Source organism: Dyadobacter sp. CY351 (genome assembly GCF_021502625.1).
GTDB classification, from domain to species: domain Bacteria; phylum Bacteroidota; class Bacteroidia; order Cytophagales; family Spirosomataceae; genus Dyadobacter; species Dyadobacter chenhuakuii.
Window position 1 is genome coordinate 57,672 of record NZ_JAKFFU010000007.1, and the last position, 57,671, is coordinate 115,342.

53 protein-coding genes (2 of these 53 cut by a window edge) are annotated in these 57,671 nt (G+C 45.9%); 25 read left to right on the forward strand and 28 right to left on the reverse strand.

What is annotated here, in order from left to right; all coding sequences use genetic code 11:
• From L0660_RS14525 to L0660_RS14555, 7 genes are all read left to right on the forward strand, one after another.
• Positions 1-905: the 3' portion of a TldD/PmbA family protein gene (locus L0660_RS14525; RefSeq protein ID WP_235160118.1), read on the forward strand. The gene continues 433 nt to the left of window position 1, outside the view; only the last 905 of its 1,338 coding nucleotides appear in the window; the start codon falls outside the window, past its left edge; the stop codon is at positions 903-905.
• Complete coding sequence (locus tag L0660_RS14530; protein ID WP_233797653.1) at positions 902-1,519, forward strand: DUF4159 domain-containing protein; 618 nt, start codon at positions 902-904, stop codon at positions 1,517-1,519. Before L0660_RS14525 ends, L0660_RS14530 begins: the two co-directional genes overlap by 4 nt.
• Positions 1,520-1,596: 77 nt before the next feature.
• Positions 1,597-2,583, forward strand: a complete 987-nt coding sequence (locus tag L0660_RS14535; RefSeq protein WP_233797654.1) for a MoxR family ATPase — start codon at positions 1,597-1,599, stop codon at positions 2,581-2,583.
• Positions 2,584-2,647: 64 nt separating this feature from the next.
• On the forward strand, positions 2,648-3,556 hold the full coding sequence (locus L0660_RS14540) for a DUF58 domain-containing protein (RefSeq protein ID WP_235160119.1): 909 nt from the start codon (positions 2,648-2,650) through the stop codon (positions 3,554-3,556).
• On the forward strand, positions 3,557-4,681 hold the full coding sequence (locus L0660_RS14545) for a BatA domain-containing protein (protein WP_235160120.1): 1,125 nt from the start codon (positions 3,557-3,559) through the stop codon (positions 4,679-4,681). It begins immediately after the preceding gene.
• Positions 4,674-6,905, forward strand: coding sequence for a DUF4175 family protein (locus L0660_RS14550; RefSeq protein WP_235160121.1), 2,232 nt, complete (start codon positions 4,674-4,676; stop codon positions 6,903-6,905). Before L0660_RS14545 ends, L0660_RS14550 begins: the two co-directional genes overlap by 8 nt.
• Positions 6,906-6,938: 33 nt before the next feature.
• Positions 6,939-8,606 (forward strand): hypothetical protein, encoded by a 1,668-nt coding sequence (locus L0660_RS14555; RefSeq protein WP_235160122.1) that lies wholly within the window; start codon positions 6,939-6,941, stop codon positions 8,604-8,606.
• A 25-nt stretch (positions 8,607-8,631) separates the two neighbouring features.
• Here L0660_RS14555 and L0660_RS14560 read toward each other — a convergent pair whose 3' ends face one another.
• The 9 genes from L0660_RS14560 to L0660_RS14600 form a co-directional block, all read right to left on the reverse strand.
• On the reverse strand, positions 8,632-9,981 hold the full coding sequence (locus tag L0660_RS14560; RefSeq protein WP_235160123.1) for a MutS-related protein: 1,350 nt from the start codon (positions 9,979-9,981) through the stop codon (positions 8,632-8,634).
• A 52-nt stretch (positions 9,982-10,033) separates the two neighbouring features.
• Positions 10,034-11,323 (reverse strand): ATP-binding protein, encoded by a 1,290-nt coding sequence (locus L0660_RS14565; RefSeq protein ID WP_235160124.1) that lies wholly within the window; start codon positions 11,321-11,323, stop codon positions 10,034-10,036.
• On the reverse strand, positions 11,320-11,643 hold the full coding sequence (locus L0660_RS14570) for a circadian clock KaiB family protein (RefSeq protein ID WP_235160125.1): 324 nt from the start codon (positions 11,641-11,643) through the stop codon (positions 11,320-11,322). The genes L0660_RS14565 and L0660_RS14570 overlap by 4 nt, the downstream gene beginning before the upstream one ends.
• A complete protein-coding gene (locus L0660_RS14575; RefSeq protein WP_235160126.1) occupies positions 11,640-11,939 on the reverse strand; it encodes a circadian clock KaiB family protein in 300 nt (99 codons plus the stop codon). Before L0660_RS14575 ends, L0660_RS14570 begins: the two co-directional genes overlap by 4 nt.
• A 22-nt stretch (positions 11,940-11,961) precedes the next feature.
• On the reverse strand, positions 11,962-13,677 hold the full coding sequence (gene kaiC / locus L0660_RS14580; protein ID WP_235160127.1) for a circadian clock protein KaiC: 1,716 nt from the start codon (positions 13,675-13,677) through the stop codon (positions 11,962-11,964).
• A gap of 138 nt (positions 13,678-13,815) precedes the next feature.
• Complete coding sequence (locus L0660_RS14585) at positions 13,816-14,214, reverse strand: response regulator (RefSeq protein ID WP_235160128.1); 399 nt, start codon at positions 14,212-14,214, stop codon at positions 13,816-13,818.
• A gap of 96 nt (positions 14,215-14,310) precedes the next feature.
• A complete protein-coding gene (locus tag L0660_RS14590) occupies positions 14,311-14,958 on the reverse strand; it encodes a response regulator transcription factor (protein ID WP_235160129.1) in 648 nt (215 codons plus the stop codon).
• A 271-nt stretch (positions 14,959-15,229) separates the two neighbouring features.
• Complete coding sequence (locus L0660_RS14595) at positions 15,230-15,991, reverse strand: DeoR/GlpR family DNA-binding transcription regulator (RefSeq protein ID WP_235160130.1); 762 nt, start codon at positions 15,989-15,991, stop codon at positions 15,230-15,232.
• A gap of 24 nt (positions 15,992-16,015) precedes the next feature.
• Positions 16,016-17,371 carry a sensor histidine kinase KdpD gene (locus L0660_RS14600; RefSeq protein WP_235160131.1) on the reverse strand — a complete coding sequence of 452 codons (1,356 nt, stop codon included), beginning with the start codon at positions 17,369-17,371 and terminating at the stop codon, positions 16,016-16,018.
• Between the two features lie 338 nt (positions 17,372-17,709).
• On the opposite strand from L0660_RS14600, the gene L0660_RS14605 reads away from it, so the two are divergent.
• Positions 17,710-19,320: an aminotransferase class V-fold PLP-dependent enzyme gene (locus L0660_RS14605; RefSeq protein ID WP_235160132.1), complete on the forward strand. Its 1,611-nt coding sequence runs from the start codon at positions 17,710-17,712 to the stop codon at positions 19,318-19,320.
• Positions 19,321-19,464: 144 nt separating this feature from the next.
• Here the strand turns inward: L0660_RS14605 and ytxJ are convergent, their stop codons facing one another.
• The gene (ytxJ, locus tag L0660_RS14610) at positions 19,465-19,797 is read right to left on the reverse strand and encodes a bacillithiol system redox-active protein YtxJ (RefSeq protein WP_026629896.1); all 333 of its coding nucleotides are present in this window, start codon (positions 19,795-19,797) and stop codon (positions 19,465-19,467) included.
• Positions 19,798-20,078: 281 nt separating this feature from the next.
• Between ytxJ and L0660_RS14615 the strand changes: the two genes are divergently transcribed.
• Together L0660_RS14615 and L0660_RS14620 are read left to right on the forward strand one after the other, a co-directional pair.
• On the forward strand, positions 20,079-20,630 hold the full coding sequence (locus tag L0660_RS14615; protein ID WP_235160133.1) for a hypothetical protein: 552 nt from the start codon (positions 20,079-20,081) through the stop codon (positions 20,628-20,630).
• 10 nt (positions 20,631-20,640) lie between these two features.
• The gene (locus tag L0660_RS14620; RefSeq protein ID WP_235160134.1) at positions 20,641-20,949 is read left to right on the forward strand and encodes a helix-turn-helix transcriptional regulator; all 309 of its coding nucleotides are present in this window, start codon (positions 20,641-20,643) and stop codon (positions 20,947-20,949) included.
• Positions 20,950-21,042: 93 nt separating this feature from the next.
• Here the strand turns inward: L0660_RS14620 and L0660_RS14625 are convergent, their stop codons facing one another.
• Complete coding sequence (locus L0660_RS14625; RefSeq protein ID WP_235160135.1) at positions 21,043-23,040, reverse strand: T9SS type A sorting domain-containing protein; 1,998 nt, start codon at positions 23,038-23,040, stop codon at positions 21,043-21,045.
• Positions 23,041-23,305: 265 nt separating this feature from the next.
• Here L0660_RS14625 and L0660_RS14630 point away from each other — a divergent pair, with 265 nt between their 5' ends.
• The 7 genes from L0660_RS14630 (at position 23,306) to L0660_RS14660 (ending at position 27,802) form a co-directional block, all read left to right on the forward strand.
• Positions 23,306-23,695, forward strand: coding sequence for a DUF2958 domain-containing protein (locus tag L0660_RS14630; protein ID WP_235160136.1), 390 nt, complete (start codon positions 23,306-23,308; stop codon positions 23,693-23,695).
• A gap of 107 nt (positions 23,696-23,802) precedes the next feature.
• Positions 23,803-24,741: a ring-cleaving dioxygenase gene (locus L0660_RS14635; protein ID WP_235160137.1), complete on the forward strand. Its 939-nt coding sequence runs from the start codon at positions 23,803-23,805 to the stop codon at positions 24,739-24,741.
• Between the two features lie 77 nt (positions 24,742-24,818).
• On the forward strand, positions 24,819-25,451 hold the full coding sequence (locus tag L0660_RS14640) for an alpha/beta hydrolase (protein WP_235160138.1): 633 nt from the start codon (positions 24,819-24,821) through the stop codon (positions 25,449-25,451).
• 22 nt (positions 25,452-25,473) lie between these two features.
• Positions 25,474-26,190, forward strand: a complete 717-nt coding sequence (locus tag L0660_RS14645) for a pirin family protein (protein ID WP_235160139.1) — start codon at positions 25,474-25,476, stop codon at positions 26,188-26,190.
• An 81-nt stretch (positions 26,191-26,271) separates the two neighbouring features.
• Complete coding sequence (locus L0660_RS14650; RefSeq protein ID WP_235160140.1) at positions 26,272-26,577, forward strand: response regulator receiver protein; 306 nt, start codon at positions 26,272-26,274, stop codon at positions 26,575-26,577.
• Between the two features lie 16 nt (positions 26,578-26,593).
• Positions 26,594-27,172, forward strand: coding sequence for a Crp/Fnr family transcriptional regulator (locus L0660_RS14655; protein ID WP_235160141.1), 579 nt, complete (start codon positions 26,594-26,596; stop codon positions 27,170-27,172).
• 165 nt (positions 27,173-27,337) lie between these two features.
• A complete protein-coding gene (locus L0660_RS14660; RefSeq protein WP_235160142.1) occupies positions 27,338-27,802 on the forward strand; it encodes a PA2169 family four-helix-bundle protein in 465 nt (154 codons plus the stop codon).
• A gap of 73 nt (positions 27,803-27,875) precedes the next feature.
• Here L0660_RS14660 and L0660_RS14665 read toward each other — a convergent pair whose 3' ends face one another.
• On the reverse strand, positions 27,876-28,157 hold the full coding sequence (locus tag L0660_RS14665) for a hypothetical protein (RefSeq protein ID WP_235160143.1): 282 nt from the start codon (positions 28,155-28,157) through the stop codon (positions 27,876-27,878).
• A 97-nt stretch (positions 28,158-28,254) separates the two neighbouring features.
• Positions 28,255-29,883, reverse strand: a complete 1,629-nt coding sequence (locus L0660_RS14670) for an alpha-amylase family glycosyl hydrolase (RefSeq protein WP_235160144.1) — start codon at positions 29,881-29,883, stop codon at positions 28,255-28,257.
• Positions 29,884-30,072: 189 nt separating this feature from the next.
• On the opposite strand from L0660_RS14670, the gene L0660_RS14675 reads away from it, so the two are divergent.
• The 3 genes from L0660_RS14675 to L0660_RS14685 all read left to right on the forward strand — a co-directional run bounded on the left by L0660_RS14675 (position 30,073) and on the right by L0660_RS14685 (position 32,314).
• Entirely contained in the window at positions 30,073-31,035 is a 963-nt protein-coding gene (locus L0660_RS14675) for an MBL fold metallo-hydrolase (protein ID WP_235160145.1), read from the forward strand.
• 297 nt (positions 31,036-31,332) lie between these two features.
• Positions 31,333-31,827, forward strand: a complete 495-nt coding sequence (locus L0660_RS14680) for a response regulator (RefSeq protein WP_235160146.1) — start codon at positions 31,333-31,335, stop codon at positions 31,825-31,827.
• 130 nt (positions 31,828-31,957) lie between these two features.
• Positions 31,958-32,314 carry a hypothetical protein gene (locus L0660_RS14685; RefSeq protein WP_235160147.1) on the forward strand — a complete coding sequence of 119 codons (357 nt, stop codon included), beginning with the start codon at positions 31,958-31,960 and terminating at the stop codon, positions 32,312-32,314.
• Positions 32,315-32,400: 86 nt separating this feature from the next.
• Here the strand turns inward: L0660_RS14685 and L0660_RS14690 are convergent, their stop codons facing one another.
• The 3 genes from L0660_RS14690 to L0660_RS14700 all read right to left on the reverse strand — a co-directional run bounded on the left by L0660_RS14690 (position 32,401) and on the right by L0660_RS14700 (position 38,019).
• Positions 32,401-34,698, reverse strand: a complete 2,298-nt coding sequence (locus L0660_RS14690; RefSeq protein ID WP_235160148.1) for a PAS domain-containing hybrid sensor histidine kinase/response regulator — start codon at positions 34,696-34,698, stop codon at positions 32,401-32,403.
• A gap of 218 nt (positions 34,699-34,916) precedes the next feature.
• On the reverse strand, positions 34,917-36,542 hold the full coding sequence (locus tag L0660_RS14695) for an NADP-dependent glyceraldehyde-3-phosphate dehydrogenase (protein ID WP_233797684.1): 1,626 nt from the start codon (positions 36,540-36,542) through the stop codon (positions 34,917-34,919).
• A 148-nt stretch (positions 36,543-36,690) separates the two neighbouring features.
• Complete coding sequence (locus L0660_RS14700; RefSeq protein ID WP_233797685.1) at positions 36,691-38,019, reverse strand: MATE family efflux transporter; 1,329 nt, start codon at positions 38,017-38,019, stop codon at positions 36,691-36,693.
• A gap of 224 nt (positions 38,020-38,243) precedes the next feature.
• On the opposite strand from L0660_RS14700, the gene L0660_RS14705 reads away from it, so the two are divergent.
• The 3 genes from L0660_RS14705 to L0660_RS14715 all read left to right on the forward strand — a co-directional run bounded on the left by L0660_RS14705 (position 38,244) and on the right by L0660_RS14715 (position 43,405).
• Positions 38,244-40,715: a TonB-dependent receptor domain-containing protein gene (locus L0660_RS14705; RefSeq protein WP_409013406.1), complete on the forward strand. Its 2,472-nt coding sequence runs from the start codon at positions 38,244-38,246 to the stop codon at positions 40,713-40,715.
• Between the two features lie 131 nt (positions 40,716-40,846).
• On the forward strand, positions 40,847-41,296 hold the full coding sequence (locus L0660_RS14710) for a response regulator (protein ID WP_026629914.1): 450 nt from the start codon (positions 40,847-40,849) through the stop codon (positions 41,294-41,296).
• A 51-nt stretch (positions 41,297-41,347) separates the two neighbouring features.
• Positions 41,348-43,405: a PAS domain-containing protein gene (locus L0660_RS14715; protein ID WP_235160149.1), complete on the forward strand. Its 2,058-nt coding sequence runs from the start codon at positions 41,348-41,350 to the stop codon at positions 43,403-43,405.
• Here the strand turns inward: L0660_RS14715 and L0660_RS14720 are convergent, their stop codons facing one another.
• From L0660_RS14720 to L0660_RS14730, 3 genes are all read right to left on the reverse strand, one after another.
• Entirely contained in the window at positions 43,406-44,281 is an 876-nt protein-coding gene (locus tag L0660_RS14720) for a DMT family transporter (protein WP_235160150.1), read from the reverse strand.
• 80 nt (positions 44,282-44,361) lie between these two features.
• Positions 44,362-45,435, reverse strand: coding sequence for an NADH:flavin oxidoreductase/NADH oxidase (locus L0660_RS14725; protein ID WP_235160151.1), 1,074 nt, complete (start codon positions 45,433-45,435; stop codon positions 44,362-44,364).
• A 10-nt stretch (positions 45,436-45,445) separates the two neighbouring features.
• The gene (locus L0660_RS14730; protein WP_233797689.1) at positions 45,446-47,683 is read right to left on the reverse strand and encodes an FUSC family membrane protein; all 2,238 of its coding nucleotides are present in this window, start codon (positions 47,681-47,683) and stop codon (positions 45,446-45,448) included.
• A gap of 184 nt (positions 47,684-47,867) precedes the next feature.
• On the opposite strand from L0660_RS14730, the gene L0660_RS14735 reads away from it, so the two are divergent.
• Entirely contained in the window at positions 47,868-48,440 is a 573-nt protein-coding gene (locus L0660_RS14735; RefSeq protein WP_235160152.1) for a GNAT family N-acetyltransferase, read from the forward strand.
• A gap of 60 nt (positions 48,441-48,500) precedes the next feature.
• Here L0660_RS14735 and L0660_RS14740 read toward each other — a convergent pair whose 3' ends face one another.
• From L0660_RS14740 to L0660_RS14760, 5 genes are all read right to left on the reverse strand, one after another.
• Positions 48,501-49,025, reverse strand: coding sequence for a ferritin (locus tag L0660_RS14740; RefSeq protein ID WP_233797736.1), 525 nt, complete (start codon positions 49,023-49,025; stop codon positions 48,501-48,503).
• Between the two features lie 109 nt (positions 49,026-49,134).
• Positions 49,135-49,392: a hypothetical protein gene (locus L0660_RS14745; protein WP_235160153.1), complete on the reverse strand. Its 258-nt coding sequence runs from the start codon at positions 49,390-49,392 to the stop codon at positions 49,135-49,137.
• 192 nt (positions 49,393-49,584) lie between these two features.
• Positions 49,585-49,899 carry a HigA family addiction module antitoxin gene (locus L0660_RS14750; protein WP_233797738.1) on the reverse strand — a complete coding sequence of 105 codons (315 nt, stop codon included), beginning with the start codon at positions 49,897-49,899 and terminating at the stop codon, positions 49,585-49,587.
• A gap of 6 nt (positions 49,900-49,905) precedes the next feature.
• A complete protein-coding gene (locus L0660_RS14755) occupies positions 49,906-50,184 on the reverse strand; it encodes a type II toxin-antitoxin system RelE/ParE family toxin (RefSeq protein WP_235160154.1) in 279 nt (92 codons plus the stop codon).
• 36 nt (positions 50,185-50,220) lie between these two features.
• A complete protein-coding gene (locus L0660_RS14760) occupies positions 50,221-51,891 on the reverse strand; it encodes a glutamine--tRNA ligase/YqeY domain fusion protein (protein WP_235160155.1) in 1,671 nt (556 codons plus the stop codon).
• Between the two features lie 108 nt (positions 51,892-51,999).
• Here L0660_RS14760 and truA point away from each other — a divergent pair, with 108 nt between their 5' ends.
• Complete coding sequence (truA, locus tag L0660_RS14765) at positions 52,000-52,737, forward strand: tRNA pseudouridine(38-40) synthase TruA (RefSeq protein ID WP_235160156.1); 738 nt, start codon at positions 52,000-52,002, stop codon at positions 52,735-52,737.
• On the opposite strand, the gene L0660_RS14770 is transcribed toward truA, so the two are convergent.
• The 4 genes from L0660_RS14770 to L0660_RS14785 all read right to left on the reverse strand — a co-directional run.
• On the reverse strand, positions 52,730-54,322 hold the full coding sequence (locus L0660_RS14770; RefSeq protein ID WP_235160157.1) for an aldehyde dehydrogenase (NADP(+)): 1,593 nt from the start codon (positions 54,320-54,322) through the stop codon (positions 52,730-52,732). The genes truA and L0660_RS14770 overlap by 8 nt on opposite strands.
• A gap of 14 nt (positions 54,323-54,336) precedes the next feature.
• The gene (locus L0660_RS14775) at positions 54,337-55,299 is read right to left on the reverse strand and encodes a MoxR family ATPase (RefSeq protein WP_026629924.1); all 963 of its coding nucleotides are present in this window, start codon (positions 55,297-55,299) and stop codon (positions 54,337-54,339) included.
• 51 nt (positions 55,300-55,350) lie between these two features.
• Positions 55,351-56,724 carry a peptidylprolyl isomerase gene (locus L0660_RS14780; protein ID WP_233797743.1) on the reverse strand — a complete coding sequence of 458 codons (1,374 nt, stop codon included), beginning with the start codon at positions 56,722-56,724 and terminating at the stop codon, positions 55,351-55,353.
• Positions 56,725-56,804: 80 nt separating this feature from the next.
• Positions 56,805-57,671, reverse strand: partial view of a peptidylprolyl isomerase gene (locus L0660_RS14785; RefSeq protein ID WP_235160158.1) — the 3' end only. The gene runs 1,431 nt beyond the window's last position; only the last 867 of its 2,298 coding nucleotides appear in the window; the start codon falls outside the window, past its right edge; its stop codon occupies positions 56,805-56,807.

Sequence of the window (57,671 nt, forward strand, 5' to 3'; positions counted from 1 at the left end):
CGGGCTTCCTGGACAACCAGAAAGGCTATTCCGCCATGATGAATTCCAAAGGGTTATTCGCTTATTACCCAAGCACAAGCGTCAACTTTTCCCTCACGGTTCGCACGCCGGATGGCACGGGCTCTGGCTACATTGCGCGGGGTTATAGTGATGTAAACAAGCTGGATACGGCTGCTGCAACGAGCATAGCGATCCAGAAAGCGATGGGTTCCATGAATGCGAAAGCATTGGAGCCGGGAAAATACACCGTCATTCTGGAACCAACGGCGGCGGCGGTTTTACTGGAAAATATATATTTCAATTTTGATGCAAGAAGCGCTGACGAAGGCCGCTCCTTTTTAAGCAAGCCAGGCGGGAAGACCAAGTTGGGCGAGAAAATCGTCGACGAGCGCGTGAACATTTACTCCGATCCCACGCATCCGGATCTGCCGGCATCGCCCTGGGCAGGAGATGGGCAGCCTTTGAACAAAATGGCGTGGATAGAAAAAGGGGTTGTCAAAAACATGGTCTACTCGCGCTATTGGGCTCAGAAAAACAACGTAAAGGCCGTTCCTTCTCCCAGCAATGTGATTATGGACGGAGGAACCGCCACCATGGAAGAGCTGATCAAATCCACCAAACAGGGGATTTTGGTTACCAAACTCTGGTATATCCGGGAAGTGGACCCGCAAACATTGTTACTGACCGGCCTTACGCGGGACGGCACATTTTACATTGAAAATGGCGTTATTAAGCATCCGGTCAAAAATTTCCGTTTTAACGAAAGTCCTGTCATTATGCTGAACAACCTCGAAACATTGGGTAGATCAGAAAGGGTTGTGAGTACGGAATCGGATAGGAATTATATGGTTCCGCCAATGAAAATCAGGGAGTTTACTTTTTCTTCACTTTCCGACGCGGTTTGAAGCCTTTTTTCTTTACTCGAATTCAATACACGTCCGGAAACTGGGACACCGACCAGCGAATGCCGTCCAATCTGCTGCATTCGCTGGTTGAATACACCACAATTCCGATTGATGAGAAGGAAAAAGTTGTACAATTGAACAGCAATGAAATTTTCAAAAGTCCTTTTTGCTACCTGAGCGGGCACAAGCTGGTTGAGTTTTCCACGCAGGAAAGGGACCATTTTCGTCGATATGTGCAAAATGGCGGCTTCGTTTTTGTGGACGATTGCAATCATGATATCGATGGACTTTTCGCCAAATCGTTTGAGCAGGAAATGGAACGGACGTTTGGTCCCAAAGCCTTGCAAAAGATCCCCAATAACCACCCTATTTATTCCAGTTTTTTCAAATTTGAGGAAGGGCCGCCAACGACTTCATTCGAGTTGAATGGCTGGGGCGATGATCTTGTGCATGATTATCTCAAAGCGATTACGATCAATGGACGGATCGGTGTGTTATATAGCAATAAAGATTACGGCTGCGAATGGGATTATGATTTTCGTAACAAGCGTTTTCTGGCAGTTGACAATACACGTTTTGGTGTGAATATTGTAGTCTATGCGCTAAATGCATAGCCAGTTTAGCATGATTAACACGATCATTACACTTGTCGACTTTTAACTTTTTAACAAATAAAACTGCATTCTGAGGTTTGGAAAAATTGGAGTTGAGCCATTACAAAGAGCTGGTTGCAAGGCTGCCGCTTCTGAAAAAGGAAATTGCCAAAGTGATTGTTGGTCAGCAGGAAGCGATTGATGAAATATTGATTTCCCTGCTTGCGGGAGGACATTGCCTGTTGGAAGGCGTTCCGGGTTTGGCAAAGACATTAATGGTAAAAACCATGTCCGAAGCGCTGCATATGAGCTTCAAAAGGATCCAGTTTACGCCCGATCTGATGCCCGGAGACATTGTAGGGACCGAAATTCTGGAAGAAGATCATGAAACCGGCAAGAAATTCTTCAAATTCAACCGCGGCCCTGTGTTTGCGAATGTAGTGCTGGCCGATGAAATTAACCGGACGCCACCTAAAACGCAGGCCGCATTGCTCGAAGCCATGCAGGAAAAAACTGTAACATACGGCGGAACCAACTACGAGCTTCCGAACCCATTCCTGATCATTGCAACGCAAAACCCGATCGAGCAAGCAGGCACCTATCCATTGCCTGAGGCGCAGCTCGATCGGTTTTTGTTGTATATCAAATTAAATTATCCCAATGAGCAGGAAGAGCTTGATGTGCTGAAAGGCACAACCGGATCGCTGAGGCCTGGCATTAACCGTGTCCTGGCCGACACGGAAATCGTTGCCTTACAACAGCTGACCCGGCAAGTTCACATTAGCGACGAGCTGATTACGCGGATCAATAAGCTTGTTAGGGCAACAAGGCCCGAGGGAAGCCCATCGGATTTTGTAAGGGAATGGTGCGATTGGGGAGCGGGGCCCAGGGCAGGGCAGGCGCTCGTACTCTGCGCAAAAGCCCGCGCGGTCCTGCACGAACGTTTCGCGGTGATTCCGGAAGATATTCAGACATTGGCTTACCCTGTATTACGGCACCGGATCGCCATGAATTTTCGTGCGGAGGCAGAAGGCATAACCACCGATCAGGTGATCGATCAATTGCTGCCTGCTGTGAAGAACTGATGTTGGTCGGGTGACACAACTCAGTTCCGTTTTTCTAATTCCAGAGACATTTAACATTAATCATATGACAGCGACCACCGGCCTGCTTGCTTCGCAGCTCATCAAGCTGAAAAATCTGCAACTGACCGGCAAGCTGGTGAGCGAGGAGCTGATGTTGGGAATCCATGCCAGCAAGCGGTCGGGGATAGGAGTGGAGTTTGAGCAATATCGGCATTATGAGCCCGGGGATGATCCCAAACGGATTGATTGGAAGCTGTTTGCGCGCACGGATAAGCATTTGATCCGCGAATCCTCAACGGAGAGCGATAAGCAGGTGCGGTTTGTGCTGGACCTTTCCGGTTCCATGAATTATGTTGAAAATGGTGTGAGCCGGTTGCAGTATGGGCAGATTTTATTGGCCTCACTGGCTTATCTCTGCTACATTCAGAATGATCAAATGTCGCTTTATACATTGAAAGACAGCTCGATCCACACCATTTCCGCGACTGGCGCATCGTCTTCCGGTAAGCTGGCTTTCCAGAAGATTTTGGTTGGTTTAGAGAAAACTATTGCGAGTGGAATGTGGGATAGGGAATCCAAAACCGGTCAGAAAATCAAGTTCCCTGAGTTTCAATCGAAGAAAAAGGAGCAGCTGATTTTTGTAAGTGATTTTTTGCAAACACACGACGAATGGCTGGATATGATCCGTTCCCTTGCGGGGCCTTATCGTGAAATCGTTGTATTTCAAATCCTTGGTGATCAGGAAATGGATTTTAACCTCGAAGGTTTCTATCGTTTTAAGGATTTGGAAACAGGTAAGGAGATAGAACTGGACGCAGGATCTGTTCGGGAGAAATTCCGTGAATCGGCTGAGCGGTATTTACTTCAATTGAAGGAGGCCTTGCAGATCCCGCATGTGACCCTGGTGCGTGTGCGCATGAGCGACCCCATAGGAATGGTTTTGAAGGCATATTTAACCAAACGGAAAGGATAAATGGGATTTCTGAATCCATATATGCTTTGGGGAATGCTTGCGGTTGCTTTACCGGTAATTATCCATTTCTGGTATCAAAAAAAAGGCAAACAGATTGCCTGGGCGGCTTCACAATGGCTTGTGGATAAGACTTCGTTAAAGCACCGAGGCATTAGAATAGACGAAATTCCCCTGCTTCTGATCCGCTGTTTACTAGTGATTTTACTTTCAATGCTGCTGAGTGGGCCTATCTTAAACCAGTTCGGCAGGGATCAGGAAAAAGAGCAAGTGCATCTGGTCCAGGCTGACCCAAAGGTGACCAGTAACTTTCGTTTCGAGCTTGAAAATGCATTGCAACGGAAAGAAAGGGTCGTCTTCATTAGCGATGATTTGAAGCCTCTGGCAGACCTAACGAACATTCCTGAGACAAAGGGCAGCTTATTCTTTTTACAGCAGAACATTAATAGCATTGTTGGGGATAACACGCATTTGAATTTATATCTGCTTAATAATCAGGATATAAGCAGGTTGCCAAAAATTCTGATCCCTGGAACTTACAAATTATATGCAGTTAAGGATTCAGCGCAGCAGGCGGAGAACCCTTTGATCGGTTTCGCTCAGAAAACGGGTCGCGATAACATTAATGTTTTGATTGACTACGAAAATCAGGGCGAAGCGGAGACGGTTCAGGCTGGCTTGGAAGCATTGAAAGATGTTTTTGAAATTCCTGTCAGCATTGATATGGCAACCGGGTTAAAAAGCAAATACGATTGGATATTTACGGATAAGCCAATTACCCTGCGAAATGAGCAAACTTTGTATGTTATTCCCCGAAAAGGCATTGATAATCAGGTGTTTGATAATGTCATTTCAGTAAGTGATTCATTGCGGTTGGCGACATCCGCAATGGTGCAGAACGGACAGTTGCCCGAGTGGCTAGGTGAAATGTTGATCACGCATTATCAATTAGATAAAAATCTGAGGCCTTTAAGCCAAAGGCAGTTGGAATCAGCATTTGGCAGCGTGGAACCGCTGAAAGAGCAGCATTCGGATGGTTTGTATCAATGGTTATTGTTATTGTTTGTGCTGGTAGTCATGCTGGAACGTTGGATTTCACTCAATCACAAAACGGTGCACAATGCATGAGTTAAGGAAACTGATCGGTTTGGTGACGAGCCAGCTGTATGTGAGCGCGATTTTCCGTTGCTTGCTGCTGGCCGGTTCTGCCTACCTTTTCGTTTCGGTTTTTGCAGGTCCGTTGCATATGCTCAGCATATTTGCTGCGTTTGCGGCATTGGGAGCCGGGATTGTTTTCACAGGGATTTATAAAAACAACAGGGAAAAGGCTATCTCGCTGATTCACAACCATGTCGGTGAAACGGAATACAGCCTCCACCTCCTGGAAAAAACCGAATTGAATGTTGCAGAGCAATTGCAGTTAGAGCGCATCGCGAACCGCAATTTTGATTTTCCTATCAACAAACTTTATAACGGCCTCATCGCCTATTTGGCCCTGTTTCTGTCTGCGGTGGCATTTTATATCATTTATCCATCCATTTCATTTAATGAAAATAAAACAGGCGATGAGCACATAAGGAAACAAGAGCCACAAAAAGCGAATGTTACCCTCGCACCCAGATACGAATCTGCCACCATCAACATTGCGCCACCCGGCTATACAAAGTTGCCTAAGCAGCAGTTGAGTGACCTGAATGTGAGTGTTGTAACCGGCTCGGCGTTAACATGGAATGTGAAATTCACCCATTCAGAAAACCTGGTCCTTCGTCTCGCTAACAGCCAGGGTGAGGAGGTCTCGTTTCGAAGGCAGAATAGCCTTTTTACACATTCAGACAAGATTACAGGATCCGGGTTGTATTCCATTAAGGGTTATTGGAAAGATTCGCTTATATACCAATCTGATTTTTACCGGCTCGAAGCCTTGCCCGATCTTGCGCCAAAAATAGAGCCTGCATCAAAAGAATTGTATAAATATCATTTCCTGAAAGACACTAAGACGATCAAGGTTACGGCAAAAATTTCGGACGATTTCCGTGTTAGCCAGGCATTTATTGTAGCCACGCTCGCACGCGGCTCCGGGGAAAATGTGAAGTTCCGCGAGGTGAAATTCCCATTATCCCCGACAGATTTTAAAGACGCTGATTTACAAAAGGTGATCGACCTCAATGAGCTAAACTTTACTCCGGGCGACGAACTTTACTACTATTGGGCAGCAGTTGACAACAAGTCGCCTCAGCCAAATTTCAGTAAATCAGACACTTACTTCTTGGTTTACAAAGACACTTCCCAAGTCGAAGAAGCAGAACTGGCAACAATGGCCGTGAACATTATGCCTGAATATTTCAGAAGCCAGCGACAAATCATCATTGACACCGAAAAATTAATTGCCAAACGTAAAAAGATCCCTGCGAAGGAATTTGCTTCTGTTTCCAATGAGATTGGTTTTGATCAAAAGGTGCTGAGGCTGCGTTACGGGCAGTATTTGGGAGAGGAATTTGAAACGAGCATTGGCGGCGGCGGTGCACCGCCGGAAGCCGATGGCGGCAATATGCTGGATGCTTTTACGCACAAGTCGGATGGTGAGGGAGAAGCTTCGCACAGCCGCGCTGCGGACAGCCGCGCAGCAGAGCCGGAGCATCAGCACGACCATGACGGGCACGCGCATGAAAAAGCGCATGGGGATGCAGGAGAGAAGGATCCGCTGGCGGCATTGATGGAGCAATATGTTCATGCGCATGACGATGCGGAGACGAACACATTTTATGAACAATCGACGCGGAGTTTGCTGAAAATGGCCTTAGAACAAATGTGGCAATCGGAGTTGCATTTACGGTTGTATGAGCCGGAAAAAGCGCTCCCGTTTGAGCATAAGGCCCTTGAATTCTTAAAAACTGCTCAGCAAAAAGCCCGGACGTATGTCAAAAAAAGCGGTTATGATCCGCCGCCGATCAAGGAAAAAGAAAAGCGGTTGAGCGGTGAATTGAAGCAGATCAGCACAGATTTAAGCGTTGAAAAGTTCTATAAAAATAAAACGGTTGCTCAGCTGGCAGCAGAAGTTTCAGGATTTTTGGGCTACGAAAAGCTTGACAACGAACAACGGGCCAGATTGCGACTGGCTGGCACTGCATTCTCAGACCGGCTCATGAACAGCGGACCGTTCAATGGCGGGTTAGGGAATTGGGAAATGATTGGCACGCTTCAAAAACTTGTTAATGGGAGAAAGTTGTCGTCCAATGAAAAACAGCGCCTGAGAAACGGTTTATACAAATACACCAATCATTCTGAGCAAAGCCGAAGCCATTATTCCAGCGAGAAAAGGTTGGAAGAAGCATTTTGGAGAAAGCTGCATTAAATTAAAAACAGCTGGTTGGCTCAACAAATACGTATGATTCAATTCGATTTTAACTGGTCTGAGCCCATTAACCTCATTATTCTGGCACTTGCGCTGTTACTGTTGCCTTTGCAACTGTGGCTGATCTTGCGCGCGCAAAAGGATAATCAATTGACCCCGCGGCACTGGCTCAGACTGAGCCTGAACGTGTTGTTATGGTTGGCTGTTGTGGCTTTTATCATTCGGCCATATTTGCTCAAAAAGGCAGAAACGGTTACGGGTTTTATAGTTGGTGATGATATTCCGTCATCGTATGCTAATGCATTAACAGACAGCATTAACAGTCTTAAAAAAACGGTTTCCAGCGATATTAAAAGTGCAAGATTTGATACACTGATTCTGGCTGGCCAGGATTTTCAGCCCGAAATATTTAACACAATCCTGCAAGCCGCGCCGAAGCGAATTCAGTGGATTCCCTATTTGCCGGAAGACAAATGGCAGCAGTTACACTGGAAAGGCGTTGTTCGAAAAGGGGAGATGCAGGTTGTGCAGGGTAATGTGCTTTCATCCAAACCGCAGGTTTTGAAATTAAAATACGGTGCTAATGTGCTCGATAGCATTGCATTACAAAAAGGGTTTAATCAATTCCGCCTGCAATTTCCGGTGTTTACGGAAGAAAGGACGCTTATTGAGCTTGCTATGGGCAGCGAAATTCGAGATACAATCCGTTTCTATGCGCGGCCATCACAGAAACTCACATTTCAGTTTTTACTGGACAGCCCTGATTTTGAAAGCCGGGCGCTGGCAAACTGGCTCGGCAAAGCCGGGCACGCCGTGATCTATGCAGCAACATTGTCCAAAAACATCCGGAGTCAGGAGACAATTAATAGAGCGACGGATCCTGACGTTGTCGTAACTGACGCAGGAAATGTTAACAATAAATTGGTTAAGAAGGTCTTAGCAGCTGGTAAAAGTGTTTTGTTTATTAATGTTACCAAGCCAGATGATGAGATCAAGGCAATAAACGCTTCCTTGGGAACCCAGCTGAAGGTGAAGAGGATATCGGTGGAGGAATCCGTTTCGGTAAGTCCCGGGCTTACGGCGCTGCCCTTTCGTTTCGTGCCGGGCAATCGTTATTTTACCTCCGGGACACTGCCTATTGCATTTGAGAGGATTCGCGGAATGGTAGGCGTGAGCTTATTAAATGAAACTTTTCCACTGCAACTGGCAGGAGATAGTGCTGCTTATCAAAAGGTTTGGGATGCAATGCTGGCACCCGTTGTGCCCGCAACCACCAATAACATTCAAGTGCAGGCACCTTTGTTCGAGGGCGTTGATACCGAGGTGACATTGAATGGATTTTCTAATATATCAAATTTCATAAAGATCGGTTCCGACTCAGTCTTTTTAAGCACTTCACCTATAAATGAGGGATCAGCCAAGGCCTTTTTTAAGCCCACAGAAATTGGCTGGATAAGCTCGCGCGACTCTCTGAAAATGGAAATGTTTGTTGAAAATCAGGCTACTGCCGGAGATCTTTATAACACAGCCAGGCTAACGAACTTCATAAAAATCTACAACAGCCTGCAAAAAAAGTTGCGGAATGAAACCGGCATTTCATCGCAACATTCAAACGAAGTCAAGCAAAAACTTCCGGATTGGATGTGGTTTGCATTGATTATTGTTTGCTTTCTTGCCGTGTGGATTGAACGGAAATTATAGCCACTCTTCGAATTACCATGCATTTTCAACCATGTAAAAGCTCCTTGACGCCTGCTTTTCTTAAAATTACTTGTCCCAGCCGTTCCTTGGAAATGCCGTTTTCGATTTGGTAGGTGTTGACAAAGTCGTCGCCGGCAATATTGGTTCTGAAACATCTGAAGCACAGCTGCACATTGCTTTCATAATGTTTAAGCAGCGGTTCCAAATGCGTGGAAACGAGAAATAGTGACTGCTTTTTTCTTGCAAAACCATCGATTACCGTCATAGAACAATGTAGAGAGTCTTCCTGGTTGGTGCCGCGGAACAGCTCGTCAATAATAACGAAGCAGGATTCTTGTGCATGGAGGGCTTCCGCAATGACTTTGATACGCATAACCTCGCCGAAAAAGTGGCTGTAACCTAACGCAATGTTGTCGGAAAGGTGAATGGACGTGAATAATCTGTCTGCAAATGTTAGTTGAAGCATTGCTGCGGGAACGGGAAAGCCGGCATGCGCGAGATAGACGGCGATCCCGCACGTTTTTAGAAAAGTAGTTTTACCACTCGTATTGGCTCCCGTAAGCATGCAAACGGGGGTTTGGCTATGTAGGGCAAGACTGTTGGGAACCGCATTTTCGATCAAAGGATGCCATAGCTGTTCTGCCGTAAAATGGACTTGTTCGGCATTTGCTACAAAAATTGGAAATTGAAGATTATGAATAGTGGCTGTTAGGGCAATGCTCCGGAGCGCATCGAGCTTGTAGAAAATGTCCAGTATTCTCCGAAAGTCTTTCTTATTTGAGATGCGTAGAAAGTAATCCCAGAAGAAAATAGTCCGCCTGGTCAGCTTGCTATCCTGTATCTTCAGCAAACTATTCATGCCTTTTTTATTAAGAAGAGCTTTCACGAAAAGAATGTCATCAGCCAGAAGTTCAGGCAGTGCTTCGGGAAGTTCAGAGATCATTTCTTCAATGGCTTTTAAAAGTCTGAATGTTGCTGTAAAACCGCTTCGGACAATGTAAAACTCGGAAGGACTACGCCATGAGAAAATCCAGGTGTCGAACCAGTGCTGGAACACATCCTGCGACATGGAATAGGCAATGTTGGAAGCATAGTACGCCTCTGCTGCGGATACGTAAGTTCTGGGAATGTCTACTTTGAATGCATCCGGCATTTGAATAAATGCTTTCAGCAGTTCCTGAAATGAATGTATTTCATCCAGCGAGCGCTTTGGCTTTAACAGCATTTCCCGCAGGCAATCCCGACCGCCTTCGGTCGCAGTATAGTCAAAAAAATGAAGAATGCTGGGATCCCGCGAGCTTTTGGGAAGGATTTGTAATTCTTGGAGCGTTTGGGGATCGATGGGATGCATTTTGAAGATTTCGATGATCTTCAAAATTATACATTAACCGATAAGCGAAATCTTAAAAATAGTTAAATCCCACGCGTCAAATACGCTGATTTACAGGCAATGTCAGTTCAAAAATGGCGCCTTCGCCCTCTTTGCTGGACACAGCAATGCTTCCGTTGTGCTTGTCAATGATCTTTTTGGTAATGGCCAGACCAATCCCGGATCCTTCATACTTGTCTTTGGTATTTAACCGCTCAAACAGAGAGAAAATCTTCTCGTTATACAGCTCGTCAAAACCAATGCCGTTGTCAGAAACCGTAATGTAGCAGGTCGCTGCCGTTGAAGCGTCTTTCAATGCACCTTCCGCTTCCTCGTGGACGCCTCCCGAAATGCGTATTACCGGTGCAAGCCCGGGTTTGGAGAACTTGATAGAGTTGCTGATCAGGTTTTGGAAAACCTGTTTAATTTGCCCTCTGTTGACTTCTATATCAGGCAGTTGGTCAACTATAACCTCTGCGTTCCTTTCCAAAATGAGGATCTCATAATCTTCCAGCACCTCATTGACTACCTCATTTAAGCTGGTCAATGAATAGTTGTTAAGATTAGTTGAAAGCCTTGAATAACTTAGTATATCGGTGATCATGTTGCGCATTCTTTGAGAAGATGCGATGATTTTGTCCAGATATGTAATGTTCTCTTCCGTCAGCTCATTGACAAGCTTGTTCCTGAGCATCGTGGAGAAAATCAATATTTTGCGCAGCGGCTCCTGCAAGTCGTGGGAGGCTACGGATGCAAATTGTTGCAGGTCGTGGTTGCTGGTTTCCAGCTCGGTGTTAATTTCTGCGAGACGTAAGTTGTTCTGTTTCAGTAGTTGTTGGATTTCTTTCTGAAAAGACAAGTCTGTCAATATAATGCTGAGCGCCGGGCCTTCGTCCAATTGCAGCATGGTTACGGACAGCTGGCAGGGAACCTGCGCGCCGCCTCTGCTAATGCAAAGCTCTGTTTTGCTATCCTCGCTCCAACCGTTATCGAAAAGATCCAGGTATATTTCAAGAAATCCATCGGCAATGAAATCGGCAAAATGCAGCCCCACCACCTTCGAAAGCGGGAGATTGATCATAGAGGCAAACATAGAGTTGCAATACAATATCAGGCCCTCATGATTGAGCGTTACAGCGCCTTCATTCATTTTCTCAATGAATACGCGGTAGGTTTGATCAGCGGTTTTCAATGTATAAAGCTGATGCCCGCCATCGGGATTCTGAACAACCAATGCGTCCACTTGGCCTGAACGGATCGCATGGATGGTCTCCGTAGCTTCTTCAAGTTGCGCGTGCAGCTCTTCGTTCTCCCTTAACAGCTCTTCATATGTCTTATGCGTGTTCATGTTCCAATTGAAATTCCCAGACCTTTGAGTACTTTTTCTGTATCGGACATGTCTCCGATCAGTCTTCGTGCCGGTAGCGGCGCACTTTTAATGAGTAGAGGTAAGGCAATGATCTGTTCTTTTTCAGCTATGGTTTTTTGTTGGTAAACATCAATGATTTCCAGAGAGTATCTGCCTTTGAGGTATGTTTCACAGATTTCCTTCACATTAACTACCGCCCTTCTGGAATTGATGGACGCGCCTGTAATGAATAGCCTTAGCTCGTACTGAATCTCAGCTTCATCCCCATTTGACGGGCTAATGTCTGTGTTATCGCTCATTCTGTTCTCTTTGCAGGGCGTATATTTAGTCCAACCAATACTTTTTCCTCGTTCGAAAGGTCGCCGATAATCTTGCGGATTGGCTCAGGGACTTTTTTCACAAGCGTAGGAATTGCAAGTATCTGGTCGCCCTCCGCCAATTGCGGCTGTAACAGCAGATCAACTACTTCAATGACATATTTATCCTTTAAATATTCTTCACAATATTTTTTAAGATTAGCGAGCGCGGTGACCGATTTGGTGGTTTTGCCGGCTACATACAATCTTAGCTCCCATATTTCGTCTGATTCTTCCATTTATATCTGATTGGTGCGGTTATTACTCTTTTTTGTTGCCATCCCGAATCTGGGAAAGTTCCTGCCGATTCTTTTCGAAGACTTCTTTTTTGAGTTCCTCTTCAATAAAGGTTTTATTCAACTCCTCTTGCAAGGATGCGAATTCTTCTTTCAGGCTTTCAATTTTCGCTTCCAGCACCATTTTCTTCCGCTCAATCTCTCTATCCTTTCTTGTTACTGCATGGTCGCGCAAGACAACGCCCGTTCGTTCGAGCAGTTGTTGTGCCGCTCTCGCTGATCCGGTAAGTACGCCCTCTGGTCCAAGGAACACATCCACCAGATCCAATCCATTATCACTGATCACAAACTCCCGGACCTGATTGGAATGCTTCATTCCACGGGATTTCATCACATAAAGGCCCCTGTTGCGCTCTCCGTTCATCTCAATGTCGCGAACAAGCAGCCAGGCGTCTACCAGCGAAGAAACACTTTCGTCCGTCTGTTCGGAAATGCTGTCGTTTAACGAGAGCGCTGTAAACATGACGGTGGTTCCTTCTGCCTGAAGAAAATCGATCAGCCTAATGAGCACACTTTTTACTTCACTTACCGTCCCGACCGTGATTAGGTTCGTTATCGGATCTACGACAACTGTTTTTGGTTTAAATTGCGAGATCAGTTTGTTTATAGAAAGCAAATGCATTTCCAGCCCGTTCAATGTTGGGCGGGAAGCATGGAATTTCAACAGGCCATTATCTATATGACCTTGTAAATCGACGCCTATGGAGCGCATGTTGCGCACGATCTGTTTGGGCGATTCTTCAAATGCAAAATAAATGCAGCGATCGCCATTCAGGCAGGTTTCGTTAGCAAATGAGCCTGCAATGCTAGTTTTCCCAGTTCCGGCGGTTCCTGACACAAGAATGCTGCTTCCTTCAAAAAAACCTTCTCCGCCCAGCATTTTATTCAATGCCGGAATCCCGGATGAGATGCGTTTGCTGGAAGCATTGTGAGACAAGGTCAGGGAAGTGACGGGCAAAACTGAAATGCCGTCTTCATCAATCAGGAACGGATATTCGTTGGTGCCATGTACTGAGCCTCTGTATTTGACAATTCGGAGCAAACGTGTCGAGATCTTATTGGCAACACGGTGATCCAGCAAAATCACGCAATCGGACACATATTCTTCCAATCCCTGGCGTGTCAGAGAGCCTTCCCCGCGTTCGCCTGTTATGATGGTCGTTACCTTTTTCTCTTTGAGCCATTCAAATAATCTCCGCAGTTCGGCGCGTATGATAGCCTCATTGTTCAATCCTGAAAAAAGACTTTCAATGGTGTCTAAAACAACGCGTTTTGCACCAATGCTGTCGATGGCGTGGCCAAGTCTGATGAACAGCCCGTCGAGGTCATACTCGCCAGTCTCCTCAATTTCACTTCGTTCGATGTGAACATGGTCCAGCTTGATCAGCTTGTCTTTTTGCATCCGGTCGAGGTCGAAACCAAGGGAAGCGACATTGACGGTCAATTCTTCACTTTTTTCCTCGAATGCAACGAACACTCCCGGCTCTCCGAATTGAAGTGCGCCATGAACAAGAAATTCAATAGAAAAAAGTGTCTTGCCGCATCCGGCAGAGCCACAAATCAATGTGGGCCTGCCCTGAGGAAACCCGCCGAGGGTGATTTCATCGAGACCTTTGATGCCTGTTCGTGCCTTCTGCAATGCTGGAAGACCGGTTATTGAGTCAGAGGAGTTGGAGTTCATTTGATTAAGCTATTCTGATTTCACTTCGGTTAAATGTGTGTTGGAAGCTGTTTTACAAATACCGTACCAATTGTTTTTTTGGGTTATTGCACAAAAAACATCCGTAACAATTGGTTCGTCTTCACCCAAAGTGCGTAGCTAGGAGAGAAACTGCTCGGTCAATTGAATGCCAAGCTGGTTGAATTCTTCAAATGTGCTGGGCTTGGTAATGAAGCTATCGGCGCCCGCCTGGTAAGCTTTCTCAATTAACAATGTGTTGGAAGAGGTGGAAATCATCACTACCGGGACAGCAGACAGATCCGCATCTGCGCGGATTGCGGCAATGGTTTCGAGGCCATTCATTTTGGGCATATTCATGTCCATCAGAATAAGTGATGCTTGTTGGCCGGAAAGCTGTTTCATTGCTTTGATCAGTTCCAGGCCGTTTTCAACCTCTATTATTTCGGTGGAGGCGTTGGCTGCCTGGATGGCTTGCCGCAGGAAGAAACGGTCGTCCTGATCGTCATCGGCCAAATAAATCGTCTTTTGTTCCTTCATTTGAAGCTTGTGATTTACAAATATAATTTGAAATATCACATTGCGTAAATCTTCCGCAGCTAATTAAGCTAAAAAACAGAGAGAATTTGTAAGCCCTTATTTACCAGGGCTCCCGTTTTTGTAATGCTCTACCTTTACAAACATTTCGATGATCGTGGAAACTTCAAGTTTCTCAAAAATGCGAGATTTATACGTGCTGACGGAGCTTCCTGTAATGTTCAGCTGTGTTGCTATTTCCTTCGTCCACTTGCCGTTCAGCAGCAGATCCATCACTTCCAGCTCCCTTTGAGACAGGTTTTCCAGCGGATGTTCACTGTTTGTATTGGCTTCGAAAGTGTGCCGCATGAGTTGTTGCTGAACAACGTCGCTTACATATCTTCCTTTTTCCAGGACGGATAAAATCGCCGTTTTGATGGTTTGTTGCGGCGAGTTTTTCGCAAGAAATCCGTTGGCCCCTGCTTTCAGGTAATGCATGGCATAAAGTGCTTCGTCCATGCCTGAAAACACCAGGATGCAAACTTTCGGTTGTAATTTCCTGATCCTCGGGATCATGTTGAAACCTTCGCCACCAGGAATGTCAATGTCCAGGATGATGAGATCAACGTGTGTGGACGCGACTTGTGTGAGTGCTTCTTCAAAATTGGATGCTTCCAGAATATTGGCCGAGCCAATGAGGTCGTTGATTAAAAAGCGGGTCGCCAGTCTGACAACTGAGTGGTCTTCTACAAGTAGTATTTGTTTCATTCTTGCTGTCAGGTGTTTCAAAGTGAGTATGTGAGCTTGCCTTCCTTTAAAAATAGCAAATTTAACATACAACTTCTTATCAATAGCCAAACATTTGTAGAAATTATTCTAAAACGTGCCCATGGACTTTGAATAGCATTCTTGAATCATCATATCATGCCAGCCGACAGCAACCTCCACAATTGCGTTTTTGAAGCCCTGAAAAAAAACGTATTAAGTTGATAATGAGCATAACGGTGGGTGTCATACGCATTAAGAGATCACCAGTTTACTAATCGGCAACAACCACGTCCAACCCTGATTCCATTAACTCTTTTTTTCTTGGAGCATCCAGATCCGGATCCGTGAAGAGACTATTAATCTGGGAAAGGCTGGCAACTTTTATATGGCTGTCCTTGCCGATTTTGGAAGAATCACATAATACAAACACTTGCGAAGCATTTTTAATGAATGCAGATGTGATTGACGACTCATGCTCGCTGTGTGCGGTAAGGCCATTTTGCGCCGAAATTCCATCGATTCCAATGAAAGCTTTGTGCGCGTGGTAACTTTCGATATGCGCGATTGCCTTGTGACCATGAACAGCCTTGCGCGATTTATCAATTTCACCGCCGATCAGGTTCAGGCTGATCGAAGGCGTGTCGATCAGCTCGGCCATGATTGGCAGCGAATTGGTAATGACCTTAATTCCTTTTCTTTTTTTCAGATAGCGGCACATTTTGAAAACCGTGCTGCCGCAATCCATAAATATAATGTCGTTATCGGCCACATAACCAGCGGCGAGCTGAGCAATCTTGTCTTTTTGATCTTCGTTATGACCTGCTTTGGCGGCAAAACTGGTTAGTACTAACCCCTCAATTTTCATTGCGCCGCCGTGCGTGCGCATGAGCAAACCTTCTGCCGCAATGTCGTGCAGATCACGGCGGATAGTTGCAGGCGACATGCCCAGTTTTTCGGACAATTCAAATACGGATAAGCTGCCAAACTCATCAACCGCAGCCATGATCTTTTTCTTACGCTCCTGGAAATTCATCTCAAAAATATTCTTTGATCAAAACTAATCATTTTTGATCAAAGAATAGCCATGTCTGGGAACAGAAACAAAGAAGCTTGTGCCTTCCGAAGAGGTCGATTCAAACCAGATTTTCCCGTTTTGCGCAGCCAAAAATTCTTGCGTCAGCAGCAAACCCAAGCCGACACCTTTTTCGTTTTTTGTGCCGTAAGTCGATTGAACATTCAGGGAAAACAGCACGGCTTGCTTATCCGGCGAAATCCCGATTCCATTGTCGCGAACCGTTATAATACATTCATTGCCGGATATCTCTGATTCAATGCTTACCTGTCCGCCTTCGGGTGTAAATTTTATGGCATTGCCGATCAGGTTCCTGAATACAACCTGCATCATATCACGATCCGCGAAAATTTCGATCGACGGATCAATTGCGTAGTTCAGTTTTATATCCTTCCTGATGGCGCTGCTTTTTTCCAGGGATAATGTCGAATTCAGCAGCTCATCCAGGTTCAAGGCCTCATTTTGAGCGGAAACACCATTTAATTGCGATTTTGACCAATTCAATAACTTGGATAGTAAAGCCATCGTGTCGTTTGTGGCATTCAGCAGTTCCCGCTTGATACCTTGCCGTTCCGTCTCGTCCAGATCATACTCTGTAAGCAATTCGAGGAAGCTCTGAATGCTGGCCAATGGCCCCCGCACGTCGTGTGCGACGATCGACATCAGTTTGTTCTTTTCTGCATTGATGCGTTCCAGCTCTACATTCTGTTTAAGAATCTGTTGGTTTTTCTCTGCTATAAACAGCGATTTCTCCACCGCCGACCGCCTTTCATTTTCATAGCTCCGCCGGATATAATCTGTGCAGATATAAGCCAATATGGCCACCACCACATACGAAGACATTTGATCCACTAACATTGCAAACCTGTTTACATACGTATAGGGCACGGTTTCCGGATAGTAATATTCAAAGACATTCAGCGCCAACACCACCGATATGTTGACGGGGATCCATATTTTGTACTGCTTTGCCGGGCTTATCCCAATGCTCAGCAACAGAAGAAGCAGGAAATAAAGATCCGTCGGCCCGCGGAGGCCGGAGTTCAAAAAGTAGTTGACCGTAAACAGTAAAAGCCCGACAATGTCGGCGATCAGGATAGAGATGCCAAACCGATGACGGAAACGCGAATTATAATATAAAACGGCAACTGCAACCAGGACTAGAAAGCTGATGAATGCCACTTTGGGCAAGCCGATGATGTAATTAAAAGGAACATTGTAAATCAGCGCAGCTAGGGAGATCAGGCAAACGGAGTGAAAAATCCGGGCATTTAGAGGGAATTCGTCAGATGACCCAGACAGTTTGATCCAAAAATTGTAAAGCTTGGATTCGGAACGCAAAACAGTAGCTTTATTTAGGTATGATAGGAAGGTATTTATTAGTGTAAATATCACGAATTAATGCGACGTATGCGCAAAGCGCCAAAGAAAATTAATGTGTTAAGCGAATTCCCGGACGCTAATTTTCCATTAGTTACAAATTCCAAAAAACCGGTAACCTTCCCGAGTGTGTAAATTTTCGAATTTGGTTAAGTTTTGTTTTAGTGTTAAACTCGTCCAGATATTCAGCATTGTGCCATACAATGGTCGGTAGTCATGCTAATATGCAAAATTTTATACTTAAAGTCGCTTGTGAATTCCCAAACTTTTAATATTCCTTAACCTCTTTTGAAAAAGTAATGAAACGTAGAGATGCCATTAAAGATTTATCTATGCTTCCGCTTGCAGGGAGTATTATGCTTCCGCAGAAAAAATCAGCTGAAACGGTCTCCCGCAATGCGGATGTAGCTGCGGGCAAGGAGATTTACCAGGCTATTGGTGTGGAGCCGATTATCAACTGTCGCGGAACGTTCACCATCATTGGCGGATCCATTGAAAGGCCGGAAGTAAGGGCGGCAATGGATGCCGCAGCTCAGGTTTTTGTGCAGTATGACGAGCTGGCATTCGGTGCCGGAAAGCGACTTGCCGAGCTTACCGGTGCGGAGTGGGGCCTGGTTTCGGCCGGTTGTGCCGCAGGGATGAAGCATGTTACGGTTGCATGTGTAACGGGTGGAAATCCCGAAAAGCTCATCCGTGTTCCCAACCTGGCTGGCTTTGATAAAACAGAGGTGATTATCCCGAGATACTCCCGCAATGTTTACGATCATGCGCTGCGCAATGTGGGCGTAACCCTGATCACGGTTGACTCCATCGAAGAGTTGTCGAATGCGATCAGCTCGCGGACTGCGATGATATACCTGATGGCTGGCGACGAGTCCATGAGCGGGCCTATGTCGCTGGAAGCGATCTCCAAACTGGCCAAGCCGAAAAACATTCCGGTCATGGTGGACGCAGCCGCAGAAGACCTTACTATTCCGAACGTGCATTTGAAAATGGGCGCGGATGTGGTGATTTATAGCGGTGGAAAGGCCTTATGCGGCCCGCAATGCGCCGGTTTGGTGTTGGGCAGGAAAGATTTGCTCATGTCTGCCTGGCAGGCAAGTGCTCCCCATCACGGTCCTGGTCGCGATAATAAGGTAGGTAGGGAAGAGACGATGGGAATGGTTGCTGCTGTGGAGGCATGGATTAAAAGAGACCATGCAGGAGAATGGAAAAAATGGCTTTCCTGGCTCGACAACATTTCCAAAAAAGTATCGACCATTGATTCCGTTAAAACAACGGTTGTTGAGCCGAAACAGCTCTCGAACCGTACGCCCCAGCTGAGAATTTCGTGGGACCCCGCGAAACTGAACATTACAGGTGAGGAAATCGCTGAACTTTTCGGACGCACAAAACCACGGATCGCCTTAGGTGGAGGAACGCGCGACGGGGCCACATTTGTATCGATCACGACCGGGCAAATGCAGCCGGGTGACGATAAGGTCGTTTCAGATCGGCTGTTTGAGGTTTTATCTCAAAAAAGAACGCCGCAAAAAGCGGAGATGACTGCTCCTTCGGTTTCTTTGAAAGGGCATTGGGAGGCGGACGTCGAGTTTTTCTCTTCTAAAAGCAAGCAAACGCTCATCATCGAGCAGGATGGCAACTGGCTTGAAGGTTCTCACAAGGGCGAGTTCAGCGTCCGCGAAATGCAGGGAACAGTGGAAGGAAATGAGTTTAAAATGCGCAGTACAGACCGTCAGCCGGGTGATGCCATCACATTTATGTTTTCGGGAACTGTTAAAGACGATGTGATGACAGGCTCCATTTACATGGGCGAATACATGACTGCGAAGTTCACGGCCAAAAAGCAGAAATTCAAAATGAAGCGTGAGAAAATCATGATCCCATCGGGCCCGCCTTTGGCAACTTAGCACTCGGTTTGCTTTTAGTGTGCTTGAATTTTAAATATTAGTATTTCAAAACAAAAAGAGATCGTTCGGAAGGTTTATCCCTTTGAACGATCTCTTTTTTTATCAACATGTTTTACATTAACATGTTGCTTACTAAATATTTGCCTACTGAAAATAGCCCAGCGTATCGTGCAGTGAAATGTCCTCGTGCGAAGCGTCAAAAACACATTCCCCATTTTTTACAACCAGGAGTTGCGGAGATTCATGCTGTATTTTGAATGTGTTCGCTATGGACATGGATTCAGTGCGGTTATTGACCACATCCACAATGTAAAGAGGCACATCTACATCTGGAACCGAATTTACGTCCGATTTCAACTGGCGATAAGCCATCAGGCTCGTCATGCACCGTGGGCTATGTTTGTATATGATAGCATACTCAGATGACTTGTAAATTCTCTCGACCTCTTCCGTACTATTGATTGTAATCCAATTCATAATTTCAAGCGAAAAATTGACTTTAATTCCGGCAATGTCTCTACAACAACATTAACACCTTTTTTCATTCCCCATCCCGAAAAAAAGCGTTCCAGTTTGAAGGAGGTAGGTTAAATGTAAGTGTAAAGCTGGATGCGGCGGCGCGTGGGTGTAAACATGGTACGCTGTCTTTTTCATGAAAATAACTTTACAATACTTTATTGTAAAAAATTGTGACCAAAAAACCAATCAACGTCTAAAAGGAAAATGGATGAAAGAAATATAAACTTATAGGTTGATTTATGAAAATTAGTAATATCTTTGTGATTGTTCGGGACAGCCTCTTTGCGGCGAAATTCCAGAAAGAAGAATGCAATGCGTTCGCGCGAATGTTTGAGCTCTGGAATGATGCCGAATTTCTTGAAGCATTTTTTGAGGAACATAAGCAGGATTTGAACGCCTTCTGGCAGCATGTTACTGTTCAGGAAGCTGTTATTGCGACAATGAATGAAGCGATTTTGTTGGAGCGGAAGTTAGTGGCAGTAGCGCAAACCGGGCTGACAGACGAGAATGAGACGCTTTCCTGCTTGTTCAGGCCATTGCGAAATGGAACAACAAAACTGGAAGAACTGGAGAGAAGCAAGGTGAGAGGTTCGCGGAGGCATAGTTGGTTGCGAATCTATGCAATCAGGGTGGATGTTAATTTATTTGTGGTTTCTGGTGGTGCAATTAAGTTGACAAGGACTATGAACGAGCGAAGTCATCTCTTAACAGAATTAGAAAAACTGGAATTTTTGCGGGGTTACCTTGGGGATGCTGAAAATAATGAGTTGGAGATTTTTGAGATGTATTAACCGGAGAAAAATGGAAAAGATCAGAGAAAAACTAAAAAATGCCAAGCAGGACATTACTTGGCTGCCCGAGGCGAAGGCCAGGCAGGAGAATCATACGTGGCTGCGGATTTCATTTGCGATTGGCGTCAGCGTGCTGAGCGCCTTACGCGAGCGCAAAATGACGCAAAAAGATCTTGCAGAGAATTTGAAATGCTCTCCTCAATATGTCAACAAGATTGTGAAAGGGTCGGAGAATCTTACCTTGGAAACGATTTGCAAGTTAGAGAAAGCGTTATCGATCAAGCTGATCGAAACGCCTTCTCTTCCGCTGATGTCCTGATTTAGCAATACACCCTAAGCTTCCGTGCTAAGCCTGGCGTGATAAAAATAAAGAATGCTCAGATAGCCGACAGCTTCTTCGAGCGTTCAAACCTTATTTTTTTATCACCTTAGCGCTTTTGCCGTTCGTGGTGACAGTATACAAGCCGGTTGGGAATTTGCTCATATCCAGGGACATAGTATTTAAATTTTGCTTGGATGTATAAAGCTTTGTTCCTGCTACATTAAACACTTCCACAATTCCCAGCACTTTTTCCGACTCAATGTTCAGCAGATCGGTTACCGGATTAGGGTACGCTTTGATTATGCTGCTTTCTGCAATATTGGTGCTTACAACCCGGGTGAAATTAAACTTCCCATCCAGATCCACTTGTTTGATACGATAGTAATAAATGCCTGAGGGAAGAAATTCTTCCTGATATGCATAGGCGTTCGTTGCGTTCGAATGTCCGGCTGCTGCAACCGTGTTAATGCTTGTGAAAACAACTGCATTTTCACTGCGCTCCAACTCAAAATGGGATGCGTTCGTTTCCTCAGAAGTAGCCCACTGGATCAAAGGTCGGCTGTTTCCTGTGTTGCGGACATTAAAATATTTCCAGGTTACAGGGAGTGCCGTGCCGGAAACATAGAGGCGAGGGGAGAAGATGGTGTTTTTATTGGCGTCGATAATTTTTAATTTGTAAAACCCTGTTCCTGCCGTCCACTGCTGCGATGTGGCCTCTACCTGATTGCAATTATCTGCGCTCAGCCAATTGTATACCGAGCCGCTCGGAATGCCTGGCCCTGCGAATGTGAGATCCGTGGTTCCTGCCGCCTGAGTTGCTGTGACTTCCACGGGGGGCAATGCAGGATAGGGGGTGGACTGGCTGAGAAAATCACTGGTAATCCTGTCGTTCCAAAATCCCGCGAGAGAAATTAATCCTGAATACACATTCCCATCAGGAGATTGCGTGACACCATCACCTCGGAAATGGACTTCATCGGCGCGGTATTCAATGCTGTAGTACGGGTCCGTATCGGGGCCCTGGTATACGTGCGCATAGGTGGCATCATTGTCGATCAGCTCATTTTGTGCAGCGATCACGTTCGCAGAAACCCTTGTTGCACCATCAAAAGTGAAGCGCGAAGCCCGCGCTACAACCCATGCCAGGTTATTTTTGCCCGAAAGATTTCGGCTCGCATTGATCACCTCCCAAAGTTTATCTCGGTAACGGTCCTTGGCGCTGCCCACAATTGAGCTTTCGATAAAGTTATCGGTTTCTCCCTGGTGCCATAGGACGGCGCGGATGCCAAGCTGAGCAACGTAGTTATTTAATGCTAACCTGAGGTGACCGAACGGTAAGCCTCTTGGAAAAGTATAGCCAAATGGTCCTGTGGTAATGGCATCAGGATCAATCGTCTGCCGCCATTCTTCAATCCCTGTACTCGACCAGCCGGCATTGAAGATCATCACCGGGACGTGGTATTTTTCGTAAATTTTGTCACCAAATGATCCCCAGCACCAGGCATAATTGCCAAATGGCGAAGTCTTTGTGCCTGCATCCAAATGAACAAATTCCGGGCAGGGGAGCTGAACATTATTGTACTCCGTAACAGCCCCGTCGCTCACATTCTGGAAGTTCACGCTGTTTACCTGGTCATTGGAAGCGCCGGGGCCGTTAGGATTAGCATCGCCGCCTGTTGCGTTGGACTGACCTGCCACAACGAAAATTTCGCCGATGCCCACGCGCTCCACACTGGAAAGTTTTGGCTCGCTGCCAGCCTTTATTGCCCGGACTTCAAGCCTGTACCAGCCGCCCTTAACGGTCATCATCCCGTAAAAATGCCCGCTGGAAAAACTTGCGTCGATAATTGTCCAGCCACCTCCGGCAGGGGCTGCTTCGCCTTCGCCGGTAACGCGGGGCACGAAGCGCGCTTCGATATGCTCAAAAGGTTCAGTGATATACCCTCCGATGTATACGTTTGCTTCGTTGGCATTGTTTCTTTGAAATACCGCCCGTTCCGTAGGAAAAGTTACTGTGACCTGTGCGAAGACTGATTGGCTGAGGAGTAGAAGAAGTAATGAGAAGATTGTGAGTAGATTTTTCTTCATAGAGTAGAAGTTGGTTGTGATTATTGTTTAATTTATTTATAAGATTTTTCAGACAATCGGACATAAGTGTCCTGACTCGCCAGAGTTGATGTTTTGCCAGTCTATCAGGGCTTTGCCTTGGAGGAATGAGAAAATTACCAAGTGTAAAATAGAGGATGATTCGCAGTTTTTGCCAATCCCTCCGCATTATTTATTAACCGTATAGACAGCGCGTAGCTTTAATTCTACGCCCGGTTTTAAGCCGGAAATCAACTATTTTTGTGGAATGACAAAGATGATCCCACAGAATTTACGAGAAATAATGATCCATAATGCGCAGGAAGTTCAAAGCGACCTGGCCAAGGATCACCCGCCCGTGGTTAAGCTTCATTCTAAATATGGTAAGGCAATATGGCTATTGTCCGAGTTGGATGCGACTAACAACATTGCATTCGGTTTGTGCGATCTGGGCCAGGGAAAACCAGAATTGAGCTACGTTTCCATCACCGATCTGGAAAGCATCAAACACGCCAGGCTCAAAGTCCCCATGGTCGAAATCGACCCCACTTTCGACGGCAAGTTCCCCATGAGCGTCTACCTGGAAGCTGCAAAGCAAAATAAGCGGGTAACAGAAGATGTGGCCTTGCTCGAGGAAGCGGCGAAGCGCATTGCCTGAAACTTCCCATCATCCCGTTTTTCTTGTCCTAGTTCAATGTTTTGCCCTTTCGTAGGATGGTATCTTTGTGTCAGCAAAAACAAAGAGAACTAAACTTTTTAGAAAACATGGAACATACAATCAACGGGATCCACCACATTACAGCTATTGCTGGTGATGCTAAAAATAATTATGACTTCTATACCAGGGTTTTAGGTTTGAGGATGGTGAAAAAAACCGTCAACTTTGATGACCCTAATACATATCACTTTTATTACGGCGACAAGGAAGGAACGCCGGGTACTATCCTGACATTCTTCCCTTGGGGCAGCCAGATTCCTGCGGGTCGCCGGGGAACGCGGCAGGTTACTGAGATCGGTTACTCTGTGCCGGAAGGAAGTCTTGATTTCTGGTTGAAAAGACTAGATGCCAACCACGTTACTTACAACAAAGTAGCAGAGAAATTCGGCGAGCAATACCTGACATTTCTGGACCCGGATGGTTTGAAATTCGAGCTTACTGTGTCCAAAACGGCTGATAACAGAACGCCTTACGAAACCTCGGAAGTGACTGCGGAAAACGCCACACGCGGATTCCACAGCATCACGATCACCAGCAACAAAATCGAAGAAACGGCGAAGATCCTGACAGACATTTTTGGTTATAAACTGCTGGAACAACATGTGAACCGTTACCGTTTTGTGACGGATGCCGTTGAAAATGCTGCGATCGTTGACCTGGTTGAAGTGCCTGGCGAACGTGCCGGTCATGTAGCTGGCGGATCTGTTCACCACGTAGCTTTCCGCGTTGCTAATGATGATATTTTGATGGAATTCCGTAAAAAAGTGATTGAAGCGGGACATCAGATCACGGATAAAATTGACCGGAATTACTTCTATTCGCTGTATTTCCGCGAGCCAGGCGGTGTGTTGTTTGAAATCGCCAGTGATAATCCTGGGTTTGCAACGGATGAAACGGTTGAGGAATTGGGAACGAGTTTGCAGCTTCCCGCTCAATACGAACCCCGCAGGGCTCAGATTGAAAGTGTGCTTCCTAAGTTAGTTTAAGGGACACGTTTTAATTAGCCGGACGCATTGATATTCAATCTTGTCCGGCTGATTTTCATTCATTTAAATACAACAATATGTATACGCATAGCAAGCAAATAGTAAACGATGGCATGGGCATTGAGGAAGCAAAAAAAGCGATTGTCATGCTCCACGGCAGGGGTGGATCTGCGGAGGATATCATTTCCCTGAAACGCGTTTTGAATATGGGTGATATGGCCATTTATGCGCCAAGGGCATCCAATAACAGTTGGTATCCGTACAGTTTTCTGGCGCCGGAAACAGAAAATCAGCCTGCGTTGGATTCAGCGCTGAATATTGTTGATCAGGTTGTTACGGAGATTGAGGCGGCGGGAATTTTACCGGAGAACATATACTTTGCGGGTTTTTCGCAGGGTGCATGTCTCACATTGGAATATACGACCAGAAATGCAAAACGTTATGGTGGCATTATTGCCTTTACAGGTGGTTTGATCGGTGAACAAATCAATGAGGGGAATTATAATGGTGATTTTGCCGGGACTCCCGTTTTCATCGCAACCGGTGATCCGGATCCGCACGTGCCGGTTTCGAGAGTGAAAGAAAGTATTGCGATTTTGGAGCGGATGAATGCATTTGTGACGTTTGCCATTTATCCTGGCCGCCAGCACACGATTTCTTCACCAGAAATCCAGTTGGCTAATAAGCACGTTTTGAATGCATCAATTTGAGCATAAGCTAAATAAGAAAGTCATGAAAAACAGTATTTTGCATAAAGCCGATTCCCGTTTTGTCGCGGATCATGGCTGGCTTAAAAGTGCCCAGACATTCAGTTTTCACGATCATTATGATCCGCAGCGCATACAGTTCGGGGCTTTGCGCGTCCTTAATGATGACATTGTAAATGGCGGAAAAGGTTTTGGCAGGCATCCGCATGATAATATGGAGATCATTTCGATTCCGCTGGAAGGCACATTGGAGCATCAGGACAGCATGGGCAATGTGGCTGTGATCAATCCGGGTGAGATTCAGGCTATGAGCGCAGGGACGGGCATCTATCATACCGAATTCAACAAGCATCCCGACGAGCCTGTGACATTTTTGCAGATTTGGCTTTACCCCGATCAATTGAATGTTGCCCCGCGTTACGATCAGCTGGACTATAGCAAAGGCGATAAGCACAACAAGTTTTTGCAGATCCTTTCACCTGATCCGGACGATGCAGGCGTATGGATCCAGCAGCAGTCGTGGTTCCACATTGGTGAACTGGACGCAGGTTTTGGAACCAAATATTCGTTGAAAAAAGCGGGAAACGGACTCTATGTATTTGTGATCAAAGGCAATGTTCATGTCAACGGCGAGGCGTTGGAGCGGCGGGATGGATATGGCTTGTGGCCGGAAGCAGATGTGAACATTACAGCAACAAGCGACGCAGAGGTGCTTTTAATGGAAATTCCTGAAAAATGGTGAAATGAAGTCTGGCGCAATGCAGCCTGATTAAACCAATTGCCTGATTAACAATGATCCAACGGGACTAAACCCCAAAATAAAATGGCAAATATAAATATTCTCGTTCTGGCTGATCATGCGGAGATCCTGGAAACCATGATCCGCCTGATCAACAAAAACGATCAGTGGAATGGAACGGGCGTGAGCAGTTTGGATGAAGCCAGGATGGCTTTTGAGATAAATAAATTTGATTTAGTACTTTTAGGCGTCGGCGTGGATGAGGAAGCAGAATCGCAGATTTTGCGCTTATGCAAAACGGTTGCGCCTCAAACAGTATGTATGCGGCATTATGGAGGTGGAAGCGGCTTGCTTTACTCCGAAATCAAGCACGCGCTGACACAGCGTTAAATCGAAAAATTGAAGCATGTTTGAAAAAATAAATGACTATGCGTTGCGGTGCATGACGTTCGCACCTGAGGATCTCGAATATTTTGATTCTTTGCTTCAATTTAAAAAATACCCTAAAAAAAGCTTTCTGTTACAGGAAGGGGAAATATGCCAATTCGAAGCCTACATTCTGAAAGGGTGCATACGGACCTATCACATAGACAATTCGGGTACAGAAGTAACATTGCAGTTTGCGGTGGAAGATTGGTGGGTGAGTGACATTACCAGCTTCCAGAACCAGACGCCCGGACTGGTTTACATTGAAACGCTCGAAGATTGCGAATTGCTTATACTCACGCCGGAAACCAAAGAAAAGCTGCTGGCCAAAGTGCCCGGCTTTGAACGGATGTTCCGGTTGATGGTGCAGCGAAACCTGGCTCAGTTGCAAGAGCGTCTTTTCAGAACCATTTCAACCACAGCTGTTGAAAAATACCTGGACTTTCTTAACCGTTACCCCGCCATTCCACAACGTGTCGCCCAGCACTACATCGCGTCCTACCTGGGTTTTTCTCCTGAATTTCTAAGCAAAGTCCGTAAAAAGCTAAGCGAGAAATAAGTGCTGCTGGCAGTTACTTCCTGGTTTATATGTATACGGCGCAAAAAGCTCCACAAATTTATTGGTTAGCACAAATACAAAAGTGCTTTTGGCTGTTTTTTCGGCCCATTCCGGCAGTGGAACAATAGTTGATGAATGCCTGACATAACCAAATACAAACAAGTCATGGCAAGTAATTCAGCAGTAGTAGACATACTTAATGATTTAATCCTGATTAATAACGACCGCGTTGAAGGATATAAAAAGTCAACTGACGAGACAGACAGCTCGGACACAGATCTAAGATCACTATATTCCAACCTGGCAGACCATAGCCGTGAAATTGCTACCGAACTTAAAAGAGAGGTTACAGCGTTAGGCGGAGAGCCTGCGACCGGCACTATGGTTTCGGGTAAACTGTACAGGACCTGGATGGATGTGAAATCAGCATTCAGCAGCGATGGTAGAAAAACATCACTTGAAAATTCGGAATTCGGCGAAGATGCTGCTCAAAAGGCTTATGAAACGGCCCTGGCATCTGATGAGTTAACGCCGGATTTGAGATCATTAATAACTAGACAAAAAGCAATCCTGAAAGACGGACATGACACGATCAAACGTCTTCGTGATTCAGCTAGAATGTCCCAATAACCATTCATCATCAACGAACTAAAAAAGGACCGATGCAAATCGGCCCTTTTTTTATGGATAGTCTTCAAATGAATTACTGTCGTTTCTTCACAGACTCATCATCATGCTTGCGACTGGTAGAATCAGCATTCAGATTGGATTGGTTGGATGGGTAACCCAGGCTGTCATTCTGGTTATCTTCACCCACTCCTGTCGCTGCGCGGCTCGCTGCTCCGCTGCTGTCATTCGGCGTCGTTTCTGACTTGCTTCCTGAACCTTCGCTTCCTTTTTCGGAGTCGTTCACTGTTCCGCAAGAAGCAAGTGACATGCAGATGGCAAAGGCGGACATTGTAATAATTGATTTTAACGCTTTCATACTTGGTTTTTTGTTTAGTTGGATGTTATAAGCTTTTGTTGGAGCATTATAGGCTTCTTTTAAAATTTTATCTAGATTAACATCAAGGACGGGGTAATCAGGAAAGCCCGATCAGCAGTCCTTCGTCTCCGCCCAAAGTAATGATATCTTCAACCTGCATGCCGATGCGTTCAATTTCTGTTCCGAGGATTACCGTACCCGAGTAAGATTCCTGTCTGGGTTTAAAGTAGGCAGGTCTGTGACTCAGATTCAAAACAATCAGAAATCTTTCATTGCCCGATTCGCGCACGTAAGAGATCAGTTGCTGGTCCGCATAAACAGGCCTGTAAGATCCGACATTCAGCGCTGCATGTTCTTTGCGGAGGCTGATCAGTTTCCGATAAAAATGCAGTTTGGAATACATATCGCCTTTTTGCTTCTCCACATTTACCCGTCCAGAGTTGAATGGCAATCGCAGCCATGGCTTGTGGGTTGAAAAACCTGCGTTGATCTCGCCGCTCCATTGCATAGGTGTACGGGCAGGATCGCGGCTGATATTCAGATCGGGCATATTCAGGCCTTGCGGGTCTACAATTTCGTTCATCGGAATCGCCACATCGCGCATTCCGATTTCATCTCCGTAATATATAGTAGGCGTCCCGCGCAATGTCAGCAGCAAGAGCGCGGCGACTTTTGCCTGTTCACGGCCAACGCGGCTGGATATTCTGGGTTTGTCATGATTTCCCAGCACCCAGTTTGGCCACCCTTCGGCTGGTAATGCGCCTTCATATTCATCAATCGCCATAGCAATCGCAGGTGCGTCCCAGGGCAATGTTAGTAACTGGAAATTAAATGGCAAGTGAGCACCGTTGTTGTCCTGACCATAATAGGTAACCAGCTTGTGGATCGGCAGATAAATTTCACCGATCAGCACGCGATCGTCGTATTCATCCGTAACGGCGCGCATCATGCGTACAATTTCGTGCACCTCGGGCTGGTCCGTGGAATAAACAGGTGTGTAATGATCGTAAATCAGGTCGTTCGGGTTAAATGTTGAACCTGGGAACGGCGGATTATCGCGCAGCTGCTCATCCTTAATCATATGCCACATAACATCCACCCGGAAACCGTCAATCCCTTTGTCCAGCCAGAATCGCATTACATTCATCATGGCCTCCTGAACTTGCGGGTTGCGCCAGTTTAGGTCAGGTTGTTCCTTCAAAAATGCGTGGTAATAATATTGCTGGGTAACTTCGTCCCATTCCCAGGCATGTCCGCCAAAAACGCTCAGCCAGTTGTTAGGCAGCCCGCCATCGGCTTTCCCGTCGTGCCAGATATACCAGTCGCGTTTGGGATTGTCCTTGGAAGATCTGCTTTCCAGGAACCACGGATGCTGGTCTGATGTGTGGTTTGGGACCAGGTCCAGAAGCAGCTTCATGCCCCGGTTGTGGACTTCGCCGAGCAATTCATCAAAATCTTCCATTGTCCCGAAAAGCGGGTGTATACCTTGATAATCTGATATATCGTAACCGAAATCGGCCATTGGCGAAGAAAATATCGGCGAGAGCCAGACGCAATCCACACCCAACCATTGTAAATAGTCGAGCCTACTGATAATGCCTTGCAGATCACCAACGCCATCACCGTTTGAATCCTGAAAAGACCTTGGATAGATCTGGTAGATAACGCCATTTTGCCACCAGAGATGCTGTGACCTTACAGATGGTTGTGTTATTACTTGCTCCATAATTGTGGGTTTTGATCATTCAAAAGCCTTTGGACGTAAAAAATCGAGCCTACAAGAATAGTAGGAGCGATCGTAACAACAAGTGAAGTTGCATCATTCCTACAATGATATGTATTAATGGATGTTGTGGCACAGTTTTTAGATCGCCGGGGTATCTTTTAAAATCTGTTAACCAAAACGAGTATTCAAATGGAGCAAATAACAACACAGGAAAAAGACGCTTTCTTTAAAGTTGCGGAGGGCGTTTGGGGGTTGACGGACATTATGGTGAATGTATATGTTGTCCAAAATAAGGAGGATCAGTCCTGGGTCCTGATAGATGCCGGGCTTAAATCTGCCTATCCAAAAATCAAGAAAATGGTAACCCAGCTTTTTGGGGAAGGAGCGAAGCCGGCGGCAATTGTGCTGACGCACGGTCATTTCGATCATGTTGGGTCTCTGAAAAAGTTGGCGGAAGAATGGGACGTGCCCGTTTATGCACATTATCTGGAACTGCCTTATCTCAGGGGAAAATCCAGCTATCCACCACCCGATTCCAGCGTAGGCGGCGGGCTTATGGCTTATATGGCGGACCTTTATTCATCCAGTCCGATTGATTTGCAGGACCGGGTAAGCGAGTTTCCGGGCATAACGGCCGACATTCCCTTCATGCCCGAATGGAAATACATTCATACGCCAGGGCATGCACCCGGACACATAAGTTTCTGGCGCGAAAAAGACAAAGTGCTTATCGCGGGCGATGCCGTGGTAACCACCAAACAGGAGTCGGCAACGGCGGTTTTGCTTCAAAAGAAAATCATTAGCGGTCCGCCAAAATACTTCACCTGCAACTGGCTGAAAGCGGAAGATTCAGTGGACCAGCTTGCTTCGTTACAACCTAATGTGCTTGCGACGGGCCATGGCAAACCCATGTATGGAAAGGAAATGCAACAGCAGCTGCTAGAACTTGCGTATTATTTTGAAGAGAAAGCGGTGCCAAGCACAGGCCGTTATGTAATGAGCCCTGCCATTACGGATAGTGAAGGAATAGTGTCTGTACCGAAAGAAACTGCTGAACCTTACCAAGTGCTGTTTACAGTTGGGGCAGTTGCCGCGGCCGCGGCCCTTGGCTGGGCTTTGTTTTCAAAATATAAAGTGCAAAAGAGCTACTAAATCAAAGCGAAGAGTAATGCTTAGCGCTTAGAAGTTATTTCATAACGTCAGGTTCAGAAAACGATAGTCGTCCTTCATGCTAGCAACGAATTTGCCATGCCAGCATTTAAAAGACTTTTTCTGACCTGACGTTGTGTAGAAATGTGTGCCCTCCGTCAACAAATTTATATACTTAATTCCATTGTTAACCCGTCAACTCTTCCATGCCAGCCCGGGTTGCTGACAGGAATGATTTTTTACGTCCATTTTCTTAATTCGTAAGGATTAAAGTGAAAGTAAAACAAGTACTATCATAAAATGGATCAAAGAGAGATTTACCTTGTAGACGATTCGGCGGATCATAGATATCTTGTCCGGACAATCTTTAACAAATTTCTTCCCAATTATCATGTGCGTTTTTTCCAAGGGGGCAGTGAATTATATCAATTTCTGATCCTGCAATCTTCCCCGGACTACGCCGGCAGACTTCCCGCGCTAATCATACTGGACCATCAAATGCCTGCCATCAGTGGGCTTGAAGTGCTGAAACTACTCCGCCGGACACCGGACAACGCAAAAACGAAATGGAAAACCATGCCGATCGTTATCCTCAGCAATGACGATTCGAATGACATTATCAACAAATGTTACCTGGCAGGCGCTAATTCGTTTTTTCTGAAACCCCAGGAATTTGAAGAGCTGCGATACATGTTGGAAACAATCTGTCACTATTGGATGGATTATAACAAGCTTCCACAGATCAGCCAGCCAAAGATTGAACAGAAGCCAACAACGCTGGATCACGATGAATAGCGCATTTGGGACTGCGTAATAATACCTGGTGGCTTGCCATTTAATAAGTGTAGAACCGTTTGATAACACAAATACCGGATGTATGGCTCAATTTCGGTTATTTTGAACGTCACTCAAAACTATCAGAACCGTGGACAGTAATAGAGAGATCGGCGCGACGATCATATTATTTGGAATGATAATTTTCTGGATCTTTTCCACTATCCGGAAAAATCACAGAGCAAAACAAAAGCAAAAAATCCTACGTGAAGGCATTGAAGCAAATGCAACGGTCCTGAACATTAAACCGACCGGCGAGTATTTGAACAATTTACCCGAATACCAGATGAAAGTAAAAATCCAGCATCCGAAAGGCACGGACTTTGTTGCAGAAGTAACAGAAACATTGTCCTACTCCAAATACGATGCGATGAAACAAGGCAGCCAGGTGCTGGTTAAATACGACCCGGAATATTACAAACGGGTAATCTTTTTACAAACCGCCTGACACCTATACAAACATTAACAATCACACACCTATTCGCAATTTATTGCGGTTCTTTCAAGGCAACTTCCGGTCATCGGCGGTTGCCTTTATTTTTTTCTGTAAGCAGCGATTTTCGTATATAATTCGTTGGGCGTGAAAGGTTTGCTGATGTAGTCGTTCATGCCTACTTTAAAGGCAATGTCCTTAATGTCAAGCATAGCCGAGGCGGTAAGTGCAATGATAGGAAGCTGTGCATATTTCGGGTCGGGCAGATACCGGATCTTAGCTGTGGCTTCGTAGCCGTCCATTTCGGGCATTTGCAAATCCATCAAAACAAGATCATAGTCATTCTGCTGCACAATTTCACAAGCGATGAGTCCGTTTTCGGCCACGTCGTAATCTATTTCCCATTGCTTCATGAAGTTTTTCATCAGGAAAATGTTGACCGCATTGTCTTCAACGATCAACACTTTCATGCCTTTCAGGCTCTTAATATCCGTAACGGAGTGGCTGGTTTGGGCCGGAATCTGTTTTTTACTTCGTTTAAATGTAAGGCTGAAATAAAAGGCCGAACCTTCTCCTGGTTTGCTGCGCAGGTTAATGGTGCTCTTCTGCAATTCCAGCAGTCTTTTTGTTATCGTAAGGCCAAGGCCCGAGCCTCCGTATTTTCTGGTCGTATCCGAAGTTGCCTGCGTGAAGCTGTCAAAGATGTTATCCAGCTTTTCAGGCGGAATTCCGATTCCGGTATCTTGTATTTCAAAGTCAATGGTTACAGAATCCGGATCACGCTTTGCTACGGAAGCAGAAATTGTGACTTTGCCAAATTCAGTAAATTTCACAGCGTTGCTTACCAGATTGGTGAGGATCTGGCCCAGGCGAACTGGGTCGCCTATTACATTAAGGTTAAGTGCCTCATCCACATTCAATTCAAGTGAGATCCCTTTTTCGTCGGCTCTTTGGATATTGCCGGAACGGATGTTTTCGAGTAATACGAGAATGTTAAAATCGACCTCTTCAAACTCAATTTTTCCGGCTTCTATCTTGCTGAAATCCAGGATATCATTAATAAGCACCAGCAGGTTTTCAGCCGAAAATTTTAGAATGTTCAGATATTCCATCTGCTCCGGCTTCGGATCGTGTTGAAGCAGCAAATGCGTAAAACCGATCACTGCGTTCATAGGTGTCCGTATCTCATGGCTCATCGTGGACAAAAACTGGGATTTCGCCACAGCCGCCATCTCTGCCTGTTCCTTCGCTTTGATCAGTTCCTGCTCATTTTTCTTTTGCGCATCAATGTCCATAATGGCGCCGTAAAGCTTCACGACACGCCCGGTATGGTCGGCAAACGGCTTTCCTATGGCATGGATAAACTTGATCCTACCATCCGGAAGCACAATCCTCAGGTCAAAGCTCGCCGGGTTGAGGTTATTTACAGCATCCTTGATATGCGAAATGTATAAGTGCATATCATCCGGATGGATCATTTTAGAAAAAAGCTCCGTATTCGGGCCGGTGGAATTGGGTTCGAGGCCAAAAATGCGGAATGCTTCATCGGACCAGTAATTCTGGTTGGTAACCAGGTCCGCTTCCCAGCTTCCGCTGTGTGTAAGTTGTTGGGATTCAGCAAGCATGGCTTCATTCCGCCTGATTAATTCTTCCGCATTTTTCCTGTGGCTGATATCGTGCCATACCACCAGGAGCACCATCTTATCATCAACATGGACCGGATTCAACGTCACTTCTACCGGAAACTCGTCGCCATCCAGGCGCCTATGGATCCATTCGAAGCGGTTGTAACCCGTTTCGTGCGCAATGCGGTCCATCTCCAACGATTTTTCGTCAGAGCTCCTTCCGTCGGGCTGGAATTCAGGTGAAAATTTCGCGGGATGAATTGAGAGCAGCTCGCTCTTGTCCTTGCATCGCAGCATCGTTACGGCTGCTTTGTTGCAGTCTATGACGCCCTGGCTGTCAATCAGCAAATGAGCATCCGTTGAACGTTCGAAAACTACGCTCAGCTTTTCCCGCAGCGAATAGCGTTCGTGAATATCCGTGATGGAACCCACCATTCGCACCGGCTTTCCATCGATAAACTTGGCATTCCCGCAACATTCGAAATAGCGGTAACCTTTAAATTTTGTGCGCAGCCTGACCTGCACATTGTAGGGGATATTTTGTTCGAGCTGGGCATTGATTGCCGTTCTCACAATTACCCGGTCGTCGGGATGGACGAGCATTTCTGTGAAATTCTCGTAACCCGGCGTAATTTCATCTGGCTGATATTCAAGAAGTTCGAAAAGCCGATCTGACCAAGTCTGCTTATTTGTTTCAAAATCCCAATCCCATATTCCGGCATTTATACCGGAAATCACCATTTCCAAAGACTCGATTGTAAACACTGAACTCATTAGCTAACCTGTTCCAATATTCATCTAAATTAAGATAATTTATATTGCAATGTTACTGTTTGGAACGTGAATTTGTAAAACTAGTTGGGCGATTTTTAGCCTGCTGCTTTTAAGCAATGTGCAGTATAAAAGTCAAAAACCGCAACAAATGTCCAAACACTCGTTGTGACATCTGCTGCGGTTTTTTGAATATCACTTAGCTTAAAACACGGGTATTTCTAGAAAATAAATTTAGTGCTCAGGAAGTTAGAAGTATCCTCGTGAACAATTTCGTTGATCAGCTGCTTATTCGCTTCGTTCATTTTAAATGCAACCAATGAGCGGATGGAGAACGAGCGGATTGCGTCGGCAACAGATAATGTTCCTTCTGCGCTGTCCTTGCGTCCGGTGAATGGGAACACGTCCGGACCGCGCTGGCACTGGCTGTTCACATTCACACGGCTCACCTGATTTACGAGCGGATCGATCAGCGAAGCAACTTCATCGGCATTGTTACTGAATATACTAACCTGCTGTCCGTGTGTAGATTCAATTAAATATTCAATCGTTTCTTCCAGGTCATCAAACGGCACAACGGGCACGATGGGGCCGAATTGCTCTTCGTAATAAAGCTTCATTTTATCATTAACCGGATAAACCACAGCCGGATAAAAGAACGAGCCTTCCGAAGCGCCGCCGTTTTCATTCATGATCTGCGCGCCATTTTCGAGTGCATCAGAAATGCAGCCGTTCAGATATTCAATTTTATTGGTTTCGGGCAGGGGAGTGAGGGCGACGCCTTTTTCCCACGGCATCCCGAATTTCAATTCACCGACCGCATCACAAAGCTCTTTCAGGAATTGATCCGCAATGCTCCTGTGTACCCAGACGATCTTCAAAGCCGTGCAACGCTGGCCATTGAAGGAAAGCGAGCCCGTAATGATCTCTTTTACAGCGAGGTTGATGTCTGCATGCGGCGTAACAATCGCTGCATTTTTCGCATCCAGACCCAGAACTGCACGTAAGCGGTTTACTTTCGGGTGGGATTTTTTCAGTTCGTTGGCCACTTTACTCGAACCGATCAATGTGAGCACATTGATCTTCCCGGACTGCATAAGCCCCGGAACAATCGCATTGCCACGGCCGTAAATCACATTCACTACGCCTTTCGGAAAGCTGTTCATGAAGGCTTCCTGCAAAGGATAATGCAGCAATGTACCAAACTTCGGAGGTTTGAAAAGTATCGTGTTACCCATGATCAATGCGGGGATCAGGGTTGTGAAAGTTTCGTTTAAGGGGTAATTAAATGGTCCCATACAAAGCACAACGCCTAAGGGTGAGCGTCTTACCTGAGCGGCAATGCCGTCCACAATGTCAAACCCGGAAGAGTCGCGGTCCAGGTTTTTCAGGGAATCAATGGTTGCGTAAATGTATTCAACGGTCCGGTCAAATTCTTTTGTTGAATCGGCAAACGACTTACCGATTTCCCACATGATGAGCTTTACGATAATGTCTTTTTGCTCGATCATTTTACCGGTGAACTGCTCCACACAGTGAATTCGTTCGGCAACACTCATCGTAGGCCATTCGCCACGGCCATTGTTGTAAGCGGCAACAGCAGCGTCCAGCGAAGCAGCTGCTTCGTCGGCTGTGCATATCGGATAACTGCCTATCAGTTTGCGTTCAAGGCCATTTTCTGTTTTGATACAAACAGGTGAGTAAACCTCATGCACAGGGCCATCCCAGGTCTTCATTTCGCCATTGCTCAGATACTCGCGCTGGTGGATCAATGAAGGCAGCAAAAACGCTGCGGGAATGTCTTGTTCTTCAACAAAGATGTTTTTTAACGTGGAATTGAAATCCATTGAGTCATTATTTATTGTGAAACCGTAACATTTTAACACACTGGGATGATGACGAGGTTTAGCCATTTTATCCCTAATACGGAAACAAACTTAGCGGACTTTACAATTCTTTAATGGATTGATTTCGACATAAAATGACTTAAAATTGTCAAATATTACTATGTTTTGTCATTTTGAAGAACCGGGTGATCAAAAAGATCGAAGCCATCGTCAGCCCGAGGATCAGGCCCAGCCACATGCCCACAGCGCCCATACCGAAGTGAAATGCCAGCAGATAGCCAACTGGAATTCCAATGACCCAATAGGCCACGCCAATCAGGACGGTTGGCGTTTTTACGTCCTTAATCCCACGCAAAAGCCCCGCGCCGATCGCCTGGGTGCTGTCGGAGATCTGGAATACGGCTGCAAACAATAAGAGGAGTGCAGCCAGCGCCAGAACTTCTGTGTTCTTATTGAACAGGGTAGGGATCTGGAATCGGAAAACCGAGAACAGGATCGCACAGAGCGTTCCGTAAATCAATGCGGTGAGAATGGTGCTTTTTCCGATAACAAAGATTTTGAGCCAATCTTTCCTGCCCAGCGCGTTGCTTACGCGGATCGAGCCCGCCTGCGCAAGGCCCATAGAAACCATAAATGTTAAGGAAGCGCTGCTTAATGCAATTTGATGCGCGGCTTGCGCCACCGCGCCCAATGTTCCTATAATGATACCCGAAACAGCGAATGCCCCGGCCTCCATACCAATCTGCAAACTGCTGGGAATGCCAATATGCAGCAGCTCCCTCCAGGTTTGCGCTTTAAATTTCCATTGACTGCTGCTGACAGCAATGTATCGCGAAAAGGTTTTGTGCTTTAAAACAACGGCGGCCAGCGCCAGAAACATGCAGGACCGCGTGATCAATGTTGCCCAGCCTGCACCTTCCAATTCAAGGCGTGGAAAACCCCAGTTGCCGTAGATAAGCAGCCAGTTCAGCAGAATGTTCAGCGGCATCCCGGCCAGCGACAATATCATGGCCGTCCTGGTATATTCCAGGCCGTCCGCAAATTGTTTCAAGGTCATGAAGAGCAGCATGGGAATGATGGAAAGGCCCATTAATTTCATAAACGGGATCGCCAGCTCCACCACTTCGGGATCCTGTCCCAGGTTATGCAGCAAGCCTTTTCCAAAAACCAGCGTAAGCGAGATGGCAACGGCCGTTAATGCGCAAAGGCAAAAACCATTGAACAAATAATGTGAAACCAGCTGGGAATCGCGGCGCCCGTTGGCCAGAGAAACCATTTGGGAAACCGAAATAGTCATTCCTATGCCGATCACAAAAGGAATGTTCATGGCATTGATGACCAAGGCGGCGGCGGCGAGTTGCTTGTAGCTGATCGCGCCGACCATCGCACTGTCAATAAGGTGGAGGGCCATTTGGGCAAGTTCTCCGATGATGATGGGTAAAGCTAATTTTAATGTTTGTGATGCTTCGGTTTTCATGGCACGCTAACAGATACTAAAAAAGAATGCAAAGTTAGATAACCCATCCGGATAAACTTTGATTCGATGCAAAGTCAACTTCTTTAAATATCTGTGAACAGTCCAGGTCAACCCCGGAATTATTCGTCTGTCCAGTAAGTTGGTAGAGTAAAAACAATGAGAAAATAGGTTTCTATATTTGTACAAAAAAGAGAATATCGACAGAACGCTTACAAAATTTTATAATGGCTATTAAAAGCAGCATTGCAGCGAGAGGGCTCAGTAGGGCAACGGTAACGTATACGTTTGCCAGATTGGGAGTGTTAATAATGATTATTTGCGGCTGTCAGCCATTGCTTGCGCAAACTGCGAATAAATTGACCGTTACCGGGAAGATCGTTGACGGTCAGAACAACAGCCCGCTGGGATATGCGAGCATCAGGCTTTTCCGGACTGCGGACAGCACTTTTACAGCCGGTGCCATTACGGATGAAACGGGAGGGTTCGTTGTCGATATCGCTGCCGGTTCCTATTATGCGTTATCCGAATTTATTGGTTATAAACCACAAATCACCCAGGATATCAAGCTTAACGGCGCCAACTCACCCCTGAATATTGGCACCATTAAAATTTCGGGATCGGCAAGGACTTTGGATGAAGTCACCGTGCAGGCCGAGAAAAGCTCAATGGAATTATCGCTGGATAAAAAGATCTTCAATGTGGGAAAAGATCTTGCTAATGCGGGCGGAACAGGCGTGGATATCCTGACTAACATTCCATCCGTTGCTGTGGATGTGGAGGGCAATGTCAGTCTCAGGGGGAGCGGAAATGTGCGTATATTAATTGACGGTAAACCTTCCGGGTTAGTGAGTATCAAGGGCGCCAGCGGCTTGCAGCAATTGCAGGGAAGTATGATCGAGCGCGTCGAGATCATTACCAATCCTTCTGCCCGATATGAGGCCGAGGGGATGGGTGGCGTAATTAATATTGTGTTAAAAAAAGAGCGTAAAGAGGGGATTAATGGCTCATTTGACATTATAACAGGTTATCCAACCAATTATGGTGCGGCTGCGAATGTAAATTACCGTCGCAAAAACCTGAACTTTTTCATCAATTATACATTGTCTTACCGGAATACGCCCGGGAAAAATTACCTCTACCAGGAGCTTTACCGCAACGATTCGACCTTCATTATGGAGCGGGATATGACATCCAATCTTAAAGGGATGAACAACAGCGCACGCGGCGGAATAGATTATTATTTTAATCCAAAAAATATTCTGACCGGTTCCTACACCTGGCGCACCAGCAAGGGAAAACGCTTTTCAACATTAAAATACAGGGATTATCTGGGGAGCGTCAACAATCTGACAAGCTTCACTAACCGGACGCAGGACGAGACCGAAACGGAACCGAACTCTGAATATTCGCTGACTTACAGGAAGACATTTAACAAGAAAGGGCAGGAGCTTACGGCTGACGTTCGGTATCTCGACAACTGGGAGGATTCGGACCAGTATTACCGGGAGAATGTTTACCGGCCCGACGGCAGTCCATCGGATATTCCGCCGCTGCTGCAACGTGCCGTGAACTATGAGACAGAAAAACAATTGCTTTTTCAGGTGGATTATGTGCATCCGTTTGGAAAAGACGGGAAATTGGAAGCCGGGGCAAGAAGCAGTTCACGCGATATGACAAACGACTATGCGGTCACGCAGGAAACCAGCGAAGGCTGGATTACTTTGCCCAATCTGACTAATGACTTCTTGTATGAAGAAAATATCAATGCAGCCTACGGGATTGTTGGAAATAAAACGGGCAAATTTTCTTATCAGGCTGGCTTGCGGGCTGAATGGACAGGTGTTACAACAGAATTAAAGCAAACCCGCGAAGTCAATGAACGCAATTATGCGAACTTATTCCCAAGCGTCCATGTGACTTACGATTTTGCCAAGCAGAACGCATTTCAGCTGAGTTTCAGCCGTCGCGTCCGCAGGCCCCAATATAATGACCTGACCCCTTTCGCCACTTATAGTGACAATCGTAATTATTGGAGTGGTAACCCGGACCTTAACCCGGAATTTACCAATGCATTTGAGTTCGGGCACATTAAGTATATGGGCAAAGGTTCGCTGACGTCTTCACTATATTACCGCCACACGAATGGCAAAATTACGAGTATCAGAAGGGTGCAGGAAGACGGAAGCTCTTACACGCGTCCCGAAAACCTGGGCACCGAAGATGCCTACGGCGCAGAATTCACGAGCTCTTTTACACCATATCAATGGTGGAAGCTCGATGGCAGCGTCAACTTTTTCCGCGCCATTACGGACGGGACGGGCCTGGACGAAGACTTCCAGAGCGATACTTACAGCTGGTTCGTGCGGATGATGTCGCGCTTCACATTATGGAAGAATACGGACGTCCAGTTAAGGGGTAATTACGAAGCGCCGCAACAGACTCCACAGGGCAAACGCAAAGCATTGGCTACGCTGGATCTGGCTGCCAGCAGGGATATTTTGAAGAACAATGGGACGTTGACGCTGAGCGTGATAGATGTTTTCAACTCGCGTAAATTCAGGTCGGTCATTGAAGGGGCGAATTTCTACACGGTGAACAATTCGCAAGGCCGCAGAAGGCAGATCAACCTGACTTTAAATTACAGATTACACCAGGCAAAGAAGAAACCGAAGGAAGGTGTTGAAGGCGAATTTTAAGCGCCGAAATTTTATTAAACGGTAAAACTTTTTTAACTTTATTATGATTTGGCTGAAAATGCATTGAATGAATTCTCCATGTTTGTCGAAGGCCAGTAGAAAACGTTAACTGAGAAATTTAATACCGTATTATGAGCGCTATTCCAAATAAAACTATTTTCCTTGCAGACGACGATGCAGATGACTGCATGCTGTTCGAAGATGCATTGAGAGAGGTGAGCACATCGACGGAACTTACTACGGCAAATGACGGGGTTGAATTGATCCATTTAATGGAAAATAACGTTCCGCCGCCGCCTGACGTGATTTTTCTGGACCTGAACATGCCCAGAAAAAACGGTTTCGAGTGCCTGGAACAAATCAGGAGTACAAAAGCTTGGGAGTCGATCCCCGTCGTCATATTTTCGACAACCGGACAAGAGGAAATGGTGCGGAAAGTACACGAACAGGGAGCCAACTTCTTTATAAGGAAACCAGGATCTTTCCCCAAACTGAAACAGGCCATTAAGCAGATCCTCGATATCGACTGGGCTAAGCATAATTGGAAGCCGGTTGCAGAAAATTTTTACTATCAATACTAATCCTCAATTGTTCACCTCCTAAGTTTGTAAAAAGATCTTTTATAGAAAGCAGTGGACAACTTACAGCAGCACACGGATTCAGATGATCGTGTCAACAAAACAGAATCTTACAATGTGCAGACTAACGTAGTCGATAGCGAAAGCAGGTTCAGAAATACAATGAGACAGGCGCCCGTGGGAATAGTTATCCTGCGGGGGCCTGATTTTTTTGTGGAGATGGCCAATGATACGTATCTCAGTATCATTGATAAAAGTGAAGAGGAGTTTGTCAATAAACCGCTGTTTGTTACACTTCCCGAGGTGAGGGTCTCCATTGAAGAAATCCTCAATAATGTGATCAAAACAGGCATTGCCTATAACGGGAATGAGTTTGAGATCACGATGAGGCGTTTCGGCAAGCCGGAGCAATGCTATTTCAACTTTGTCTATCAGCCCATTAGCGAGGAAACAGGTGAGATTTCGGGCATATTTGTGGTTGCGACGGAGGTTACCCAGCAAGTGCTTGCCAAACACCGGCTTGAACGCAGCGAAACGCAGTTCAGGACGCTGGTTACTCAGTCGCAATTTGCCAAGGCCATTGTGAAAGGCCCGGAGTTTGTGATCAGCCTTGCCAACGAAAGTATGCTTACCAACCTCTGGGGGCGGCAAATGCATGAAGTGGTTGGGCAAAGGTTGTTTGACGTTTTTCCCGAGCTGGAACACCAGAATATGGGTAAAATCCTAAGGAATGCTTACCAGACAGGTACATTATACCGGGATAGCGAGGCATCCATGATCATTAGCGGCCCCGATGGCCCGAAGGAACATTACGTGGATTTCCAATATGCGCCTACGGTTGAAGCAGATGATGAAGTTTCGGGCATAATGATCTCCCTGAATGATGTTACCGACAAAGTAAGATTTCGCAAACAGATTACGGATGCTGCAGAAAGACTTTCCCTCGCCACTGACGGAACGCAGCTTGCTACGTGGGATCTGGATCTGAAAACCAGGCACATTATCTATTCCGGCCGCCTTGCTACTATTTTTGGATTTGAAGAAACCAAACTTCTGACGCATCAGGATATGCGTGAGCTGATCCATCCGGAGGACAGGAAAGCTGTGGTGGAAAAAGCGTTCCAGATTGCTTTGGAGACCGGCACCTATTACTACGAGGCCCGTATTATCCATCCGGACGAATCGATCCATTGGATCCGGACACAGGGAAAAATTATGTATGACGAGCATCACCGTCCGCACCGGATGCTTGGCACCATGATGGACATTACCGACCGGAAAGAGGACGAATTAGCACTTAAAATAAGCGAAGATAAATACAGAACATTGGCTGATGAGCTGGAATCTCAGGTTCAGCTCCGTACAAAAGAGCTTACCATTGCCAACAGCGAGCTAGTGAAGACCAATATGGAACTTGCGCAATTTGCCTATGTGGCCAGCCACGATTTGCAGGAGCCATTGCGGAAAATCCAGACATTCGCGACGAGGATACTGGAAACCGAAAACGAAAATTTGTCTGCACGGGGTAAGGATTATTTTCAGCGGATGCAGGCGTCGTCTACCCGGATGCAGCAGCTGATTGTAGATCTGCTGGCATTCTCGCGTGCGAATGCGGTTGAAAAGCACTATGAAAAAATTGATTTAAATTTGGTTTTGCAGAGCGTAAAAGAGCAGCTCGGGGATCTGATCCATCAGGCAAATGCAGAAGTCATCAGCGATACACTGCCCGTTTGGAACATTATTGAATATCAATTCGAGCAGCTTTTTACGAATTTAATTGCCAATGCAATTAAGTTTACAAAAACTGATACAAGTCCTGTTATCGTCATCCGGTCGGGCCGCATTTCGGGTGAGCTTATCCCGGTCAATGGTGCTGAGGCGAACCAGACTTATCAATATCTGTCATTTTGTGACAATGGGATTGGCTTTGATCCCCAGTTTAAGGACCGCATTTTCCAGGTATTTCAGCGGCTGCACAACCGAAGCGCTTATGAAGGAACGGGCATCGGATTGGCTATTTGTAAAAAAATTGTAGAAAATCATCAAGGCTTGATCGATGCCATTGGCAAGCCAGGAATAGGCTCAACTTTCATTATTTATCTGCCGCTCTGATTAAAAACTTGATTCGCTGTCGGCACGGTTGCGGGATTTCTGAAATGTAATGGCAATGCCGGTGAGAATGATAACGCCTCCCAGGATCATTTGCCAGGTTATTTTTTCATCGATAAAAACCCAGGCAAGCAATCCGGTAACAACCGCCTGGCTCAAAAGGCTCAGGGAAACGCGCTGCGCGTCCATTTTCTGAACTGCATAACTGATAGCCAGCCAGCCGATCAGCTGACAAATCAGGCCCTGAACAGCGAAAACGGTCCAAATGGCAGGTTTGAAATTCCAAAGCGGCTCTCCAAACATTAAGCAGACAATCAGCAGGAAGACAGAAGAAACCGCCATGCTAATGGTCATGAAACTGCCGATATTCAATCGGTTAAGGATCGGTTTGCTGATCAGCATGTAAGAAGCATACAGCATGCCGGAGAGCAGGGCCAGCGCGAAACCTTTGTCCAGACGCATTTCAAAAAAAGCCGCCGGACCGATAAGCACCACCATTCCCGCAACCGCAATAAGCGTCCCGATCCAGAAACTTGCTTTTGGCTTATTATTAAGGAAAAAGAACGATCCGACTCCCACCCAGGCAGGAGCCAGATTCGTCAGTAGCGTTGCCTGCGTCGCATTGGAATAGTGAATAGAAAGGTTCCAAACGGCTATATCAGTCGCAAAAATGATCCCACAGAGCACAATTGGAAGCCATAAATTCCTTGCAGGCCAATTGAATTTCTGCGTATACAGCATGCCGGGCAGCAAAAACAAGAACCCGAACAACATCCTGTAAAAAGCAGAAGTAATCCCTGAAACCGGTGCCCATTTGACCAAAACGGGGAAAATACTAATGCTTACAAGTCCGATAAGAAGGCTGACGCGCGGATTCATTACTAATAAAATAAATTCTTGCAAAGATAAGCATTCAACTCACCCGCATCACTTCAAGGACATTGTCGAAGTCTTCCTGATTAAAGAGTTGGCTTTGCCCGGTCGTATTGAATAGGCCAGGTAATGTCTTCGCCAAGTTCGTGTGCCGCGTGCAATGGAAAATAAGGATCACGCAGCAGCTCCCTTGCCATAATGATCAGGTCGGCTTCGCCATTTTGTAAAATTTCTTCCGACTGTTTTGCCTCAGTAATCAATCCGACTGCACCTGTCAGGGCACCGGTCTCTTTCTTGATTTTTGCGGAGAAAGGCACCTGATAAGATGGGCCAACTGTGATTTTCTGGTGAGAAGCCAGTCCGCCGCTTGACACGTCGATCAGGTCCACACCTTTTGTTTGCAATATTTTCACCAATTGAACCGATTGATCTTCGTCCCAACCATTTTCTGCCCAATCCGTGGCCGAAATGCGCACAAATAAAGGCAGCTCTGCCGGCCAGACTTTCTGAACTTCGTCAATGATCTCGATCAGAATGCGTACGCGGTTTTCAAAACTGCCGCCATACGCATCAGTACGTACATTGCTAAGCGGTGAGAAAAATTGGTGGATCAGGTAACCGTGCGCTGCATGAAGCTCTATAACCTTGAAACCTGCGTCCAAAGCCCGTTTGGCTGCTTTACCAAAATCTAAAATCACTTTTTGAATGCCATCCGCATCCAAGGCAAGCGGCGCCTTTTCTGAATGATGAAAAGGAATGTCCGACGCGCTCAATGGTTGCCAGCCCCCTTCATTTTCGGGCACCTGGCCACGACCTTTCCATGCCGGATAGGTGCTGGCTTTCCGGCCAGCATGGGCAAGCTGCACGCCCGGAACTGCTCCCTGCCCTTCGATGAAAGTGGTGATCTGTTTTAGCTTCTCAATGTGTTCATCTTTCCAGATACCCAGATCTTCGGGTGAAATCCTGCCTTCCGGAGAAACGGATGTGGCCTCGGCAATCAGTAAGGATGCTCCGCCCACGGCGCGGCTTCCCAGATGCACCAGATGCCAGTCATTGGCGAATCCGTCCACAGACGAATATTGGCACATGGGAGAAACAACGATACGGTTTTTTAATGTGACACTTTTAATGGTAAGCGGAGTGAATAATAGGGATGACATGCGTTGAATGTTAGGTTTTTAATGTTTTAATTTTTTGAAGGATTTTAATCTCATCAATGGTAATCGTACTGATCAGCTCAAACAGTCCGTTGATCGTTTTTAAATCCGACAACATTTTCCGGGCTGGCGACTGGTCTGCCTTTTCAATTCCCATTTCTTTGATTTCCTTCTTTCTTTTCGCCAGAAGCGCTACGAGCTTTTGGTTTTGGGGCAATGATTCGCGGGCTATTTCAAAAGTGTTTTCAAGCTTTCCTTCAATAATGTCCGTAGCAGCTTTAATCTGCCGGTCGATCTGCCTGATCATGACTTCAAATTCAACCGAAAATTCCGAATATTCCAGCGTTTGCGCATAGGTCGAGAGCGATGCAATGTAGGACGTCAACATATGGCTTGTGGCAACGAACTGGTGATATTCTTCCATGTTCAACTGCTGCCGTTTCGGCTCTGACAGCATTTTTTGAAAGTTATCCGACAAATTCGCCATCGCAATGATCGCATCCTTCCGGAGCACCTTTAATTCGTTGATATCCAGGTCTTTCCCCGTGAATTTCGCTGCTACAACGTCAAAATACTTACGGTTTGCATCCAGTGCATCGCGGATATACTGGTTGATCTGCGTATGCTCCCAAACCGGCAGCACGTAAGACGAAATCAGATAAGCGATAATGGATCCGATGATCGTATCAATAACCCTGTCATGTAAAACCGCCGTAATCTGCTGCGGGTTCAGGAAATTGAAAGAAAGGATGACATATAATGTAATGGTTGTGGAAGCAATGAAGTAGTTGATCTTCAAAAAGCTGTAAGCCATGATCATTGCCAGCATCATAATGATAAACAATGCAGTCCCGTCCTGGATCAGATACAACAGCATGAAACCCGTGAAAACGCCCACAAGCGTTCCCCCGATCCGGTGTACGTTCCGCTGTTTTGTAATGCTGAAAGCCGGTTTAAGGATCACAACAATCGTCAGGAGAATCCAGTAACCATGACCTACCGTCAGAAAAAGAGAGATGATGTAGCCGATCAGAAGCCCTAGCGTAATCCTTAATGCATGTCTGAAATGGCTGGATTTCAACGAAAGATTGTCCAGCAGGATGCGGGGATGGTATTCTTGCTTCGGAATAAAATTCTCGGCTTCAACATTTAATTTATAACCTTTACCCACCTCTGCATCATACGTGGTCGCCCGGTGCAGCTTTTTCACACGTTCTGTAACGTCCTGCAAACTATTGAGAATCTGGCGCAGCATCATGAAATCCTCCATGTTATCGTGCGTCATTTTATGCTCACGCATATTTTCAAAAGCCCGCTGACATTTATTAAATGCTTCGTCCAGGTCGCGCTTCGGGTGGGAGGGTGATCCACTCTGGATTGCAAGGCCAATTTGTTGGATCTCAGCTGATAACCAGGTAATATAGGTGCCGAAAAGCCTTAAAACCTGGGTGTGATCAAATGCCCGATGGAGGTTCGCGTAATTTTGCTGCGAGTTCAGGATTCTTTCGAATAAGTCGATGCTATCCAGGAACATCAGCATCAGGATCCGGCTTTTATTCGTCGATTCTGTAACAATTTCCCTTGTTTTAAAAAGTATCTCGCGCAGGTTTTCGTGGTTTTCACGGAGCGTAACCTGCTGGTGGATCATCCGGTTAAAGAGGTCGTCATAGTCGGGATTTGCAAAATAATACCCTGCTTTGATCCAGAGCAGCTTGCCTAATTCCACGAAATTTTCTCCCAAAAGCTGCTGGATCAGCTTATAGGGAAGCAATTTCTGTAAGATCATAAACAGGACAAAATACCAGATCCCGCCAGCCGCAAATATGGCGGCGGTGCGCAGAACCATATCGCCGCTCAAATGATCATCAATGTTGAAAACAAAAACAAGCAAGGCAATAAGGCCGATACTATTCACCCGGTTTCCATAAACACCGACCAGCGAAAAGAACATCCCGAAAACAACGATTTCGAGAAATATGATAAAGTGAATGTGCCGGAGAAAGCCGGTAATGCATGCAACCAAAAAACACGTCGCAATGGCAATGAGCAGTGAGTTGCGCCTTCTGGTGTGAGGGCCGGGATTGTCCGTTGATCCAATCAGCAATGTGCCCAGCGGGAATGCGATCATCTCGCCCAATATGCCGAAATGTTGAAAAATAAGGCTCGGGACAACCGCACCCAAGGTTAATCTTACGCCCGTGGAAAGGTAATGACTTGAAATAAACTTTTTGAATTCGTCGAGGTAATTCATGAAAACGGCAATCGGTAGCTGTGCAATACTACTTATTAATAATCCACAAGCAACAAAACGCGTTCCAAATATCAGGATTATTTGTATCGGGATAGCCGTCACGGATATTGCGTTGTTTTTGTATTTTTGGTAAATCCAGGACCGGATTGCTTCCGGAAACAGCTTTCAACGGAATCAGAACACAATGCTATTTGTAAACTTTGACACCTTTCCAACATTGCAGACAGACCGTTTGCTCCTGCACGCAATGTCAGAAAAGCATGTGGCGGATATGTTCAGATTGCGAAGCAATCCGCTTGCCATGCAGTACATTGGAAAGCCCTTGATGCAATCGGAAAGCGATGCAAAGGATCTGATTGATGCTTATTCCAGAAATCTGCGGGATAAGATTGGCATTACCTGGGGCATTTCAATGAAGCGTGTGGAAGGCCTGCAAGAAAACACTGGCCTGATAGGCACCATAGGCTTTCACAAAATGGACCTGTATAATCACCGCGCTGAGATTGGTTATATGATCCATCCGGAACATTGGTTAAAAGGGCTAATGAGCGAGGCTGTCAGGCGGATTATTGACTACGGTTTTAAAAACATGCAGTTTCATAGCATTGAAGCTAAAATTAGCCCTGATAATCAGGCTTCAAGAAAGATTTTGCTGAAACACGGTTTTGAAAGAGAGGCTTATTTTAAGGAAAGCTTTTATGAGAATGGTAAATTCCTCGATACTGAGATTTACTCGCTGCTTAACAAAACGGCATAAAAAAAATAGCTGCACCTTGCGGGGCAGCTATTTTACTTTATATAAATATCTAAACTTGGCTTAGTTCTCAGAGCCGATTTTCAGGATTGCTTTGTCAATGAAGTACTGACCAGTTCCTTCTTCGCCGATCACGTCAAACAATTCGATGGCGCGACGTGCATTGTCTTCTTCCTCAATTTGCTCATTTACAAACCATTGCAGGAAGCTTTCCGTGCCATAATCTTCTTCTCTGCGGCTCTGCGTAACAATGCGGTTGATAGATTGCGTTACTGCAATCTCGCTTTGCAATGCTGCTTCGAACACGCTTCTAAATGTTGCAAACTCCTGTTTTACTGCTGCTACTTCCGGTGAAACGGCGGTTCCGCCCACAGTCATGATGTAATTGAATATTTTAAGCATATGTCCGCGCTCTTCGTCAGACTGCTTAAGGAAATATTTAGCGCTGTTTTTGAATCCGTTACGGTCACACCATGAAGCCATGGCCAGATATTTTGCAGAAGCTTCCGCTTCCATCTTTACCTGATTGTTCAAAAGTATTTCTATTTCCTCTTTCAGGGATGTCCGTTGTCTTAATAAATCTCTCATGGTTACTTTCTTTTATTTGTATTAACAAGTACAAATATCATGCGAAAGTTCAGCATTGCAAACGAAACCCGAAATTTGGAATTGGTCTAATATGATCGAAATGAGCTATTTAGACTAATTCCGGCTCACTAAACAGAAGTTGGTGCAGAAGGGAATTGAGTTCGATTGCGAAGTGGGTGCCGTTTACAAGTTCTCTCAATTGGATCAGCTCGCAAAGAGTAAGCTTTTGGTAAATGTTAAGCTGAGGCGCTTCAACAAACTCATAGTCAGACTCATCTGACAGGTCAAAAATCTTGCTGTGAATGTCGATATTGTTAATGAAGCGACGGAAACTCAGAAAGTCCTGAATCCTGAACGAAGCCTGCATTTCACCAAAATGAAGAATGATCTTAGAAGTTAAATCGCACTGTAAGCTAGATCCTTTCGCAGTACTAAACAATTCATTTGGGGTATTCACTGACAGCAATCTATTTGAATCGTGGAAATTGTTGCACAAATATAACCGCAAACTAAATGTCAAGCAAGTTTATTTGTAAGCAATCTAATTACATGGAAGATGTTATGAGGCCGTCTGCATATTGTGATCTTTGCCAAAGTGCCTGATAATGGTGCGGTCCACTTTTTTCTCCGCGTGCCATATCTCGTAATTTTTTTGAAGATTAATCCAAAATTGTGCAGTGTTACCGAAAGCTTCCGAAAGCTTAACAGCGAGTTCCGGAGTTATGGCGGATTTTTCGTTTACCACAGCAGAAAGAGTTTGGCGTGTTATGCCCAGCCCATGAGCCACTTCCGTGATGGTCAAGCCTCGTTCTACTATGTATTCTTCTCGTAAAATTTCTCCGGGATGAACCGGAGCAAGATTTCTTTTTACCATGATCATTTAATGATAATCTAAATAATCAACATCAAAAATGTCTCCCTTTTCAAACCGGAATATAATCCTGTAATTCGGCGAAACCTTGATTGACCAGAATTCGCTAAGTTTTCCAGTGAGCCTATGTATACCGGATCCGAGTTGAGCAACATCGTCATTGCAAGTGACCGCGTCGAGCTGGTCCAGGATCCGGTTAATTTTTCGCACATATACTGACGGCAATCCGGAGGCGTCGCCATCCCGGTAATATGCCAACAACCCTTTATGCTTAAAGGTGACAATCATTTATATTAGTGTGTGTAATTAAGAAAAACGGCAATGCTAATTCCCAGCTTTGGCCCAGTTGTCTCTTAATGTTACTGTTCTGTTGAAAACGAGTTTTTTGGCGGTGCTGTCGGGGTCTTTGGCGAAGTAACCTTTTCTTAGGAATTGGAATGATTCGCCTTCTTTGGCTTCATTAAGTGCCGGTTCGGCATAGCCGGTGATGATTTCCAGTGAATTGGGATTGATGTAATCTTTGAAATCACCCTCTTCCGAAGATGGATCTTCAACGGAGAAAAGACGGTCGTAAAGGCGAACTTCAACTTCCTGTGCGTGCGGAACGGAAACCCAGTGCAATGTTCCTTTTACATTGATGCCGGTCGTATCATGCCCGCTCTTGCTGTTTTCAATGTATGAGCAATGCACTTCTGTGATTTCGCCATTTTCATCTTTTACAAAATCATCACATTGAATGATGTATGCACTTTTCAGTCGGACCATTTTTCCAGGCGCCAAACGGAAATATTTCTTGGATGGCGTTTCCATAAAGTCCTCTTTCTCAATATAAATCTCCCTTGAAAAAGGAACTTCGCGGTTCCCTGTTGCTACGTCCTCCGGATTGTTTTCACTGTGGCACATCTCGGTAACGCCTTCGGGGAAGTTGGTAATGATCACTTTCAAAGGATCCAAAACCACCATTCGGCGAAGCGCTTTTTTGTTCAAATCTTCGCGAACACAAAATTCAAGCAAACCTACATCGATCATGTTTTCGCGTCGCGCTACACCGATCCGCTCACAGAAATCTCTGATGCTTTCCGGCGTGTAACCTCTCCTGCGCAAGCCGCTGATGGTCGGCATTCTAGGATCATCCCAGCCGTTTACATGCTTTTCCTGAACCAGTTGCAGCAACTTCCGTTTGCTGGTCACAGTATAATTCAGGTTGCGGCGTGCAAATTCGTATTGATGCGATGGATAGATGCCGAGCTTTTCAATGATCCAGTCATACAATTCGCGATGCGGCACAAATTCTAATGTGCATATAGAATGTGTAACCGTTTCAATTGAATCGCTTTGACCATGCGCAAAGTCGTACATGGGGTAGATGCACCATTTATTGCCAGTGCGATGGTGATGGGCGTGTTTGATCCGGTAAAGGATCGGGTCACGCATGAGCATATTGATGTGCGCCATGTCAATTTTGGCGCGTAATGTGCGGCTTCCGTCAGGAAAACTACCATTTTTCATTTGTTCAAAAAGCGCAAGGTTTTCTTCAACCGAACGGCTCCTGTAAATGCTGTCTTTCCCGGGTTCCGTCGGAGTGCCTTTAAGCAGCGCTATCTCCTCGGAAGTTGAATCGTCCACATAGGCCAGCCCTTTGTTGATCAGCTCAACGGCATATTCGTATAATGTATCGAAATAATCGGAAGCGTAAAGTTCGTTTTCCCATTCAAAACCCATCCACCGGATATCGTTTTTAATGCTTTCCACATATTCCGTATCTTCCGTAACCGGGTTGGTGTCGTCGAAACGAAGGTTTGTATAGCCAGGGAATTTTTTGGTCAAACCAAAATTCAGGCAAATGCTGGATGCATGGCCGATATGTAAATAGCCGTTTGGTTCGGGTGGAAATCGGGTGATGATCTGGGTGTATTTTCCTGCCTGCAAATCCGCCTCCACAATTTCCTCTATAAAATTCAGGCTTTTCTCTTCTTTTTTCTCTTCCGTAATCATACTAACTGGAAATATTTTTCGATTTTCAAAGTTAACCTTCTTCCGAACATTATCAGCAACGAACCGCGGCAAATCGCAAATCCGGGCTGTTTCCGTTACTTTTGCAAAATGCGCTATTTTCTCGAATTCAGCTATAAAGGAACGGCCTATAATGGCTGGCAAAAACAAAACAATGCATTAGGCGTCCAGCAGGTGCTGGAAGAAGCACTCGCGAAAGTCCTGAGGTTACCCATTGAAATCACAGGCAGCAGCAGGACAGACACCGGCGTACATGCAGAACAACAATTTGCGCATTTTGATTTAGAAAATGAGATAGCCGATTTTGAGCTGCTGATTTACAAGCTTAATGGGCTTATTCCCAGGGACATTGCTGTAAAGCGCATCATTCCGGTTGGGAATGACATTAACTCCCGTTTTGCAGCCACGCACCGCAAATATGAATACCGCATCACGAAACGCAAAAATCCTTTTCTAACTGATCTGGCTTTTCAATTAAAAGCGGATCTTGACATTGAGCAAATGAACGAAGCGGCAGCGCTGCTGTTGCAATACAATGATTTCGAGAGTTTTAGCAAGATCCACACACAAGTGAATAATTTCAGATGCACGATTAAGGAGGCAATTTGGATTGAAGCGGGAGATATGCTCGTTTTTCATATCCGTGCAAACCGTTTCCTGCGCGGAATGGTTAGGGCGCTGGTAGGGACGCTGCTGGAAGTAGGAAAAGGTAAGCGGAGCGTTGCTGAATTCGAACAGGTTATCCTGGCAAAAAACAGAAAAGCAGCAGGCGCCCAGGCACCTGCGGAAGGTCTTTTTCTGGTTGAAGTGGGCTATGATTTTATTTAATGGCCTCCTGGCTGAACTGATTGTTAACCAGCCTGAAAATGCCCAGCGGATTGCTGTTCTTCAACTCATCCGGCAGCAGTGCGTCGGGCCAGCCCTGAAATGATTGCGGACGGACAAAACGTAGGATCGAATGTCTGCCAACAGAAGTGAATTTTGCATCCGCAGTTGCCGGAAAAGGCCCTCCATGATGCATAGAAGGGCAAACCTCCACGCCGGTAGGAACGCCATTCAGGATAAATCGGCCGGATATTTGTGCGAGCTTGTCTACAATAGCCTGGTGCGCGTGGACCTCATGCTCTTCTGCCATCAGCGAGCAGGTAAGCTGTCCTTTTAAATGTGAAATCGCTTCAAGCATTTCACCCGTATCCTCACAAATGACAAGCAGCGAAAATGGTCCGAAAACTTCTTCATGTAATTTTGGATTGGCAATAAAGCTTTGCCCGGAAACTGTTGCTATGGATGCCTGCGCCTGATTTTCTCCCTCAGACATTTGCTCTGAAACGGCGAGTCTGGAAACATCTTCCTGTTCAAACGCATGATCGCGGAGCTTGTAATAATTTTTACAAATGCCCGCCGTAAGCATTGTGGCAGATGTGGTTTTCAGGATTTCATTTTTATAAGAGTCCGCAAATGCAATCAGGCCCTGCGTTTTAGTAACAAACACAAGTCCGGGATTGGTACAGAATTGTCCGGCGCCCAGGCTTACCGAACCTGCAAGCGTTTTCCCAAATTCCAATGCATTGTGTTCCAGATAGTCAGGAAGAACAACGATGGGGTTAACGCTGCCCATTTCAGCAAAGACGGCAATGGGTTCCTCGCGCTCCTGCGCCATTTTAAACAGCGCCATTCCACCTTTCATAGAACCTGTAAAACCAACAGCCTTACTGGCAGGATGCTTAACCAATGCTGTCCCCACTTCAAAACCATCGTCATATAGCATGGAAAAAACGCCATCAGGCATTCCTGTCCTTTGCGCAGCTTTTACAATGGCCTGCGCCGTCAGATCGCTTACGCCGGGATGTGCTGCGTGGGCTTTTACAATGACCGGGTTTCCGGCTGCCAAAGCCGGGCCTGTGTCTACACCTGCTACGGAATACGCGAAAGGGAAGTTACTGGAACCAAAAACGATGACCGGACCGATCGGGACGAGCATTTTCCGGATGTCGGGCTTGGGAACGGGCGTGCGGTCGGGTAGGGCTGTGTCGATGGATGCATCCACCCATGAGCCCTCGCGAAGCAATTCCGCAAATTGAGTCAGTTGATTGATCGTGCGGGCGCGTTCACCTTGCAGGCGGGCCATAGGTAGGCCTGTTTCCAGATTTGCTCTTTCAAGTAAGACGTCGCCAATCGCCAGGATCTCTTCGGTAATGGCAATCAGAAAATCAGCTCTTTTTGCGGCAGGAATTTTTGCGTATTCACTAAATGCCTTGCTGGCAAGCGCCATGGTGTTTTCTACTTCTTCAATCGTCGCCGTATGGAAATTTTCAGGGAGAAATGAATCTTTGGCTGGCACATAGGATTGAAATGTGCGGTCGCCCTGGCCAGAAAGTGAATAGCCAATGTAGTTTTTACCTTTGATTTCCATAAGTTAAGATTGTGTCAGACGAGACGTGCAATGATGTCATCTACTGAAATTCCTTCGGCTTCGGCTTTGAAATTCCGGATGATTCTGTGCCGTAGTACGGGCAATGCAACTGCTTTTACGTCCTCAATGTCGGGAGAATATTTACCTGAAAGCAATGCGTTGCATTTGGCTGCCAGGATCAGCGCCTGTGAGGCACGGGGACCAGCGCCCCAGTCGAGGTAATCGTTGGTGTCTTTTACGGCAAGGCCGGCAGCGGGCCTGGTTTTGTGGACCAGTTTCACCGCATATTCAATGACGTGATCGGTTACCGGAACGCGTCTTACCAAATGCTGGAAATCCATGATCTCCTCGGAAGTCACGACTTTTTTTACCTGGTAACGAACGTCGTTGGTGGTGTTTTTAACAATGTTTACTTCCTCTGCATAGGAAGGATAATCCAGCTGGATCATGAACATAAAGCGGTCGAGCTGGGCTTCTGGCAGGGGATAAGTTCCTTCCTGCTCAATAGGATTTTGAGTAGCGAGTACGAAGAAAGGACGTTCCAGCGCGTGCTTTGCTCCGGCGATTGTAACAGAATATTCTTGCATCGCTTCCAATAGTGCAGATTGCGTTTTGGGCGGCGTCCTGTTGATCTCATCGGCCAGGATAATGTTGGCAAAAACAGGCCCCTTAATAAATTTGAAATTACGGTTCTGATCCAATGTTTCAGACCCCAGAATGTCTGACGGCATTAAGTCAGGCGTAAACTGGATCCGGTTGAAATTGAGGTCTAGCGAAGAAGCAATCGTCTGGATGAGAAGCGTTTTGGCTAGTCCGGGCACACCCACCAAAAGGCAATGGCCCTGGCAGAAAATCGCGGTCAGTAGTCCTTTAACAACCTCATCTTGCCCGATTATTACATTTCCAATCTCACTCCGGATTTTATCATAAGCTACTTTCATAGCTTCGGCAGCTTCAACGTCCGATGAATACTTCACAATGTGTCAGATTAAATTTTCAATTCCTTAACCGCAATCCTGTCCTGAAAGCTAAATATCGTTTGCCAAAGCCTCTAATCCGAGCACTTTACAATCTTTATATTCAGGCTCGATGCTGATGAAAACGTCGCCCTGCGCTTTTTTAAACCATTCTTCCAATGCATTGTTCCGTTTGTTACTCAACACGATCTGAGCGAGTTTCTCATAATCATCACGAAGATTGGCCGTATGCGGCTCCGATTTGCTCTTGTACCAGATGATGCGCATGGCGCTTCTTCCATCTTCGGTACGATAGGCAACCGGTTTGCTCAATTCGCCTACTTTCATGGTGTCGATAGCAAAATATAGTGCCGGGTCCATAGAAGCATCCAGTGTAAGACGAGCTAAACCTGTATTTCTATCCATGATCAAACCCCCCGATTCGGCTGTTTCTTTATCTTCCGAGTTGTCCAAAGCCGCTTTCGCGAATTTCAATGTATCGATTTCAATCAGATTTCTAAGACTATCCAGGGCGCGGACCGCAGAAGTCATATCTGTTCCTTTGTTATAATCAGGACGAAGCAGGATGTGTCTGGCGTGATATTCAGCACCGCGCGTTTCGATGAGCTTGATCAAGTGAAAACCAAATTGCGACTCAACGATATCCGACATTTCACCTGGTTTCAATGATAATGCAGCTCCTTCAAACTCGGGAACCATTGCACCACGTTTGGCAAAGTTCAGGTCACCGCCATTTTTTGCTGAACCAAGGTCTTCTGAATAGATCTGCGCCAATGTAGCGAAGTCTTCACCTTTTTCAGCGCGTTGCTTCAATTCAAGCAATTGTTGTTTTAGCTTGTCCTTCTGCTCGCGGGTAACTGTTCCCAGCTTCACAATGTGGCCGATTTCGACTTCGGAAGGAATGTAAGGTAGACTGTCTTTTGGAATAGAATTAAAAAACTTGCGCACTTCATTCGGCGTAATCTTTACATTGCCTGAAATGGTCCGCTGCATTTTTTCTACGATCTTTTGCTCCTTCACCTGCGTGCGAAGCTCGCTTTTCAAGTTTTCAATGCTTTTACCGTAGGCTTCTACAATGTTCTTTTCAGATCCGAAACGCTGCACCATATAGCCCATTTTGGCATCCAGCTCGCCGTCTACTTCTTTGTCTTCCACCACAACCGAGTCAATTTCGGCTTTGGCAAGAAGCATTTTGTTGATAATAAGTGATTCCAGAAGCTGGCATTTTTCGGGAGCGGCGCGTCCTTCTGCTTTGTATTGATTGTACATTTCCTCCAATTCGGAGTTCAAAATGTAGTGATTGTCAACCCGGGCAATGATTTTATCAATGCTGATCCCCTGCTGCCCCTGTCCGAAACTGATGAGACTGAAAAACAGTGAGAATACTGCTATCAGACCGGGCGCAATTACTTTATTTATTTTCATATGGTTATTTGATTCTCCTTAATCTGTTCGGGTTACTATGGTTTTGATTACAAAACGGTTTACGAAATGCTAAAATACGCTTAACGCTTAATTTTTTCTAATTCTTGCGCATTCACTTTAATAGGGAATTTCGCTTCCAGCCGGTTTACCAACTGTTTTTCCAACTCTTTCTGGTAATCGTTGATCACGCTTCCACGCGCTTCTGCAAATGTCTTCCCGCGTGACGGCTCTATTTTTTGTACGGAAGTCCAGAAAACCATGTTGTTATCCGTCACAGTTTGTTCGCCTGTCTGCCATTTGAACCGGGCAAATAAAGGGTTGTCCTTTGTAAAATATCCATCCCGGATCATAACGGCGTCGGGAGCGTCTGCATTATAAACCTTCTCCACGTCACCTTTCGACTGGCTGTAGAACTGGAAGCCTACCCGCCGGTTGCGGTCGGCTTCGGCCGTCTGCCTGAACGAGCCATAGTCTTTTTCAATGATCCGTAAAATCGGGATATTCCGGCCATTCAAATACTTAACAACATTCCTGATGCGGTTGGCAGATGTGATCTCACTTTCGTCCGCTGACCTGTACCCTGCGATTTCTACAATGTAATCAGGATTCTTTTCCATTACAATATAAACGTCGGTCAGCGCATCAAGTTGCTCATTATCAATTTCGCTGGCATTGGCTGCAAACAAAATTTCCTTCGATCTTCGTTCGAGCTTGTAAGGGCTTTGTGCCAATGTTCTCTTAATCGCATTCACAGTTTGCGTGTCCTTGGCCGACACAATGGTCGCCAGCACACGTTCCGGGAACTGATAGCGGTCCTTATGCTGGTCATAGAAAGCCTTCTGACCCGTTGAATCCGTCAATGAACGTCCCCATACATTCTCCTCCATCACTTGTGAAAGCAGCACCCCTTCTTTAATCTCGCTGATCAGGCTCCGGAACTCAGCATT

Bases quoted from the DNA above. Each gene is read 5' to 3' on its own strand.
- L0660_RS14615 (WP_235160133.1), top strand. From the start codon at position 20,079: ATGAAAATTAGTAATATCTTTGTGATTGTTCGGGACAGCCTCTTTGCG.
- L0660_RS14665 (WP_235160143.1), bottom strand. From the start codon at position 28,157: ATGAAAGCGTTAAAATCAATTATTACAATGTCCGCCTTTGCCATCTGC.
- truA (WP_235160156.1), top strand. From the start codon at position 52,000: ATGCGCTATTTTCTCGAATTCAGCTATAAAGGAACGGCCTATAATGGC.
- ytxJ (WP_026629896.1), bottom strand. From the start codon at position 19,797: ATGAATTGGATTACAATCAATAGTACGGAAGAGGTCGAGAGAATTTAC.
- L0660_RS14760 (WP_235160155.1), bottom strand. From the start codon at position 51,891: ATGATTACGGAAGAGAAAAAAGAAGAGAAAAGCCTGAATTTTATAGAG.
- L0660_RS14605 (WP_235160132.1), top strand. From the start codon at position 17,710: ATGAAACGTAGAGATGCCATTAAAGATTTATCTATGCTTCCGCTTGCA.
- L0660_RS14710 (WP_026629914.1), top strand. From the start codon at position 40,847: ATGAGCGCTATTCCAAATAAAACTATTTTCCTTGCAGACGACGATGCA.
- L0660_RS14620 (WP_235160134.1), top strand. From the start codon at position 20,641: ATGGAAAAGATCAGAGAAAAACTAAAAAATGCCAAGCAGGACATTACT.
- L0660_RS14700 (WP_233797685.1), bottom strand. From the start codon at position 38,019: ATGAAAACCGAAGCATCACAAACATTAAAATTAGCTTTACCCATCATC.
- L0660_RS14780 (WP_233797743.1), bottom strand. From the start codon at position 56,724: ATGAAAATAAATAAAGTAATTGCGCCCGGTCTGATAGCAGTATTCTCA.
- L0660_RS14725 (WP_235160151.1), bottom strand. From the start codon at position 45,435: ATGTCATCCCTATTATTCACTCCGCTTACCATTAAAAGTGTCACATTA.
- L0660_RS14660 (WP_235160142.1), top strand. From the start codon at position 27,338: ATGGCAAGTAATTCAGCAGTAGTAGACATACTTAATGATTTAATCCTG.
- L0660_RS14540 (WP_235160119.1), top strand. From the start codon at position 2,648: ATGACAGCGACCACCGGCCTGCTTGCTTCGCAGCTCATCAAGCTGAAA.
- L0660_RS14690 (WP_235160148.1), bottom strand. From the start codon at position 34,698: ATGAGTTCAGTGTTTACAATCGAGTCTTTGGAAATGGTGATTTCCGGT.
- L0660_RS14720 (WP_235160150.1), bottom strand. From the start codon at position 44,281: ATGAATCCGCGCGTCAGCCTTCTTATCGGACTTGTAAGCATTAGTATT.
- L0660_RS14735 (WP_235160152.1), top strand. From the start codon at position 47,868: ATGCTATTTGTAAACTTTGACACCTTTCCAACATTGCAGACAGACCGT.
- L0660_RS14670 (WP_235160144.1), bottom strand. From the start codon at position 29,883: ATGGAGCAAGTAATAACACAACCATCTGTAAGGTCACAGCATCTCTGG.
- L0660_RS14695 (WP_233797684.1), bottom strand. From the start codon at position 36,542: ATGGATTTCAATTCCACGTTAAAAAACATCTTTGTTGAAGAACAAGAC.
- L0660_RS14545 (WP_235160120.1), top strand. From the start codon at position 3,557: ATGGGATTTCTGAATCCATATATGCTTTGGGGAATGCTTGCGGTTGCT.
- L0660_RS14680 (WP_235160146.1), top strand. From the start codon at position 31,333: ATGGATCAAAGAGAGATTTACCTTGTAGACGATTCGGCGGATCATAGA.
- L0660_RS14750 (WP_233797738.1), bottom strand. From the start codon at position 49,899: ATGGTAAAAAGAAATCTTGCTCCGGTTCATCCCGGAGAAATTTTACGA.
- L0660_RS14595 (WP_235160130.1), bottom strand. From the start codon at position 15,991: ATGAATTTCCAGGAGCGTAAGAAAAAGATCATGGCTGCGGTTGATGAG.
- L0660_RS14640 (WP_235160138.1), top strand. From the start codon at position 24,819: ATGTATACGCATAGCAAGCAAATAGTAAACGATGGCATGGGCATTGAG.
- L0660_RS14705 (WP_409013406.1), top strand. From the start codon at position 38,244: ATGGCTATTAAAAGCAGCATTGCAGCGAGAGGGCTCAGTAGGGCAACG.
- L0660_RS14585 (WP_235160128.1), bottom strand. From the start codon at position 14,214: ATGAAGGAACAAAAGACGATTTATTTGGCCGATGACGATCAGGACGAC.
- L0660_RS14570 (WP_235160125.1), bottom strand. From the start codon at position 11,643: ATGAGCGATAACACAGACATTAGCCCGTCAAATGGGGATGAAGCTGAG.
- L0660_RS14635 (WP_235160137.1), top strand. From the start codon at position 23,803: ATGGAACATACAATCAACGGGATCCACCACATTACAGCTATTGCTGGT.
- L0660_RS14555 (WP_235160122.1), top strand. From the start codon at position 6,939: ATGATTCAATTCGATTTTAACTGGTCTGAGCCCATTAACCTCATTATT.
- L0660_RS14675 (WP_235160145.1), top strand. From the start codon at position 30,073: ATGGAGCAAATAACAACACAGGAAAAAGACGCTTTCTTTAAAGTTGCG.
- L0660_RS14730 (WP_233797689.1), bottom strand. From the start codon at position 47,683: ATGAATTACCTCGACGAATTCAAAAAGTTTATTTCAAGTCATTACCTT.
- L0660_RS14645 (WP_235160139.1), top strand. From the start codon at position 25,474: ATGAAAAACAGTATTTTGCATAAAGCCGATTCCCGTTTTGTCGCGGAT.
- L0660_RS14630 (WP_235160136.1), top strand. From the start codon at position 23,306: ATGACAAAGATGATCCCACAGAATTTACGAGAAATAATGATCCATAAT.
- L0660_RS14565 (WP_235160124.1), bottom strand. From the start codon at position 11,323: ATGAACACGCATAAGACATATGAAGAGCTGTTAAGGGAGAACGAAGAG.
- L0660_RS14590 (WP_235160129.1), bottom strand. From the start codon at position 14,958: ATGAAACAAATACTACTTGTAGAAGACCACTCAGTTGTCAGACTGGCG.
- L0660_RS14770 (WP_235160157.1), bottom strand. From the start codon at position 54,322: ATGGAAATCAAAGGTAAAAACTACATTGGCTATTCACTTTCTGGCCAG.
- L0660_RS14655 (WP_235160141.1), top strand. From the start codon at position 26,594: ATGTTTGAAAAAATAAATGACTATGCGTTGCGGTGCATGACGTTCGCA.
- L0660_RS14650 (WP_235160140.1), top strand. From the start codon at position 26,272: ATGGCAAATATAAATATTCTCGTTCTGGCTGATCATGCGGAGATCCTG.
- L0660_RS14745 (WP_235160153.1), bottom strand. From the start codon at position 49,392: ATGCAGGCTTCGTTCAGGATTCAGGACTTTCTGAGTTTCCGTCGCTTC.
- kaiC (WP_235160127.1), bottom strand. From the start codon at position 13,677: ATGAACTCCAACTCCTCTGACTCAATAACCGGTCTTCCAGCATTGCAG.
- L0660_RS14625 (WP_235160135.1), bottom strand. From the start codon at position 23,040: ATGAAGAAAAATCTACTCACAATCTTCTCATTACTTCTTCTACTCCTC.
- L0660_RS14550 (WP_235160121.1), top strand. From the start codon at position 4,674: ATGCATGAGTTAAGGAAACTGATCGGTTTGGTGACGAGCCAGCTGTAT.
- L0660_RS14755 (WP_235160154.1), bottom strand. From the start codon at position 50,184: ATGATTGTCACCTTTAAGCATAAAGGGTTGTTGGCATATTACCGGGAT.
- L0660_RS14575 (WP_235160126.1), bottom strand. From the start codon at position 11,939: ATGGAAGAATCAGACGAAATATGGGAGCTAAGATTGTATGTAGCCGGC.
- L0660_RS14740 (WP_233797736.1), bottom strand. From the start codon at position 49,025: ATGAGAGATTTATTAAGACAACGGACATCCCTGAAAGAGGAAATAGAA.